This is a genomic window from Anaerolineales bacterium (assembly GCA_003105035.1).
Taxonomy (GTDB): Bacteria; Chloroflexota; Anaerolineae; order Anaerolineales; family UBA4823; genus FEB-25.
In genome coordinates, this window is the sequence record PQAL01000043.1 from 115343 (window position 1) to 173013 (window position 57671).

A 57671-nucleotide genomic window follows, 5' to 3' on the forward strand; every position below is an offset into this window, starting at 1 on the left:
TAGCTCTAAGTCTTTATCAGCCCGAACTCTTTTCAAGGTAACTATTTCATCCAGCTCAATTGGCCTCTACCATGAAACGATTTTGGTAGGCGTCAGCTTGATCAGCACGTTTTCTGGGTCCTTCAGCCACGACTGTGGCTCGGGCTCATTCAAACCATCCTGCCCGAGATAGCGCAGGTAAATTCGGCTGGCAACTTCACTCACCAGCTCACGCGGTTCCGACACCAGCTCCACCGTGCCTTCCAACAGCACCGCCGTGAGCTTACCCCCTTCCTGCTTAGATTCGATCAGCACCGCCCCGCGTGGGTTGATCTTCAGCTCGCGTATCTTTCGGGTGCTGACGAAGCTGCTGATCCATACACAGTCTCCATCCCACATGAACCATACCGGAACGACATGCGGTTGCAAGGTCTTCGGGTTGGTGGTAGCCAGCCGGGCTAACACCGCTTCTGCAAGCACCGTTTCGATTAATGCCTTCCTGTCGTTCTTGTTGTCATCCGCCATGGCATTCTCCACCGAATATTCTCGCTGGAGTATAGTACAAAATTTGGCGCACTACAACTCTTGATTTAAATCACGAGAGCCGGGTCAGGCCCGGCTCTCAAAAAGGAGGAGAAAAGAAAACTTCAACTATGTTTATCATAACTAATTACTCACAAGTCTGCTTGACGGTTCAGTGACGATTACCCGACGATTACCCATCAAGTTCGCCGGGCTGACGCATGCGCTTGATGATGCCCCGTCTACGTTTGGTCTCCAGGCGACGCAAGGTTGCCGTTCTGCTTGGCCTGGTTTTTTGACGCGGCCTGGGCTCTAGGCTGGCTTGGACGATCAGCTGGGTCAAGCGTTCCATGGCTGCCTCCCGGTTGCGTTCCTGGCTCCGGTATTGGTTTGCCTCGATAATTAATATTCCCTCGCTGGTGATTCGCCTGCCAGCCAGGCGGATCAGCCGTTGCTTGACTCCCTCCGGGATGGATGGAGAGCCTCTGACGTCCAGGCGCAGTTGGACTGCACTGGAAACCTTATTTACGTTTTGTCCACCGGGCCCTGGGGCACGTAAGAAATCAAACTTGAGCTCGTCCTCGTTCAGCCAGATGGATGGTGTGATCGCGATCATCAACTAAGTATATCAGCCAGATCATGCCCTGGAACAATGATCACTTGCTCGTGTTATTCTGTCCTCAGGTATCATCAATCCGTTTTTTGAGCTTTGTGATTAATCAAAGCCTAATGATTAACTTCCCGGCAGTTGTTGACACCCCTTTTATTTAAAGATAATATACTTCTGCTGATCATTGAAAACGGGGTTGTTTTGATGGACGATGTGCTAATAATTACCTTCCCTGAATGCTCGTATCCGATTTCCCGACCTGTTATTTCAGGGCAGGCTCACTTAGATTATTCCAATCCCGTTGCCATTATTACCCTTCCATTTTGATCGTCGCTGCTGTTATCCGGACCTTTCTGGGAGTTTCAACTGGAAATGGGTTCTGGATTATTTCGATTGATGCTTGGTCAATAGGGGTCATTCTTTTACTGGAGGGTGTATGCCAAAGACTGTTGTAGCAGCTGCTTTGGGGGAATGTGTTCATGTTGCCGGGGTGTTGAGTTTTCTGCGCCTCGCTGAAGCTGCGGGGTGGCGTACGGTTTTCCTCGGTCCAGCCGTTCCCATTGAAGTCGTTTTAAGTGCAGCTCGGCGCGAGCAGGCTGACCTGGTAGGGGTGTCTTACCGCCTCACTCCCGAGACCGGTGAACGCCTGTTGGGTGAATTCGCCGAGGCAGCTGATACCCTGCGTACCTCGGGAGTGCGTTTTACCTTTGGAGGCACCCCTCCAGTGGCTGAACGAGCTGCCCGGTTGGGTTTCTTCGAGAGAGTCTTTGATGGCACCCAGCCCCCTGAAGAGGTCCTGGCCTATCTAAAAGGGCAGGTTGCACCTCAGCTTTCCGCATCCGATTATCCACGCACCCTGGTTGAGCGCATTGCGTGGAAAGCTCCCTATCCGCTGCTCAGGCATCATTTCGGTTTGCCCACCCTGGAAGCCAGCTTGAAGGGTGTTGAGGAGATTTCAGCTGGCAAAGTCCTGGATGTCATTTCGCTAGGGATCGACCAGGACGCCCAGGAAAACTTCTTCCACCCCGAGAGGCAGGATCCTCGCCGCAAAGGTGCCGGGGGTGTGCCGGTTCGCACGGCGGGCGATTACCGGGCATTATTTACTGCCAGCCTCCGGGGGAATTACCCGCTCATGCGCACCTATTCGGGCACCGATGACTTTATCCGCCTGGCTGAAATGTATCTCAATACTATCCACAATGCCTGGTGCGCAATCCCGCTCTTCTGGTTTAACCAGATGGATGGCCGCGGTCCCTGGGATCTGGAAGGCTCGATTCGTGAGCACCAGCAGGTGATGGCCTGGTATGGTGAGCGAGGTGTCCCCGTGGAGCTCAATGAGCCGCACCATTGGGGGATGCGCGATGCCCCCGATGTGGTCTTTGTGGTTTCAGCTTACCTCTCTGCCTATAACGCTCGCGCTTTCGGCGTCACCGACTATCTTGCTCAGCTGATGTTCAATAGCCCGCCCGGTACCTCCGATGCCATGGACCTGGCCAAGATGCTGGCGGTATTGGAGCTGATCAAGCCCCTTGAAGGTCCTGAGTTCCGAATTTGGCGGCAGACCCGCACAGGCTTGCTTAGCTACCCGGTTAATATTGCTGCCGCCCGTGCCCATCTGGCTGCCAGTATCTACTTGCAGATGGCTCTACGACCGCATATCATCCATGTGGTTGGCCACACAGAAGCCTTGCATGCCGCCGAGGCGGGAGATGTCATTGAAGCCTGCCACATGGCTCGCCGGGTGGTCGAGAATGCGCTGAGTGGTGCCCCAGACCTGACCGCCGATCCGGCTGTCCAGGAACGCTCCCACCAGCTTGTCTCTGAGGCTCAGGTCACCCTGCAAGCTATCCGGAAAATCGCACCAGATAGCGTGCCTGATCCATTTATCGATCCGTCCACCCTGGCGCGCTCCGTCCACATCGGCATTCTGGATGCGCCTCAGCTCAAAAATAATCCCTTTGCCCTGGGGCGGGTAGAAACACGGCTGGTCAATGGTGCCTGCCTGGCCGTTGATAAACATGGGATACCATTGGCCGAGGCGGGACGTTTGGCAAATTTCTTGTCATAGGAGGAAAGCATGTCTGATAAATTTAATATCACTGTGATTGGTGCAGGGCATGGCGGGAAAGCCATGGCGGCTCATCTGGCGCTGATGGAATTTCCAACCTTGCTATTCAATCGTACTCCCGACCACGTCGCGGCCATCAAAGAATTGGGTGGGATATACCTTGAAAGCAATCTTACCGGCCCACGCGGTTTTGGCCGCTTGCAAATGGTGACTTCGAATATTGCTGAAGCTCTTGAGCATGCCAGCATGATTATGGTAGTGGTCCCTTCTTCTGCCCATGCTGATGTTGCCCGCAGTTGTGCTCCATACCTTAAAGATGGACAGATCGTCATCCTTCATCCCGGGCGTACTTGCGGGGCCATTGAGTTCAACAAGGTGATTCGCAATAACGGATGCACAGCCGATGTCACCATCGCCGAAGCTGAAACCTTTATCTATGCCTCCCGCTCTGACGGTCCAGCCCAGGCGCGCATCTTCCGCATCAAGGAGGCTGTTCCCCTGGCAGCCTTACCTTCCCGGCGTAACCAGTTCGTCCTTGACCGTGTGCGCGAGGTATTTCCGGTGTTCATCGACGGCGGGAATGTCTTGCAAACCGGAATGAATAACATGGGCGCCATCTTCCATCCTGCCCTGACGATCTTGAACTCCGGCTGGATCGAATCAACCCACGGAGATTTTCAATTCTACATTGATGGCGTGACTCCCTCGGTAGCGCGTGTCCTCGAATCCCTTGACCGTGAGCGCGTGACGGTGGCTGCCTCGATTGGCATCCGTGCCCGCACCGGGATGGAGTGGTTGAAGCTATCCTATGACGCTGAGGGTGAGGACCTGAATGAGGCTATTCATAACCAGCCTGGCTATTATGGCATTAACGCCCCCCCAACACTGAACCACCGCTATATCTTTGAAGATGTTCCCATGAGCCTGGTACCGATTGCTTCCCTTGGGCAGCGATATGGGGTTGCAGTCAGCGGAATTGATGGCATAATTAAATTAGCCAGTATAATACATCGTACCGATTACTGGCGTCGTGGCCGTACCATTGAAAAGCTGGGAATTAACAATCTGAGCACCGATGAATTGATCCATTATGTGACGGAGGGCACCTTGGAATCAGGCGGATGATTTCTGGACTGCCCCGTAACTGGGAAGGAAGACATGGAACAAATTGATCAATCAAATATGGTGATTCTTATGGTGGTACTGCAAGCTCAGGATGCCGACATGGTCACTGCCTCCCTGAAACGATCCGGTGTGGTAGCTTACGAATTATCCAGCACGGGTGCTTTTCTTGGCAGAAAAAACGTCACCTTGCTTATCCCTGTGGGATCCGACAAGGTTGAGCTGGTCGTGTCGGAGGTCAAGCGTAACTGCCGGCAGCGTATCGAATATGTGTCTATGCCTATCGAAGGTCAGCCTCTTCCCATACCCAGTCCAATACCGATCACAGTCGGTGGTGCCACCATCTTCATCCTCGAAATTGATCAATACCTGGAGGTGCTGCAATGAAACTGATGATCGCCATTGTCAATGATGCCGATTATGACAAAATCGCCCGGCAGCTGACCGATGAACAATACCGGGTGACCTGCATTGCCTCCACGGGTGGCTTGTTCCGTCGGGGCAGCACTACTTTATTAATTGGTCTGGAGGAGGATAAGATTCAACGCGCCGTGGAAATTATCAAAGAGCATACTACTGCTATCGAAGCCGCTGGCACGCATAAAGCTGCTATCTTCGTCCTCAATATTAAAGAATATATTCGCGTATAGGTTGGTACTGTTTCAGTCCGGATGCATGCCTGCGCGAACGCTTCGCTGTTAGGCTACACCAGTGCACACCTCCCGGGGCTCTTAGGGAGGTGTTAAGTATCTGCATCTTCTCACTTATCTCCATTATTAGAATGATGAAACCATGTGTATATTTGTTCTGATAGGATAGTCTGCTGCGTATGGCCCATCGTCTGAGCAATGAATCCCGTCGCCTGCGCACTCTGATCACCGGGCATGTCGTCCCAGAACCGGAGCGTTGTATCCAGTGTGGTATTTGTTCATTTAATTGTCCAATTGGCATCGACGTTCGCTTGCATGCCTGGTTAGGGGAAGATATCGAAGATCCGGCTTGCCTGACCTGCGGGGAATGTATCGAGCATTGCCCACGCGCTGTCCTGCGTTTTGAAGTCACCGACCTGTTTGTGGGAGCTAAGGGATGACCCGCTACGTGATCATCGGTCTGGGGATTGCAGGCTTCTCCGCTGCCCAAACCCTCTGCCAGCTGGATCAGGCCTCAGAGGTCGTTGTAGTGAGCGATGACCCCCACGGTTATTACTCCCGCCCAGGCCTGGCTTATTATTTGAACGGTGAGATACCCGAAAAGCAGCTTTTCCCCTTCATTAAGAAAGGCCGCCTCAACCTGGCTGCTCAGCTAATCACGTCACATGTCATTCAGCTGGATCCAGCCTCTCACAGTATAAAGACGGATACATCCGGCACGATCACCTACGACCATCTGCTACTCGCATTGGGCGCACGCTCAGTCCCACTGAATGTCCCTGGTAGTGACTTGTTTGGCGTGGTGAAGCTCGATGATCTCGAAGATACCCGGCACATCCTCTCTGTGGCTCACCATGCAAAAACGGCGGTCGTTGTGGGTGGTGGTGTGCTGGCTATCGAGATGGTCGAAGGGCTGGTCGCAGAGGGGGTTAAAGTTCACTACCTGTTGCGGGGCGATTGGTACTGGCCCGGAGTTTTAACAGAGGCCGAAGCCCACCTGATTGAGCATCATCTCAAACAAGAAGGTGTCGTACTGCATTATCACACCGAAATCGAAGAGATCTTGGGGAAGAAGGGAAAAGTTATCGGGATTCGCACGACGAAGGGAGAAGTGATTCCTTGCAAGCTGGTAGGGGTTGGCATTGGCGTCAGAGCCTCTTTGGGCCTGGCTTCAGCAGCCGGACTGGCCACCGATCGTGGCATTCTGGTGAACGAGTACCTTCAGACGAGTGATCCGCATATTTATGCTGCTGGAGATGTCGCTCAAATTACTGATCCGTCCACCGGACGTTCTTCGATCGACAATCTCTGGTATCCAGGGCGTCGGCAGGGGAGTATCGCTGCCATGAACATGGCCGGGCAACCTCAGGCCTACCAGCGCAAGGTCGCCATAAATGTTCTCCGTCTGGCGGGTATGATGACTGCCATCATCGGTGCGATCGGCAGCGGGCGTGAAGAAGGTGATATCTATACGACACGCGGCTCGAGTGAAACTTGGAGGGAGCTGCCCAACGCCCTCGCCTCTGAAAGTGATACCGAAGTCGGTCACTTGCGCCTGGTTGTCAGCGGGCGCGAATTGCTGGGTGCCGTGCTGATGGGTAACCAGAAAATCTCAAGGCCGCTGTATGATCTGGTCAATAATCGGGTGGATATCACTCCCATCCGTAAGCAATTGTTGGCTTCTACCCCCCAGCTGGGGCAGACCATCTTGGACTACTGGATGAAAATGAAAAGTTAGGCGGAAAAGGATGGGAAGATTATATGCTTGCGCGTAGCAAGGAGCTCTGGTGGGCTTTACTGGCCATGGTCGTTATCACGGTCTTCTATATGCTCATCTTTAATAAATATCAGGCGGTGCCGGCGGCTGGCAGCTTCTTCGGCCACATGATCGGTGTAATCGGTTTCATCTTGATGTTGATGACTGAAACCCTATATTCCTTCCGCAAGCGCAGTCGAAAGGGCCGCTGGGGTAAGATGAGCTCCTGGCTGCAATTTCATATCTTCACTGGCCTGGTTGGGCCATATATGGTGCTCTTGCACACTTCCTGGAAGTTCAATGGCCTGGCAGGTGCCACTACCCTGCTGACCATTATGATCGTCATCAGCGGGTTTACCGGTCGCTATATCTATACCCGCATCCCCCGCTCCCTGGAGGGCATTGAGGTCACCCCCGTCAGCAACCCGGCTCAGGCAGCTGTGCTGGCGCGCTCGCGGCAGATGCTTTCCGTCTGGCATGCTGTGCATATCCCCATTGGGATTGCCCTCTTTGTTGCGGCATTCATCCATATTGGCGCCGCTCTCACCTACGCCACCCTGCTTCGTTAAGCGTGCTGTTATGGTGAAACGACCGTTGGGCTTCCTGACCATCCCCGGCTTGATTACCGGCCTGGTGGTCATCCTGATCGTATTGGGTGCGGGGTTGGCGTTCGGGGGAGTGCTTTTTAGCCCCGGTGCGTTGAATGCTCAAGCAGGTGCGCTGGTTGGTGGTGTCGCATCCCATGCCGAGTTCACCGGCCGGTGTTCTGCCTGCCACGCCTTTTTCTGGCAGTCAGCAACCATGGCTGACCGCTGCGTGGTCTGCCATACCGATGTTGCTGCGCAGCAGGCTGATCCACTCAGCTTACACGGTAGCTTGCTAAAGAAAAACAGCCATCTCACTTGCCGTACCTGCCATCCTGATCACCGCGGCGCATCAGCCTCCCTGACTGACCTATCAAAAGCCGATATCGCTCACGATATTTTTGGTTATTCCCTTCTGGCTCACCCCAAAAAGGCCGACAGCTCGCCTTTCACCTGTGGCGACTGTCATGTCAATGCGTACGGCTCAACTTTTGATCAGGCGGTATGTATTGACTGCCACCAACAAATCAAGGCTGATTTTATGCTAACCCACCAGCAAGTTTATGGGAATGCTTGTCTGGCATGCCATGATGGCATCGATACCTATGGCCATTCCTTCGACCATGAAAAGGTTGCCTTCCCACTCACTGGCATGCATACTCAGCTTGATTGTGCAACCTGCCATAAGGGTGCCCGCAACCTGGGCGACTTGCAATCTACCCCGCAGAACTGCAACGCCTGCCATGCCAAGGATGATGCCCACAAGGGGCAGCTTGGGACAGACTGTGCCGCCTGCCATACGACGAGCGGCTGGGCTCCAGCCACCTTTGACCATGCAAAATCAAAATTTCCTTTGACCGGTGCCCATACCACCCTGGAGTGCACCAGGTGCCATCTGCATAATGAGTTCATTGCTATTGATACAGCCTGCTATGCCTGCCATGCCAGGGACGATGCCCATGACGGTCAGCTGGGTAGTTTATGCGCCACCTGCCATACCACAAATGCCTGGTCACCATCCACTTTTGATCATGGAAAATCGAAATTCCCGCTTGCAGGCACCCATTCCAGCCTGCCCTGCTCCGATTGCCATCCAGATAAGACTTTTGCCCCACTTGATACGGCCTGCTATTCTTGCCATGCCAGGGATGATGCCCATAATGGCCAGTTTGGCACGTCCTGTGATGCCTGTCACACCACCACTGCCTGGCTACCGGCCAGTTTTGATCACTCGAAATCTGGTTTTCCTCTGACAGGCGCTCACACTAGCCTGCCCTGCTCAGCCTGTCACCCGAACGATATGTTTTCTCCTCTCGACACTACCTGCTTCTCCTGCCATGCCAGGGATGATGACCATAATGGCCAGTTCGGCACTGATTGTGGAACCTGCCACTCTACCACTGCCTGGCTGCCGGCGTCCTTTGACCATTCACGTATCGGTTTTCCTCTCACCGGCGCGCATGCCTCCGTGGGTTGTTCCGGGTGTCATACCGGGGGTGGTTTTTCTGGTCTATCAACCATTTGCGCTTCTTGCCACGCCGACCCTGCCTTCCACGCTGGCTTGTTTACCGGTATGTCTTGCGACCAGTGTCACAACACCTCCGTCTGGGTTCCGGCCCAGTATAACCAGCCTCACCCCAATGCGTGCACCGAGGTCGCCTGCGTCGGCCACGAGGGCGCTACCTGCAGGGATTGCCACACCTTGAACCTCATGTCAGCCACCTGCTTGAAGTGCCATGACAGCAATAATCCTGGCGATGGGGACGATTGATAATTAGCCAGGAATTTTAAATCGCTGTCCGATTTCTGTTGGTTAAACGTTCGTCCTGACCATGGTTGCTTTATTAAACTTCAGGTATTGCTGTTCTCTTCCAACCAGCTGGGGACTATCTTGTGATCCACTAGCAACATGTGTTCAAAGCCTTTCAAGGCGTGAACACGTCGCCTTTATTCTCTACGTCGCTGGATCTCGTCCAGCAAGCTCGTTCCTTGCTCAGGGGTGAGTGTTTCATTGATCGCCACCAGCAGCCCCTTTCCTTCCACTTCCCGCAGAATGGTAAGTGCGCCTCTGCCACTGGCGTACACCTGGCAGAGCTTACCACTCTCCAGGATGCGTTTGATGAGAGGTATCCAGCATTCTGCCTGGGGTTGCCCATCCCCGGGCACCCATTGGACGCCCCTCAATCGCTCCAGGCTCAGCAACATGTCCAGGTGACCCAGCTGCCCTCTGCCGTCCAGGTGGTAAAAAGCATACTCCATGCTTTCACAGCAGGCTGCCAGGTCGGGCAGCACATAACGCTCGAACATCTGGGGTGAGATCATGTATGAGAAATCGGACTGCAACAGATACCCCCGTTTCGGTGACCAGCAAGGACCCCAGCAGGAGGTTCCCTGGCTATGTTGGGTCAGTCTGTAGAGCTGCTCATAACACTCCAGCCATAACCGGTTGGTTTCCTTCACCAGGCGGTCTACTTCCTCAGGTGCATCTAGCAGGTCGAACAGCAGCTGCTGCGTGCCTCGCAGGTGAGCCAGGATGTCCAGGTTGCCTCCCAGGTCAGTGATGCCGATGGACAGCTGGTCTCCCCAGCGCCTGACAGCCCCTTGTGTTACTGCTTTTACCTGCTTCCACCATGGGTTATCTTGATCCATGCTGATCTTGAGCTCAGGTAGTTCAAGCTCTTTGTTGGGGGAGAACCAGGTAGTATCTTCCACTGCATGCAAGCTTGCCCCGGCAAAGGCAGCCACGATCCCCGGCCCGAAGTTCGGCCACATGCGTGGGTAAGCATCCCCCAGGTAATATGTGGCTTCCAACCGCTGCACAAATAGCTCTAGCAGCTCATTTACGTCTGCCCCTGGGCCGAAATTCCCCAAAAAGGTGCTGGCATAATGCGGGGTGCTGGAATCTTTTACCTCGATGCACTCCAGCACCACCAGCGGGCGCTCAAGCTCGCCTGCCCACCAGGCCGACCAATCCTGCCGGATGGTTTCCCAACCCGTCTCAGGGAAGTGTAGCTTTAAGTCCATGGGAGATCAGCTGCCGAGGGAATCTCACAAATAGCGGGAAAAGAACTCGTTCACCTTGCGGGCATGTTCTTCAGGATACCACTGGCTGACGGTGGTATGCCCGGCTTCTGGCACGCGCCACACCTCCTTCGGTTCCCTGGCTGCCGCATATAACTCGTCGAAGTCCGGCAGGTATTGGTCTTGGTCACCGTGGATAAACAGGATGGGTCTGGGAGAAATTTTCCCTACCCAGCGAATGGCTTCATAGTTGAACAGGTTAACACCCAGGCGCAGGGATGTCATGCCGATGATCAGCCATGCGATCGGCCTGGCCAGCCACGCGGGGAATCCCATCTCCACGCCCCGGGCAGTCATCGCACTACGCATCCGTGCCGGGCCGCCGTCACTGATAACTGCTTTAATATCCGGGCACTGTGGCGCGGTCACCATCGCGACGATCCCGCCATACGAAAACCCAAGCAGCCCAATGGCGTGTATGCCGCGTTCATGCAGGAATTGGACGGCACCCAGCACATCCCGGCATTCTTCGTAGCCGAAGGTCATGTGCTTGCCTTCACTGCGTCCATGGGCTCGAAAGTCAAATAGCAGCACATTGAATCCGGCTTTGCGCAGGGCTGGAGCCCGGTAAATATCGAAGTCATAACTGCTGTTGTGCCCATGCAGGATGATCACCGCTTTATCCGCATCACCCGCGGGTGTCCATACCCCGCGCAGGGTCAGCCCGTCAGAGGTTTTAAACGCGATAGTTTCGCAATCCAATCCATATTCGTCAGGGGAGTGCGTTTCGCCTAATTGCCCGCGCTGCGTGAAGTATAAAGATAGCACCAAATCCAGAACAAGGATGAGCAGCGTGACGATTGCGAAGATCCACAACAGGCTGGTCATCGATGCTTGTAGGTTACATGGCTAATGCCGCAGATGGCTTTGGCTCGCGCACAAATTTCAAGCTCACTGCGCTCAGGATAAATAAAACGGCATACCCGGCAAAAACCACAAAATATCCCATGCCCGGCGTGGTTAAGTTCAGGTAATCTGCTACAGGCCCGCCAATGCTCCCTCCGATAATGCCCGCCCCGGCTCCAGCCAGGTTGGAGATACCCAGGAACAATCCCGCTTTGGCTGCTGGCACCAGGTTGGTGCCCATCGCCCAATTGGCAGTCATGAACACCCCGGTTGCTACCCCCAGCACCGTCCCGGCAACGTAGATCACCCACTCGTTGGGGATCAGGATGGTACCCAGTAGCACGGTACATCCCACCCCAGCCAGGATCCCGCTCCAGCTCACCAGCAGCCGCTTACTGAATCTGTCGGCCAGCCAGCCCCCGATGAAGGCAGCTGCCAGGGTTCCAATCCCCACCACGGTGATCAGCTTCCCAAAAAGCCCGGCAGCCGTGCCCACATCGATCTTGAAGGTGTACATGAAAAAATATTGGGCAAAACGCTGCAGGGAGGTGATGGCTGCCAGGAAGAACAGCCGGTTGACGATCCACCAGATGAAGGAAGCATGCTGGCGCGCTTCCTCCTTGCCGATGGCGGTTGTTGAGCCAGCCCACACGCCGATCACTACCGCCATCGCCATGGCCAGTGTGCCTCCCACTGCCACCGCCACGATCAGGCCGGTTTGTTTATTGGCCAATAACCAGGTCACCAGGCCAAGGATCCCGCCAATCAACGCCCCACCCAGCAGGCCGATGCACAGACCTGCGAGAATGCCCAACAGCATGAGGAACACCCGCATCATGGGCGGCCAGAATGAATCCCCGGATTTTTCCTTCAGTGGCTCTTCCTTGACGGTTACCATCGTCACCACTGCCGCAAGCAATAGGAATGCTCCAGTAACGGCAATGGCCCAGCCTAATTCGCCTACGCTTACTAGCTTGGCGATGGTGATACCCACCAATGCGATTGGCACCAGCTCAAACAAAGCCTTGATTGCCGACGCCCGCCCGCGCTGGTCCTCTGGCACCAGGTCAGGGATCAACCCTTGTAATGGCCCATGGGAGATGTTAGCCGAAAACTGGATCAACAAAATCGCTACCAATAGAGACCAGTAATTCCAAGAAAGCCCAATGGCGACCAGGAATACCAGGTCAAGCAGCGTGCCTATCATGATGTACGGACGGCGCCGGCCAAAACGTGAGGTGGAGCGGTCACTGAACAACCCTGCTAACGGCTGGACAATCATGGCAATCACCAACCCCGCCGTGCTCATGGCACTTAACGCGCTGTTTTTCCAATCCGGCGGGGCATACAGGGCCACCAGGTAAGGCATGAAGAATGAGCCTACCGCCGTGTTGCGCACGTTCATTCCAAACCAAAACAGGTTGATGAAAATAAAGTCGTACCAGCGTAGTCGTTTCATGGGTTAAAGTATAGCATGCCGGTGATGGACCGCCTTTCCTTCCATGCTTCAGCTAATTTGCACCTCCCTCAATTCGGTTTTCATTCTGGTCGGGCATTCCCATCTGGTTATCTGCAAGATTTATATGCAGAAATTTCCTGCACGATCTTTGCGCAGATTTAAACTCATCCCCCAAATTCGTGTTCATTTGGGGGAGGTGGGGTCACCTGCACGACTTGTGTGCGGATAGGGTGGTTGATAACCGCGAAAACCAACGCTTTCTCTGACCCTCTCCCCTGTTCTCAGTCTAGTAGGTTGGGGTGACCTGGTGTGTTCTTGACCGGTTGAGCGTTTTTTGCGAAACCCAACTCATTTCTAAATCCCGTTCTTGTGAAGTGTCTGCATGATTTCACTGTGGGATTTGGGGGAGTGTGAGGTTACCTGCACCCGCCTGCACATTTGTGTACGGGTTTTTTGTGCCGAAGGGTCGAATTCTCTCCTCCCCTAAATTTCAGTTTGTGAAATTTGGGGGAGGCTGGGTCATCTGCACGACTTGTGTGCGGAGGGGGTTCTTTCTTCTGTTCAGCTATTCTCGAAATCTTTCCTACCCAACTCAACTATTCCTTCAATATCTTCTCAATCTCCGCTAGTTCTTCCTTGCTGAACTCCAGCTTATTCAACGCTGCCACACCGTCTTCGATTTGTGCCACCCGACTGGCCCCGATCAACGCCGAGGTGACTGCCGGCTTATGCAGCACCCAGGCGAGTGCCATCTGGGCCATGCTCTGGCCGCGCTGCCTGGCAATCTCAGCCAGCTTGCGCACCTTATCAATCTTGTCTGCGGTAACATTTTCTCGGCTCAGGTAAGTTCCCTTCTTCCCCGCCCGTGAATCATTCGGGACACCCTTTAAATATCGATTGGTCAGGATACCTTGTGCGAGAGGTGAAAATACGATGCAGCCGATGCCTTGTTTGGTGAGCACATCCAGCAGCCCATCTTCGACCCACCTATCAAATAGGCTGTAATTGGGCTGGTGGATCAGGCACGGGGTTCCCAGGTTGCACAGGATCTTGGCTGCCTGGTGGGTGAGCTCCGCCGGGTACATCGAGATCCCCACATACAATGCCTTGCCGCTGCGTACAATATAATCAAGCGCACCCATCGTTTCTTCCAGGGGCGTCTCAGGGTCGGGGCGGTGGTGGTAAAAGATATCCACATACTCCAGCCCCATCCGTTTCAGGCTCTGGTCCAGGCTGGCTATCAGGTACTTGCGCGAGCCGTGATCGCCATAAGGTCCCGGCCACATGTCCCAGCCTGCCTTGGATGAAATCACCAGCTCATCCCGGTAAGGTTGGAAATCTCTCTTGAAGATTTGCCCGAACGTCTCTTCTGCCGACCCGTATGGCGGCCCATAATTGTTGGCCAGGTCGAAATGGGTGATGCCCAGGTCGAAAGCTCTGTGGAGCATCGCCCGGCTGTTATCCAGCACATCTACTCCGCCGAAGTTGTGCCATAACCCCAGCGAGATGGCTGGCAGCTTTAGCCCGCTGTTCCCACAGCGGTTATAGCGCATATTCTCATATCTACTGCTCAATGCAGAATAACCCATTGATTCCTCCTGGTGTATCGATTACCCGACCCTCCAGATTATATCCGCAATTAATTCTCCCGATTCATGCATAATTCTCAAGGTGTACTTGGCCATCGGGGCAATGCTCTAAGAAACATCTCAGTCGGTGGTGTAAATTCATCATGTTGGCATGAAGGTTATATTGTCTTTATCATTGTACAGGTGCCAATGTAAAGGGTACCACCTCCGCGGCAATCAACATCTGTGGAAAATAAATCCGGTGCATCGATGCAATACTAATATCGTGTTTCGCTACTCCCATTCGGTACCATGTTTCTGGAGGATTCCACCCACCAGTCGGATCACCGAAGCCTCATCAGGAAAAATTCCCTCGACATTGGTCCTTCTTTTCACCTCCATGTCCAGCCTTTTAAGGATGTTGTTGGAGTAGATCCGCTTCCAGTGCTCAATAGGAAAGCTCATATAAGATAAAATATCGCCTTTGGTCTCAAGCAAGATCCGGGATGCGCTCAACCAGCATGGCTGCATGGCGTCAACCGCTGCCCGAAGTTGCCTTCCGGCGGCTTCGTGGCAAGGTAGGCAGTTGTGTGTGAAAACCACACCTCGAAAGCAAAACTCCATCCCCTCCTTGATTTCAGGGGAGGGGATGGAATGAGGTAGCATTTCTTTTCCGATGAATTCAGTGTTTGTTATTCTTTCACTTCATCTAGCCCTCGGGTTCAATTATTTCGAACAGGTACACTAAATAATCTGGTCCTGTGGTAATTTCCGGCGAAATAGGATCAGTGGCTGATCGTGCCATCCATGGTCGCAGACCATGGCCAGGCTAATGTGAAATCCATGCAGTCGAAGGAACCCTCCGGGGTACATCCGGGGATAAACTGGGGGATGACCTCGTATGTAAGGACGATGGTTCCGGAAGCATCCGCGAATGCGCCCGTGCCACCATTGAGGGTGATTGGGAAGTTATTGCTCTCGCTGGCTGGATCGTAGTCGTACGAACCATACAGCTCATTGCCGTTTGCCGCGATAAGCTTCAACCTACCATCGATTACGATATCGGGCTCAGCCGGGCAGTGGGTGAAGAACGCCTCGATCTGGCCCATATGGGTTCCCTCACCCGTTGCTTCAGTCAGCGTTGTGACCACCGTGCAGCCCGACGCTGTGCTTCCAGGAAACTCCCACCGCGCTGCCCCGGCCAGTGTTGCCTTGAACGGGCGGTCGGTGCCACCTATTGCTGCAGATGCAATGGCTACGGCGACCAGGCTGAGTAGCAAAACTACTGCTATTACGACGATTACTGAGACTAATCTTTTTCTTTTCATTTTATCCTTCCTTTTCGAGTTTTTTTCGGATGATTGGTAAGGCGATTGCCTTTGTTGGTACTACTATAGCTCCCCAGAAGTTGCCTGCCTTGCCAGTTCTTGCCAAAATTCCCCAAAATCAGAATTTTATGCTATGCTATTTCTAGCGTATTACTCAGGCTTTCCCAGAAAGCAGGTGATTATGCCCGCTTCTATTCCTCCCACCACATTAGAGAAATTCACTACATTCGGCGATTTATTGCGTTATCTCAGGCGCCGTGCCGGGCTCACCCAGCTGGAGCTGTCGTTCCATGTGGGTTACAGCGACACCCAGATCAGCCGCTTGGAGCAAAATCTGCGCCTGCCAGACCTGCCTACCATCGAGGATCGCTTTGTGGCAGCCCTCGGCATAAAAAATGAGCCCGAAGTCATTGCCCGCTTATTGGACCTGGCCGCCAATGTCAAGCGTGAGGACGCCCCGGTATTCGGTCTCTGTCCGTTTAAAGGCTTGAACTATTTTGAAGAGGCCGATGCGGATCTCTTTGTAGGCCGAGAAGCATTGACCGCCAAACTTGTAGATCGGGTACTCTCATTGTCCGATGGGCATCAAACAGCGAACGCGAGATTCCTGGCCATCGTCGGCGCCTCGGGTAGTGGGAAATCTTCCCTGGTGAGAGCCGGTTTGGTGCCGGCTTTGCGCTGGGATAAGCGCTCTGCTAATTGGCCAATACACATTTTGACTCCTACCGCCCATCCGCTCGAAAGCCTGGCAATGAGCCTGACCCAGGATGCTGATTCGGTCAATTCCACCATCGCCTTAATGGATGACCTTAAGCGTGAACCGCGTTCTCTGTCGGTTTATATCAGCCGCATGTTAAAAACGCTCGGCGCTCCATTCCTCTTTCTATGTATTGACCAGTTTGAAGAGCTGTTTGCCCTTTGCCGATCTGAGGAGGAACGCTCGACGTTCATCGATAATTTGCTTACCAGTGCAGCTCAGCAGGATGGACACGCCATTGTCGTCATTAGCCTGCGCGCCGATTTTTATGCCTCCTGTGCCGGCTATCCTCAACTACGCCAGGAGCTGGCTCGCAGCCAGGAATATATTGGGACCATGGCCGATGAAGAACTACGCCGTGTGATTGAAGAGCCTGCCCGCCGCGGGCGCTGGGAGGTGGAGCCAGGGCTGACCGATCTTATCCTTCACGACGTCGGCCATGAGCCGGGAGCTTTACCGCTGCTTTCTCATGCGTTATACGAAACCTGGCAGCGTAGGCATGGGCGGACGATGACGTTCAGTGGTTATTCCTCAGCCGGTGGTGTGCGCGGCGCGATCGCAGAGACAGCTGAAGCGGTTTTTGTGGATCAATTTACGCATGAGCAGCAGGCAATCGCCCGGCGGATATTTCTGCGCCTGACGGAGTTGGGTAGTGAAACGGCCGCCAGCGACACGCGCCGTGAGGTTAAATTTAGTGAGCTGATCCTGAAGCCTGAGGAAACCTCCGCAATCCAGGCAGTATTGAAAGCCCTGGCAGATGCTCGCCTGATCACTACCAGCCAGGATTCCGCCCAGGTGGCCCACGAAGCCTTGATCCGCGAATGGCCCACCCTGCGTGGTTGGCTGGAGGAGAATCGTGACGGATTGCGCCTTCACCGGCATCTCACCGAGGCGTCGCAAGAATGGGTTGCTTCGAATCGCGAACCGGATCTGCTCTATCGCGGCGTCAGGCTGGCGCAAGTGCAGGAATGGGCAGCTTCCCACAAGGATGACATGAACATCCAGGAAGTTGAGTTCCTGGAGGCTTCTATCGCATTGAGCCAAAAAGAAGCAGCTGAACGTGAAGCTCAAAACCAGCGTGAGATGGAGGCGGCCCGCCAGTTAGCCAACTCCGAGCATCTGCGCGCTGAGTCGGAGAAGCATAGGGCTGAAGATGAAAGTCGTGCTGCTAAACGACTTCGCCAGAGAGCGGTCTATCTAAGCATCGCCTTGATCGCAGCCTTCGCTTTGGTTTTGGTTTCAATCTTCTTTAGTCAACAGGCTTCACGAAACGCCTCTCAGGCCGGTGAGAACCTGAACATTGCCCAAGCAGCTAGCACCCATGCCATCGCCCAACAGGCGATTGCCCAAAGTGCCAGCACACAGGCCATGAACGAGGTAAATGCGCGTGCTACCGCGCAGGCAATTGCTGTGAACGAATCGAATACCCGCGCCACTGCTGAAGTGCAGGCTAAGGCAGAATCAGCTATCAATCACAGCCTGGCGTTGGCTGAAGCTGCGCAACAGGCGAACCAGGATGGCCAGGGGGACCTGGCTATTGCCCTGGCTTTAGAAGCAGTCAAGGGGGAACAACCCCCCTTAGAAGCAGTGCAGGCACTCCGCCAGGTTGCATTAAGCCCGGGGATACGCCTGATGCTCGACGGTCATCCAATGCAGGTAAAAACGGCAGCCATCGGTCCGAATGATCAATTGGCGTTTTCAGGCAGCTGCGCCCAAACTAACGATAAAGGGCTATGCGCGTCAGGTGATTTGATCCTTTGGAACCTGGAAACAGGCCAGGAACTCAAGCATTGGTCAGCGCATTCCGGTTGGGTGAATGCAGTGGCTATCAGCACCGATGGGAAAATGCTTATCTCTGGGGGGGAGGATGGCTCGCTGATCGTTTGGGATACAAGCACTGGCAATGAAATTCGCCAGCTGGTTGGACATTCTGGGGGCATCACCAGCCTAGCAGTGGACTCAAATACTGGCAATCTTATCTCTGGTTCATCGGATGGCAACTTGATCCTTTGGGATTTACCAACGGGCGCTGTCTTGCAGCGTTTTGTCGGAAACAACAGCCCGGTCACTTCTGTCGCAATTTCTACTGACCAGCCGTTGATCGTTTCCGGTTATGCAGATGGGCTGGTAATTTTGTGGGATTTAAATAATGCCGAAATGGTCAGGACTATCGAAAGCAATGGATTTCCAGTTGTGGCAGTAAAGATCAGTAATGATGGTAGCTGGCTCCTCTCCACCGCCGGTTTTGATCTGCGTATGATGGATGCCCAGACTGGGCTGGTGAAACAAACCCAGGCATGGGGCGGTCAGCCAGGGATATTAGCGCTCAGCCCTGACGAAAACATGCTCTACATTGGTAGGACCATGCTTACTCAGTTTGACTTGAAGAGCTGGCGCGAGCATCAGGTGTTTTTTGGCAGCTCCGAATCAGTCACCGCCCTGGTCACCAGCCAAAATAAGCCTCTGGGTCTGGTGGGTTATTCAAACGGAACACTATGCCTGTGGGACCTGGTTGAACAGCTTGACTACCAGTCTTTCGATACCGGGATGCAGCCTGATTCCATTGCAACCAGTCCTGACGGAAAGTATTTACTAATTGGAAATATGTTTCCGGATGATCCCAATCTTGTCCTCTGGGATATAGCCGAGAGTCGGGTTGTCCGGTCTTACCAGGGATTTGATGGTGTTACCTCACCAGGTGCTGTTGCCATCAGCCCGGATGGACAATTCGTGGCTGCGGGTGGTGGTTATCTGAATATGCCGGTTTACAACCTGATGGTGTGGGAGCTTGCCAGTGGGGAGGTTCAGTGCTCCCTGGATAGTAAAAATGCTATCCCGCGCAGTATTGCCATCAGTCCGGATAGCCGCTGGTTGCTTTCCGGTACGCAAGGAAATACCGACATTGGCGAAATCAATAAATTGGTACTGTGGGACATTCAGACCTGCCAGTTCGTTCGCCAATTTAAAATGGACGAGATTGAAGATGTGACCGGAATTGCTTTTAGCAGTGATGGCAGATGGGCCATCACTGGGAGCGCATTCTCCAACCCAAACCGCATTATTCTCTGGGATGTGAGCACAGGTAAAGAAATCCGCCGCTTTGAATTGGCAGGGACTGGTTTCCGCCCCATTTTTGACGTTGCCTTTGGGCCAGGTGACCAGACGGTTTTAGGAGCGGATGTAGACTCCCTGTGCCTGTGGGACGTGGAAACCGGGGAAATCATCCGTCGCTATACCGGCCTTTCCTCGGTGACCTGGAGTTATAAAATCAGCTCTGATTGGAAATATATCCTCGCTGGATCCGACAACAATGAGGTGATTCTGTGGGACTTTAACACTGGCCAGGAGTTATACAGCCTTACCGCCCATAAACAGACGGTCTATAGCGTGGCCTTTAGCCCGGATAGCAAGACCGCCTTTTCTGTATCTAACGACGGGATGCTGGTCCAATGGAACATTTCCGAGAAATCGCTTCAAGAGTGGGTCGATTGGATCTATGCCAATCGCTACGTCCGTCCCCTGACCTGTGCTGAAAACATCCAGTACCGTATCGACAGCACCTGCCAACCCTAGCTACTGCTTGCTTACTGACCGCTGACATCTGATCGCTGATAGCTGATAGCTGTTTATTGTGTATCCGCTTTGAGTCTTTTAACATACCCGGCGATCATGCGCCGGATTTCCCCAGGCTCATTACCGAGCTCATCATAAATTCTGTCATCAATATAGTGAAGGTCATGCGCCAGCAAGATCTGATATTCTAGCTCACTCGCAGACCCTGATGCAATGATGAAGAATTGGATCGTCTCAGCTTTACTGTCTCTGCCGCAACCTTCAGCAATATTCGTCGGGATCGATGCTGCTGCTCTTCGCATCTGGCTGGTCAGGCTATAGATCTCTTCCTTCGGAAAGCTATTGGTGATCTCATATACCCATAGCGTCAGTTTATGAGCTCTTTCCCAGACTTTCAGCTTATGAAAATCTCTCATGTATATATTCTACTTTCTATGCTTTTCATTGCCATTAAGATATACTAATCGTCTCACCCTCAAATTGTGCGTATTCAAACTATTAAAACTTTGCTTTGTCCGACGGCTGACTGCTGCTCGCCGATTGCTGACTGCTGATTGCTCACCGCTCATGGCTGTATTTATGGTGGGGAAGAGCCTGTACTCCAGCGTAACGAGGGTACGGGATTCGAACCCGCCATTGGGTAAACTTAACTAGCCATCTCCACAGGGGCGAGGCGCGTACGTCGGATGTGACTGTCAAGGTCCTGTTAACGGTTCAGTATCCAATGCAATCGGTTCGAAAAGATTAATCGCCTTTTCTCTATTGATTTTTTCTAAAAGTAATTAAGAATACCAACCTTCGTAAGTAGTTGTGAGGGTCCAGTTTGCTCTCCGTCTCTCGTGAAGAAATTCGGTGATTTTTTCTCGATACCCGATGTAAATTACAATTATGACGAATAGGTATTGGTGCAGAAAAACCGGCTCGGGATCAATCATTCATTCGTTGATCCTGCCAGGCTCTCCCCAAAGATAGCCTTCACTTGTGGAGCGAACAGGCTCATCCAGATACAGACCACTAACACGGTTAACCAGGCATCCTCGCGTGTGTAAGTTGCCATCCATAGCCTGGGGAGAGCCACGGCTAATATCAGCAGGGCAGATAATGACAGGAGCACAACTTTCCATACCGGATGCCTTGTAAAGAGCAAGACGCCCAGTCCTATCACGCTCCCCAAGAACGACCAAGCAATCCAGGATGTGATGAGCGGGTTATCAGTTTTTGTGATGGAATTAATCGCGAATCCTGTAAGTAAAAAGAGCAGAGGCGCGGCGGCGGCCAGGTGGATCCCGCCAAGCCAGCGAGAGAGAAAATACATGAGCACGATCATCAGAAGTGCCGCTATACTCATTAATACCGCTTGCCATGTAGCGCTGCCCTCGAACCCGCTCTCCACTGACAGTTGAATGGCCTGGTTCCCTTCGATAAATCCCCATGCGAGCTGTGCGCACAGAACGATGATTATTATCCCAAGTAGTAAACCGGCAAGGCTCAACAGGAAACGCTTGAGTGAGAAAAGGTCACGTCGCCAGGCAATGACCACAAACACCAGCCATGCGAGGATTCCCAGGCTGCTCAGGGCCAGCATCAACCAGTAGGGATAAGCCACCAACCCGATCAAGGACAGTGTAAAGAAGACCAGATCCGGGCCCGTAGTGCGTGTGCGCATGTCAATGGTACCGAAGCGATTGGTGAGGGCAAGCATGGTCTGTCCATAAGCTTGCACCAGGTTCGGGGAAATTGCGTCAACAGTATCCCTGGTGGTATGATAGCGAGTCCCGCTGGCTTCATTCTGCATGAAGATACCGGTGTACCCGGCTGGCTGAAATACATCGAAATCGGTATTATATTCATTACGTTCTTGAAGGTTTTGCCAGGAGGCAGCCCACATGGCTAATGGCAATCCTGTCATCTGCCTGACCAGCCAGGCATCCCCTGGGGATGTCTCGGCTAGGATCAGGGGGGCATTCCCGGGACGGGCATCAAAGACCAGCAGCATTCCCGTCTCATCCTTTGCTAGGGGGTGCGCCTCAATGAAGGCTCGCGCTCCTGTCCAACCCGATTCCTCACCATCGGTAAAAAGGAACAGGACATCATTGCGCAAGGGTTCGCTGGCTCGTAAAACCCGTATGCTCTCTAACATCGCGACCACGGAAATACCGTCATCTCCAGCACCGGGTGCGGATGAATTTGAGTCATAATGCCCAGAAATCAGCACAGATTTCGAGTTGTTTGTCCCCGTCAGGCGCACAAGAATGTTCGAGATCGAGTCGCTGGTTTCAATCTCGGCATGCAGGCCAAGCGCTTCGACCTGCTCAACAATATATTCACGCACGCGTGCCTGGGCATCAGATCCAGCCACATGCGGCTCACGCGCCACCACTTGCAAATCTGCCATGGCACGTTCAGCTGAGAAGCGTGTAGCTGGGGCAACGGCTGAGACAGCCCTGGGCGGGAGCATTTGAACTATGGATAATCCGGCCAGTAATAGTATCGCGATACCAAGGGAGATCCGAAGGATCAGGGAACGTTTTATTTTCATTGGAGGTTTCCTTTAATGATAATCTGCACGCTGATCATGGAAGTGCTTTAGCAAACTGGCAGAATGCATTCGCCCAAACTACCCAGGCTTCATCATCCGATTCAACGCCATAGCTTTCGGCATTCCTGACGATGATTAGCCCTTTATCAGGAGATACATAGATATATTGACCAAAGTTCCCCATTGCAAGGAAATCCTGGCTGTCGGGATTACAGTTCTCTCCCCACCACATATACCCATAATAGATCGGGGCATCCTTGATCAGGCCATTGTCAGCCGTGGAAACTGCTACCCAGTCAGCAGGTACCACTTGTGTTCCATCCCAATTGCCTTTATTCAGATACAAACGCCCGAATTTGGCAAAATCGATGGCGCGGGCGTTGATCCCGCTCTCCATTTTCTCAAAGCCACTTTTTTCTGAGTCGAGGCTCCACGATCCACCGAACTCCATCCCAAGTGGAGTCCAGATTTTTTCCTGTAAATACGCCGTCACCGGCATACCGGTGGCGCGCTCCAGGATCAAGCCCAGCAGGATGGGATGGTAATTGTTGTATAAGAACGTTCCCCCGGGTTGCTCCTGCACTTTTATTTCTGTCAGAGCCAGGTGGCGTAGATCATCAAAGCCATAGGTGAGATTGTCGTCTTCGGGTAGCAGGAAGCGATTATCTACATATTGCAAACCTGAACCCATCATCAACAGATGGCGGATTTGGATATCCGAGAAGCGCGGGTCTCGTTTCGCCAGTTCCGGGATGTAATCGGTAATGGAATCCTCTGCGCTCTTGATAAACCCGTCCTGGATGGCAGCACCGATCAGGGCCGAGTCGAACGACTTGGCTACCGAGAAGGAGGTAACCACCGAGTCTCGCTGGAGGTCCATAAAATAACGCTCGTAAATTACTGTGTCATCCTGAATGACCAGGAAAGCCTGCGTGCCGGTATCTGCCAGAAAAGCATCCAGGTCGGCGATCGCGGGATTAGCTTGAAAAGTTTGCTGTACCAGAGATTCTTTGGATGTGTCCACTGCAAACTGGAATGGATCTGAGCTGGCGATTAATTTCCGTTCCGGTAGCACCCGGTAATCATAGACAGTTCCCAGGTCCATAAATAATTCACGGTAGGCATATCCGGGCGAATAGCGTATGGCTATGAAGCCATTAATGATCACAAACAATCCAACCAGAGCCACAGCGCACCCCAGCGCGATTCGAATGGCAAGCTTGAGATTTTTGTTCATTTCTGGTTTCCTTTCTTGTCAGAAGTATTTATTATGTAGTTAATGCAGGAGGTGGCTATGGTTGTTGATCCTGGCACGCTATGGTCAATCCTATCTCGGGAATGCCGACCTCCAGGTTGTCCCCATCAAAGTGCAGCGATCGGGTGAGCTGTCCGACATCGAAGACATTCAGGACAAAGGTTTGTTCATCCATCCAGAACCCTGACTGTGCCTGTCCATCGGCAGCCAATCTGTATTTTCCGTCCAGCCCGACTGGCCAGAACACATCCTGGTTATTCATTCGGAAGGAGAACCCGGCTACACCAGGATCATTGAATTCAAGGCGTGCGCTGGTCAGACCAACCGGGTTAGTATCGCATGTATAGGTCTGGCCTGAAATTACCTTGGTAATATCAGGCAAAGGCGCAGAAAGTTGAATATCTGAACCTTGCAAGACAGCGGACAGGGCAGCTGCCAGGTCGGCCTGGCCAGACGGATTGGCGGGTAATTCCGCCCGTGAGCCAAGGAGTACTCTCATCAAGAAAGGCAACACCTGGTTGAAATCAGAACCACCTGCCGTAATGACCACGATCATGTTTTGGGAGGGGATTACGTGGATGTACTGGCCTCCCCGGCCCAAGGCGTAGAAATCGAACGCGGTGACCCACCATCCATAGCCATATCCGTATTCATTCCCCACCGAGCGGCTGTGTGCCTTGACTGAGTTGGAAACCCAGGAGGCGGAAATGATTTGCTGCCCATCCCAGGTGCCGCTGTGGAGCCACAGGTAGCCCAGTTTGGTGGCATCCTCCGGTTTCAGATGCAGGTCGCCCCATCCGTGGGTATACCCTTGCGGGTCTGCCAACCAGACCACATCACTGATGCCGAGCGGTCCGAAGAGGTTTTGTTGCGCAAATTCGAGGGCAGTCATGCCTGTCGTTTCCTGCAGTATGGCGGAGAGCAGGTGCATGCCCGGGCTATCGTAGCAAAAATAGGTGCCAGGTTCATGGACCATCTTGCGATCCAGCGCGGCTTGCACCCAGTCTGGAGTGGCACGCATTGTATCCAGTGTCGCCTCGTCCCCTGAAAAGCAATCAGATTCCATACCATTCCGCATACTTACCAAATCAAGAACGGTCAAGTTCTTTTTCCTCTCATCGAGGTTGGCTATCGACCGGTGAGGGAAGAACGAGATCACTTTCTGGTCAAGCTGTAGCTTACCCTGGTCAACCGCGATACCAATCAGGGTGGTCATCACACTCTTCGTGACAGACGCCAGATCGTGTGGAAATGAGCCGTCATAGGGTGAAAAATATGCTTCCAGCACCACGTAGCCATTCCGGACGATCATCAGGCTGTCGATCGGGATGCCCTTTTCCCGAATCGAGCGAACACCTCCTGCTAGTAAGGTAGAGTCGATGCCCTGCTGCTCTGCAGGGGTCATTATCCAACCATCGGTTGGCCAGTAATCCGGTGCAGCCAGGTCAGGTAAGTTACCACGGGCGGGGAGATAGATATAAGCCAGGGCGGCGAGCAAAACCAGTAGAAAAACCGCACCTACCCAAACCAAGGCTTTCGATTTCAAGATGTTCTTCATGTTACCCCTGTAATTTCTTGCTCTTGCGATTGGGATCGAAAATAAGCGCTCCGAGCCAGCCGCCCAAGGCGCCAAAACCCACTTCGAACAACACACCCAAAAAGTTGAAAATATATGCGCCCCAGGCTGGGATATCTTCCATACCTTGGGTGGCATCCGCGGGTAGAAGAGCCTGTAAGTTATTCAAGAAGCCCTGCGCTCCAGCAAGTCCGGCAAAGCTCAGGGCAAAGCCGAGCACACCGGCGATCAGCCCGGCTATGGTACCGATTTTCACACCCTGGCGGATAGACACCTCGCCTCCCAGGCGCCGGTAGAGCCAAACTGAGAAAATGGCGCTGCCCCAGAAACCGCCGCACAACATACAGTTAATAAAACTAATAATGGGCAGGTTAGACACCAAAAGGCTTAATGCAGCACCGCTTAAGCACGCCATCCAAAAACTTTTAGTATTCATCGTCATTCTCCTATTTTGAAATAATTTGGACCGGGTGAGTTTATCTCTCCCAGCAGGGCATCCACCAGCACCTCGTAATGGGCACCTTTAATCACAAAGCCATCAGCACCGGCAGCCATGGCCTGCTCGATTTCCTGCTTGCCACCATAAGCACTCAAGATGATCACGCGGGTGGATGGGTGGCGAGCCTTGATCTGGCGGGTGGCATCAAATCCGTCCAGCTTGGGCATCTCCAGATCCAGGACCACCGCATCTGGCAATAAGTAGCCGACTTGGCGAATCGCTTCAAATCCATTCGCCGCTTCCCCAACGATCTCAAATAATCCGGTCAACTCCAGCAGCTGACGTAGGTCGTGAAGTACCTGCGGCATATCATCCACAATCAATACCTTCTTTTTGGGATGATTTTGCCTTGGAGGAGGATTAGTAGATAACATGTAGGGCTCCTGGATTACTGTCCCTCTCATCATACAGGAGTGGCTATCTTAAAACATCCAGCCAGGGACGGATTTATGAGGACGCCCTGGCTGGTTTATTAGTCAACACAAAGGTTGAGATACCTGAGACTTAAGTCTTAGGATTGAACTCGCAAGCGCTCAATAGAGTTTCGGTTACTCGTGCTGAGGACGTAATTGGACGATTAGGCTGCGCATCTCTAATAGTGCATCCTGTGTCAGCGTTTGAAGATGTTTGAGCTGCGGCCCTACCCGGGTGGGATCCCGTTCCTGAAGGATTTGGATTGCGCGGGTATTAAGGATTATGCTGAACATGGTTTGTGAAACCGAATCGTGTAACTCGCGTGCCAGCCGGTTGCGTTCCTCAATGGTGGCAATCTGCTCCACCCGACTGGCTTGCAATTCCAATTGTTTGTGTTTCACTTGCAGTTCTTCCAGGAGTTTTTGGCTCTCAATCCTTGCCAGCTCCTGTTCCCTGATTGCGATGACATATACAGGAAAGATGATACAACCAGCGATGGGAGTCATTGAATAAGCGAGGCCGAACAATACTCCCATCCAATATATTAAGATGACTAAGATGAGTGATATGAATATTCCGCACCATACCCATCGGCTTTGACCGATGAATACCAGACCAACCTGATAACTGAGCAGAACAAATAGGATATCAATAAAATCCAGGTGAGGGGGCAGGTACAATAAATATACGATGATAATAGATTGAAATACAAAGTAGGTGTGCAGTACTCCAACAGGAAGATCATGCCGCCACATCACCAGGGCGAACAGGATGAGGAAGACCAGCATCGAGCCCAGGTATTGGGGAAACAGAGCTGGCAGGTCTGTAAAGATAAGAAGCAGCGTACGCCCGATGACGGCTGCGCATAACACGAATAATGCAATTACACCAGCCTGGATAGATCGATCCGAGGAGTGTGATATCCTCACGGGGTTGATGGTCATTTTCAATCCACCTTATGATGCATCCACCAGCTTGTTCTTGATGGCATAGATAACTAGTTGTGTGCGTTGCTCCAGATTAAGCTTTCCCAAGATATTGCTGACATGCGTTTTGACTGTTTTTTCGCTAATAAACAGTTTTTGTGCAATTTCTCGGTTGTTACTACCCGTGGCTACCAGGCGTAACACTTCAATTTCTCGCTCAGTCAATTCATTTGAGATATTTTCTTGAGGGGCACTCCGCATTTGAGATACCTGCTGCATGAGCTTACGCGTGATATCCGGGTGCAGGCGCGCCTCTCCATGATATACAGCCCGGATCGCCTCTGCCAGTTCGTCTGGAGAGACATTTTTCAACAGGTAGCTCGCAGCTCCTGCCTGGATGGCCGGGAAGACCTTATCATCTTCAGTGAAGCTGGTCAGGGCGATCACTTTGGTGGGCAATCCCAATCCAAGCACTTGCTGCGTTGCGGTAATACCATCCATGTGTGGCATCACGAGATCCATCAGCACCACATCAGGCTTGAGTGCACGGACCTGCTCCACCGCTTCCTCGCCATCCTCCGCTTCACCTACAACGGAGATATCATCGAGCAACTCAAGGAATGTGCGCAGTCCCTGGCGCACCACCTGGTGATCATCGACAATCAGTACTTTAATCTTTTCAGTAGCTTCCATCAAACCCTCTCTTCTATGGGAGACTTTTTCTCAACCCTGACGCGCGTTCCCTCACCAGGAGCAGAATGAATGATTATGTCCCAGCCGATTTCTTCGGCTCGCTCATGCATGCCAGCCAATCCAATGTGCCCACCTTCGAGTGCTTGTTGTGGATCAAAGCCGCTTCCATCATCTATGATTTCGATCCAAAAAGGTGTATCTAAATGTAAATGCATGCTGGCATTACTTGCATTGGCGTGTTTGACAATATTGTTCAAAGCCTCTTGAGCGATGCGAAATAAACCTTGGGCCTCAAGATGAGGTAACTCTCGCTCCCCATCCACATTCAGCTTCACGGACAAGCCTTCTGGAAGATGCTGGTCTGCAATATGTTGTCGTAATGCACTAACTAATCCACCGCTGGTCATTGGCTCGGGGCGCAGTTCTGAGATAAGAGTATGCATTTCGGCCATGGCATTCTGTGCCAGCTCATTCAACCGCTCAAGTTGGGCCCCAACCCGTTTGGGATCCTTATCCAAAAGGAGTAACGCAGATTGGGTTGTGAGTGTCATTGAGAAAATGTTCTGCGTAACCGAGTCATGCAGCTCACGGGCAAGCCTCTGGCGTTCACGAACGACGCCTAATTTCCTCTTTGTATCGGCATATTGCTCGAGCTTCTGATTTGCAGCCTGCAGTTGTTGCATCAGAGATTGACTGTTATCGGTTGCCTCCTGGGCGCGGCGACTGGCAAATGAATACGATGCCAGGAAAACGATGATTGAGCCGAACAGCAATAACCGGGTTAATCCCTCTAAAGCTCCCTCGAACCGGAGAAATTTATACCCGATCAGGGCTAGAAAAATCAAGAGCCATATAACACCGGATTTACGGGTGACCCGGCTCATGATCTGCATGCCTAAAACAGCGAACAATAAGGAAAAATAATCATAATCCTCAAATTGCGGTAAGTAAATCAATAGTGAAACCAGGATGGTCTGTAGAATCAGGTAAACATGAAACCAGAGATTCCCACGTCTCACAAACATCATTTCTGTCAGGAAAAGGATCAAAAAGAGTAATAGCAGCCCCAGTACTTGTCCAAGGACCGGGTTATCGCGGTATAACAGGAATGTGCGCATTAGAACAGCTGCATAGATCAACCCGGCAGCCAGGAAAAACACCCTCTGGTAAATCCGATCGGCAAAACGCTTAGCAGTCATTCAGTGGTTTTTATAATGTGGGATAGGTAAAGGCATATAGAATCTTAGCATGGAATGAGTATATAAAGTAATAAAACCAATTGTGATTTTACAAAACATGTTTGATGCTCCTGCCGATGGGTGGTGATTGGCAGGTTGGTTATATCCTACAGTTGGAGGAAATCAGCTTGAAGGAGGTTGTATTAAGGCTGTTGAAAGAACGGACGATTTCACTCTCAAGCGGTGTGTGACAGGAATAATCACAGGACGGGAATGCCACACACCCCGTCCTGTGAGCGACCGCACTTTTGCATCATAAAATCCTGGTATCCTAGGGATAAATCGTATAAGTTACTATATTGTTAATCGCAGAACTCTCCACATTAGGTATAACAGTCAGATCATTCCAGATGCCAGCCACATTATTGTGAAAAAGGCTTATATTCTCCACTCGGTTGAGCGAACTGTTTCGGATTGCTCCGGTCAGAACAATGCCTTTCAACGGAGGTTCAAAGACAGGATAGATTGGGGCACTGGCGATCGTGTTGCAGTAGATATTCATTGTGCTGACGACATTCTGAGTGGAGTTTTCCCAAGCTCCAATCAGATGGACACCAGGTACGATGCTATCTATTCGATTGAGGGAAATCCAGATATCCCGAATCTGGTTCCGATCGGCTCCAGGACCACCACCAGCTCCACTTACAGAAATAGCTGCTGCCGTAAAATGGGTATCCGGGAGGATATACCTTTTGCCTAAGGAAAAAGTATTATCCTGAATAATTACGTTCGATACCAGATTCTCGCTGGTCGGATGATCAGCCCGCGCATCACCCGATCTGACTAGAATTCCTGTAACATCATAGGATACATCAGGTATCAGTGTAGCAAATCGATTATTCAGAATGTTCACATTCTCGATTGTGTTATACCTGGCGCCACAACAGCCTCCCATCATTTGTATGCCACGTCCATCAAAACCCTCAATCCTATTGCCGATAATGTCAACATTTCTGATGACATTATATTCCGGATAGATGATTGGCTCATAGCCAGGGTCAATGTAATCTGTTGCTGCGTCTCCTGTAATCAAGTCTATACCAAGCTTACCTGCTTCGTAGGCCCAATTCGTTTCAGAAATGAGAATTTCATTGTCCCTTATCACCGCTCCGTCAATCACATTTCCACTAGCCCCAACTGCTCCTGCCATTAATACAATCCCTTGATCGGGGTTGCCTAGAATTATATTGTGGGTTAGGGTGATATTCGTCACCAGATTATTGTTTGAACCTACCCAAAACCCCGCCATGAGTTGAATACCAAAGCTGGCGCTGTTAATATTCTGCGAAACATGAATACTGTTATCGGCAATTGTCACGTTGTCAACATGATCTCCGATCGTATGGTTCAAATGAAATGTGATCCCATCTTGTTCAACATCCAAGTCATTGTTAATCAATAGAATGTCTTTCCAATGATTACCCGATGCCCTGGCCCCCTCATCCGGTCCGGCGTGCAGGTTAATGCCTACCAAAACATCGCTAATCAACAAATTGCTGACTGTGATACCCCGAAAGGTTGTATCTGTCGTTGTTGTATTTGTAGGCTTAATCATGACGCCAGTGAAGTAGCCTTCTATCTTCAGCGCATGTAGCGTGTTATAGCTGCTCTGGACCTTAAAACCAAAGGGATAGGAGAAGGTGCTGGCATTGGCAATAGTGATATCTGGTACGAGATCGCCATCGATATCACCATTGATGATTAGCGAGCCACCTAACAAGGGTGGTAAATCCTGATTATTTGTTCCTCCTGTATAAATTGTGGTACCGTCCAAATGAGCAGCGAAGAGGATGGTATATTCACCCGGATCATTGTTGGTTGCTTCGATTGCTTCACGCAGCGCGATCCCATCTGGACCCGGATTAACCAAGAGGTCATCAACACTGGACACATTCCCATTGATGATATCTGCATTATTGGTCACAGTAATGGTTGTTCCTTGCTGCAAGCTGATATTAGGGATTTCCATGGAAGGCGGTTGGTAATATTCTGTGCCGGGCGCGTAGCACTCAGACGGCCAGGGTTTATTTAAAACCAAGGGCAGAAACAATTCTTGATCATCTTGATTTTGTTGTGATTCGGCGCTGGCATTCATGGACGATGGGAACATGTACACAACCAGAGCCAATGTAACAAGCACAAGCATTGGAACGAAGAAGGATAGGAATTGCCCCAGCCTTTGCATGCTTTTCCTCCCTACTACTCTTCGATGAAAATACTCCCTTTAGGATTCAAATACTGAATACCAAGTTGGCAAATCATGAGTAATCATTCACCGGTTTGCTAAAATTGACTAGCACGTAAGAAATCACACATCTCGGAGGTGAACGCCTAAAAATATTATAGCAAGAAATTGAGTGAATTGTCACAATAAACAAAGCGGGGATATCGCTCGCGGCAGGCACACATGGTCAATTGCTCGAGACTTGCACGTGTGAAGGTAAAATTGCCAACCGGTTGAGTAAGCTGTTATACTGCGAGACCTGGGGCTGAGAGAAGTTCCCCTACCGAGGAAAAACAGCCCTGCTTGTATGGACAAGTGACATTACGCGGCTTGGGAGAACTTCTCGCTCACTGATGAGTCGGTAACAATATTGTAGCTCAATTCCCCTTATCACGACGATCGACAAGGCAACAAAAAGCAGCTCGAGCTGGCCTTTCCGAAATAGCCCAGTGGAACCTGAGCGACTTATAAGCAAAAACTCTGAACCTTTGCAACCGTTTTTCGATACTGATTGATAGCCCTTAGTAACGCTACAATTTTACACAAGACGGGGAGGAGCCTGTACCCCAGCGTAGCGAGGGTACGGGGTTCGAACCTGTCCCCTTGCGGGATACACACCCTCCACGGCTGACAAGCGGCGGAAAATGAATTTAAAAGCTGAAAGCTGACTGCTCAAAGCTGTTAGCTGTTTCATGGCGGGGAGGGCAGATTCGAAGTTCCACCCTCAATGGGTGCCAGGCAGCGGTCCTTATTAAAGCTGAAAGCTGACTGCTCAAAGCTGTCAGCTGTTTCATGGCGGGGAGGGCGGGATTCGAACCCGCGGCGGAGGTTTTAGCCCCCGCACTCACTTAGCAGGCGAGCCCAATCGGCCTCTCTGGCACCTCCCCGTAGGCGGAGGGAGAGGGATTCGAACCCACGATGGATTTCTCCATACCTGTTTTCAAGACAGGCGCCTTAAGCCACTCGGCCATCCCTCCAGAGCGAGGGAACCCGTAAAACGTTCGGGTCATGAAATCCCTCTCAAGCGCTCGGAATTCTACCATATCAGGGGGCGAGATGCAACGATTTAGCCCCTTTGCCAATGTGTAGCCCTTTCCCATCTCCAGCGAGCCCACCTCTTTCTCGTCTTACCCCATGCATGACCATAAATATTCCCTGATACTCATGCTATACTTGCCAAATGTCGCGTTTCGCCAAATCGACCCTGATCGTGGCGGTTTTCTTTGGCCTTGAAAAGTTGTTGGGGTTGTTGCATCACGTCCTGGTCGCCCGCCAGTTTGGGCTTTCACCTGCGTTAGACGCCTTCAACGCTGCCAACAATCTGCCCGATTTACTGTTCGCGCTCATCTCAGGTGGAGCGCTTGGCATCGCCCTCATCCCCGTGATGACAGAAACCCTTCACAAAGAGGACCGCCAGGCCGCCTGGGACCTGTTCTCCCGCATCGCCAATCTCGTTTTTCTCGTCACCGCTGCCATCGCATTTGTGCTCGCCATCTTTGCCGTACCTCTGGTTCAGCATGTGGTCACGCCCGGTTTCACCATCGAGCAGCAGCGCCTTGTGGTCAGCATTATGCGCCTCGACCTGCTCGCCACCATCCTGTTCTCATTGGCAGGTCTGGTCATCGCCGGTCTGCAGTCCAACCAGCACTTCGTGCTTCCCGCAATAGCCCCCAGCATGTATGACCTGGGGATGTTGTTCGGGGTGATTATCCTGGCCCCTGAGGCAGGTTACCACCTTGGTCCAATCACCTTGCCCGCCTTCGGAATGGGGATTTATGGTGTTGTTTATGGCACCATCGTTGGGGCAGTCCTCTTCCTGGTTATCCAGCTGCCTGGACTTCTGATGTACAAATTCCACTGGATCCCTTCAATTAATTTGCATCATCCCGCCGTGCGCAAGGTTCTCAACCTGATGGGACCCCGCGTCCTCACCGTATTTTTCATTCAAATGTTGTTCGTCGCCCGGGACAGAATTGCTTCTGGTCTGAGTATTGGGTCGGTCACTGCACTTTCATACGGATGGTTGTTCATGCAGGTTCCAGAGACACTCGTCGGCACCGCCATTGGAACGGTGCTCCTGCCTACCATCTCAGAGCAGGTGGCGCACGAGAATATGGATTCCTTCCGCCAGTCCTTGAATCGCGCCATGCGCATCATCCTGGCCCTCACCATCCCAGGGACTGCCCTGGTAGCTGTGGGAATCCGCCCCATTGTAAGCATCCTGGGGTTCGATGCCGCAGGAACTGACCTGGTCGTCTGGGTGACGCGCGCTTTTCTGGTTGGCCTCATGGGTCAATCCCTGGTCGAAGTGGCTGCTCGGGCTTTTTATGCTCAGCAAAATGCCCTGGTGCCATTGGGCGCTTCCTTCCTCACCACGCTGATCTTCGTGAGCTTCGGGGTAGTCTTTAGCTCCATGTTGGGTGCTGCCGGCATTGCCCTCGCTACCGGATTGGCCTTCACCGCTGAAGCCATTTTCTTATGGTGGCTGCTCAGCCGACGTTTTCCTGGTGTTGTAGACGTACGCAGTACCCTGGTCAGGGTTATACCGGTGTCCATCGTCACTGGTCTGCTGGTATATGGCCTGCTGCAGTTATCCCTACCGATATCCGGGATAATCTTCGCGGTGTTGGCCATGGGTCTGGGTGGTCTGCTGGTTTTGCCATTTGTCCTGCCCGAGCTCAGGTCTTTGGTTAATATGTAGAGGCGCATGATTCGTAACTACCTTTATAGTTTCCTGGCGCTTCTAACCATCTTTTCAGTCTCATTTGCCGGTGCAGCCGTTCCTGCCAGTGCAGCCGCCTGGCGCACTAAAGTTGATCCATGGGTTCTGCAGACTGCTGCAAGCGCTGATACTGAATTCCTGGTCTATCTGACCATCCAGGCTGATCTCAGCACTGCCCATGATTTGCCCACCAGGCTGGAGAAGGGCAGGTACGTCTTCCAGGCCCTTACCGCTACCGCGAACCGAACCCAGGCACCCCTGATTACCTACCTCGAAAATCTGGGTCTGGAATACAAGCCATTCTGGATTGCCAATATGATCTGGGTGCGCGGCAATTTGTCTGCGATTCAGCTGCTGGCCTCTCGCCTCGATGTAGCCCACCTGTTTGCTAACCCCTCCGTCACCCTGGATGCACCAGTCGAGTCTGCTTCCTCTAGTTTTGAGCCACAATCCGTCGAGTGGAACATCAGCAAGGTGAACGTCCCAGCAGTCTGGGCACTGGGCTATAACGGCCAGGGGGTCGTCATCGGCGGGCAGGATACCGGCTATGCCTGGAGCCATTCTGCAATAGAAAACCAGTATCGCGGCTGGGATGGTGCACAGGCTGACCATAACTACAACTGGTATGACGCCACTGCTGACCATTCTCCCACCCCTATCGACCCTTACGGTCATGGTACCCATACCATGGGAATCATGCTCGGTGATGATGGTGCTGGCAACCAGATCGGCATGGCCCCAGGTGCCCGCTGGATCGGTTGCCGCAACATGGATGCGAGCGGCACTGGCTCGCCGGCTACCTATTCAACTTGCTACCAGTGGTTTGTCGCCCCCACCGACCTGAACGGCGAGAATCCCCGCCCCGACCTGGCTCCTGATGTGATTAATAATTCTTGGGGATGTCCACCCAGCGAGGGCTGCACCGATCCCGCTGTGATATTAACTGTGGTCCGAAACCTGGTGGCAGCTGGCATCGTTACTACCCATTCCGCTGGAAATTCGGGTTCATCCCCTCCGTCTGGTTGTGGAACGGTGAATACCCCCGCTGCGATTTACGACGAATCCTTCACCGTCGGGGCGACCAACAGCTCCGATACCATCGCCAGTTTCAGCAGCATAGGCCCAGTTACTGTGGATGGCAGCCACCGCCCCAAGCCTGATATTTCTGCTCCAGGAGTGAATGTTCGCTCGTGCATTCCCGGTGGAGGTTATGGGTGGAAGAGCGGCACCAGTATGGCTGCGCCGCATGTGGCTGGCCTGGTTGCCTTGCTCATCTCCGCCAGCCCCAACCTGCGTGGTCAGGTGGATGAAATTGAATCGATTATTGACCAGTCTGCCTATCATATCTCCTGGGCTGGTTGTGATAGCAGTGGCGTGCCGAACAATGCCTATGGTTGGGGGCGCATCGACGCCCTGGCTGCGCTACAATTTCTCCACACGCTGGTATTGGGGAAAGTCGCTTCTGAATCTTCTGTGATGCCCGGTGATCTGATACCTACACTCTGACCATCACCCACGCTACAGGCGTTGGCCCGACCACTGGGATTATCCTGACCGATACACTTCCGGCTGGAACAACTTTTGTTAATGCCACTCCTCCATTTACGCTCTTAGGCGATACGGTTCGCTGGGACTTTTCTAACCTTGATGAGCAGGAAGCTCGCAGTGTGCACATGGCCCTTAGCGTGGATAGCGCCACCACTGACCCGATTATCAACGCTGATTACGGGGTACACAGCGATCAGGCAGCCTTCGTCAGGGGGATGCCTGTGATGACGCTGCTTGGCAAGCTGGTTTTCATGCCCCTGGCAGTAAAATCACCTTGAGCAAGGCCTCGAGCTCGATCGGCACCTAGCGGTAGTTTTCGTAGATTGCCAGCACTTTATCGGCATAATAGTAATCCACATCCATGGGCCCGTAGGATTTCAGGGCGTCACGCGGGCTACCCAGCCTGTCGATTAGGCCTTTCAGCATTTGCGTCCCAAATTCCACGTTATATTGGGGGTCTTGCAGCTCCTCGATGGTTGGCCGGCTGGCGAAGCACGGCCCGTTGATGCATTCGAAGCTGGCTGCAATCCCATCGCGTGGCATGATCTGCATTAAACCCACGGCCCCGCTGGCTGAATAGGCGCTGGCATCCCCTCCGCTCTCCTGCAACATGACTGCCGCCACCAGGTTCGGGGGTAGCTCAGCCTGCTTGGCCAGCCTGGTGATCATCTCGCACCACTGCAGGATCCCCTCCGGGTAGTTTGAGCTCACCTCGCACTCGCTCTGTTCTGCGATCTGCTCCACTGCCTCCGTGGGTGAAGCCGCGAAGGCCACCTCAGTGGTTGGCAGGAGCTTTACCTGTCGTGCCAGGATCCATCCCAACAATCCCACGATCAAGCATCCTACAATTGTGCCACGAATGACTAACGCCGGTCCGTTTTTCATACGCCCTCCCATCGCTGCCAGGATGCATGCAATATAGCACAATTGTTCTAATTAATCAAGGTTATTAGAACATCAATTCTAATTACTGTGGGTTAGATTTACGGCCATCTTTCCCAGTCTTTGCCGTGTGTTCAGACTTGGTACATGGGTAACACATGTTCGGGGACATAGGTTACACATGAATTCTTTAACAATTATCATGGTGAAGATCGATTTGAGCAACTTTTTGTTTGCAAAAAAAGACACTGAATTGTCCATCAATATTGGTAGGTCTTAAAGCAACCGGTTGATGACGGAAAGCAGCACTGATGCGATACGTGCTGCCATGGAAATAAATCTTTCCGACCAAGTCGACCTTACGGATAATGTCATCTTCCTGGTAAGTAATGGGAGGCAATATGGTCGGAAAAGGACGCGATGAAGGGATATACCGGGAAGCAGGTGGAAGTAACTCAAGGGCTTCATGAGGTCGAATATAGTTGTAAATTTGCCACCATTCATCAAAAGCTTCCTGGCTATCCTGTAAAGTATTGAACTGGTTTTGCTGTAGCACTTCTACTGTGAGAGTACGGTTCAATCGTTCCTCTTTACCTTGGGTTTGCGGGTGATATGGACGTCCATGCGAGATCGCGATACCCAGCCGGATGAGCCATGCCGTTAGGAGAGTATGGCGGGCTTCACGATCAAAACCCCAGGCCGATCCATTATCCATTAGCATTCGTTCGGGCAGGCCGAAACGTTGAAAAATGGAAGTCAACTGGGCTTGAACCGTCTCAATCGTCTTGTTTGGGCAGGCTTTCAAACCCACCAGAAAACGAGAATGATCGTCCAGCACAGTCAGAGGATGACAGTACCCACCTTCTTCTAAGGCAAAATAACCTTTGAAATCCATCTGCCATAATTCATTCGGAAGCTCCTTCTCAAAGCGCTGTATGGGTTGATGCTTCTGTGACTCTTCTGGATCGATTTGTTGATGGCGGTGCAGGATGGCAGTGATCGTGCTTGCAGTGGGAACATGGTTGTAACCCTTGTTTTGTAAGATCTTCCGAATCTTACGGCCTCCCCACGCTCGGTGCTTTTTTCTTACCTCCAGAACCTGGCTTTCGATCATTGCCGCTGTTCGATTTGGACTATGATGTGGTCGACGCGACTTGTCAACCAACCCTGCTAGACCGAATTTTTGCTCTCGTTTTAGCCACTTGTAGCCAGTCTTGCGACTGATCCCATACTGTCTACAGAGCTGAGATATATTGGCATCATCACTTTTTGCATCCTCAATGAACTCTGTCCTTGCTGACATGGTTGTTATTTCCTTCCAGGGCATTATCGGTCTCCTTTCTTTACACCGAAATACCCTTATTGTATTTAATGTGTTACCCATGTCTCCGAACGGTTGTTACCTATGTCTCCGGTCTGTACACTATACAAAATGGGGGGAGCGAAGAGGGGGGCGATATTATTTTATTCCTTGCTAGACGCCCCGATTTTTGCGCCTTCTCAACTTAAGTTGTAGGTTGGGGTGACCCTTAGGCCTATGGCTGGTATGTTCTTGATCGATTGAGCGGTATTCGCGAAACCCAGCTCATTATTAATCTTTCTCCCCCCATTTTTCTATACAAAATGGGGGGAGCGAAGAGGGGGGCGATATTATTTTATTCCTTGCTAGACGCTCATTTTTTGTCATCCCTTGGCCGAAGAATGTGGAAAATAACATCCTGTTACCGATGAGATCATCTACCTTCGAACTCCTACCAAAGTACCATTTAAATTGATATTTCAACTTGTAATTCCCTTCTCAATTTCCCCCTTGACAAACTAGAACAATTGTTCTATATTAAGCATAGTTTATCCATCTTTACCATCCGATCGTCTCTAGAACCAAAGGAGGTTCACATGGACAACAAGGTAAATTCCGCTCTCGAGTTCAATCGTGTGGTTAGCAAGGTCAAGCCTTCCCGCGGCCTGCTGTTTGGCCTGCTCATTCTAGGCGCCCTGCTCGCTTTTGAAATCTTCAACTATTCCACCACCGACTTTGCCCTCACCGATCTGATGGGCGACCTGCGCTTTGCCGGTATCCGCTGGGCTGCGATCCTGGCCATCGCTTTTTGCGGCATCGATTTTGCCGGCATCGCCCGCCTCTTCACCCCCGAAAAGGGCTCCGGCGAGCAACACGAGGTTTGGTACCTGTTTGGCGCCTGGATGTTGGCTGCCACCATGAATGCCATGCTCACCTACTGGGGTGTGGCTATCGCCATCGTTAACCACGCATCGCTGGGTAGCTCAGTCCTCTCCCAGTCTACCATCCTCAAAGTGGTGCCGGTATTTGTTGCAGTCATGGTCTGGGTGATCCGTGTGCTCATCATTGGTTCTTTCTCCGTCGCTGGTGACCGGCTCTTCAGCCAGTCAGAATCTCCCCGGCAGGCCTCACGCCAGGCATTAAAATCCAGCCAGCCGCAGCCTCACACGAACCCGACGGTATTGCCCGCTCAGGCATCCGCTTATAAGCCAGCCCCTCGGGTAGACCCTCTCGCGGCACGTCCCACTCCAAACCGCCCGGAGCCTACATACCACCCCATGTCGCTCAGCAACAGCAACCCTGGCCAGCCTCAGCTGCGCAAATAATCCCCCCGACCTGCCTCATTGATAGCCCGGTATTCGCCGGGCTATCCCTTATTAAAACCCATGCCGGACGTGGTGTTCACGTCCGGCAATCTAAGGAGGGCCACCGGAATCTCCAACCCGGGGGGGACGAGTAAAAGATTTTACCCGGTGGTGGACACCTGCAGTACCGATAAAAGTTTGAGCAAGTGTCAACTTTCATAATATACACCCAATTTATCCACTTAGTATTAAAGCTTGATTAGGGTTGGATTGGTCTTAAAACTCGGGTTTTCTTGCGGTTAGGTTCTCTTGCGGTCACATTTACTTGCAGCTACACTTACTTGCGGTTACATTTTATTACCGTTCCTTTGCAGTTAGATTGCGGTTAGATTTTCTAGCAATTGTTTTTTCTTGCGGCTACATTTACTTGCGGCTACATTTACTCCTGGCTACATTTTCTTATGTGGTCCTCTGAAAATCCTCAGCCACTTGTTCACTTCTTCCTCGCTGAGCGTCTGTTCGGGGGAGCTGCGTTCACTTGCCAGTCGTCCTTCCAGCGTGCCTTGCACCATCCTGGCGAAATCCTCCGCGCGTAAGGTTTGCGCGTGTGCCTCACGTCCGGCTGCCTGCACCGCCCGGTCTGACGATACGATCACCCAGACCGCCGATGAGCGCCCCAGCTTCGCCAGTCGCCGGCGGATGGCCTCGTCAGCTGTCTGCCCTTGCCTCACGAAGTATGCCTTCACCTGACCAAAGCTGCGTACCCCCGCCTGCCCCGCAGGTGCTCCGTCAAAGTACACCTCCAGCTTGTGCGGTGTGCCACGCCCGAACCGCTGGAGCAATTCCACCAGGCGTTCTTCATCGTCAGGCATACTCAGTTCCAGTCCCGCGATGTGTCCGATCAAGTTGTGCCCATCAATGATGTAGTTCACCTGCGCTCCATGTAGCTAGTTTATCATGCTCCATTGCGCTTACACGATCACTTAGCCTGCTCATAAGTTGTTGCCCGCCTCCACACAGGAGGGAGTATAATTCGTCACGCAATTTACCCAAAGTATTGACCAGGTGCAGGAGGATCAAGGAGCGGTCTGTCATGTATGATAAAGCTAAACTAGACGAGCTGAACAAAGCCCTCCAAGATTGGGAACAGGGCGACCTTCAGGATGCGCTTTCCACCATGCCCGAGCGCCAGGCGACTTTCATCACCACATCGTCTGAGCCCGTCGAGCGCCTGTATACCCCGCTCGACCTGCCAGACTTCGACTACCTGGATGAGCTGGGCTTCCCCGGCGAGTACCCCTATACGCGCGGCGTTCACCCGACCCTGCACCGCGGTCGCCTGTGGACCATGCGTATGTTTGCCGGCTTTGGTACGGCTGAAGAGACCAACCAGCGATTTAAATACCTGCTCGCCCAGGGGCAGACTGGGCTATCCATCGCCTATGACCTGCCCACCCTGATGGGCTATGATAGCGATGTCCCCGAAGCCTTGGGCGAGTTCGGCAAGTGTGGCGTCGCTGTCTCCTCCCTCAAGGATATGGAGATCCTGCTGGAAGGCATCCCGCTCGACAAGGTCTCCACCAGCATGACCATTAACTCACCCGCAGCCATCATCTGGGCCATGTACATCGCTGCCGCTGAGAAGCAGGGTGTGCAGCCCGGCTGCCTGCGCGGCACCACCCAGAATGACATCCTCAAGGAATACATCGCCCAGAAGGAATACATCTTTCCTCCCGAGCCTTCCATGCGCCTGGTGGTCGATACCATCGAGTTTGGCACCACTACCGTGCCGCAGTGGAACACCATTAGCATCTCCGGTTACCACATCCGTGAGGCAGGCTCGACTGCTGCACAGGAATTGGCCTTCACTCTGGCTGATGGTATGGAGTACGTCCGCTGGGCACTCCAGCGCGGGCTCGACGTAGACAGCTTCGCCCCGCGCCTGTCGTTCTTCTTCAACGCCCACAATGACTTCTTTGAAGAGATCGCCAAGTATCGCGCAGCCCGGCGCATTTGGGCCCACGAGATGCGCCACACCTTTGGCGCCAGGCAGGAGCGCTCGTGGTTGATGCGCTTCCATACCCAAACCGCCGGCGTTTCCCTCACCGCCCAACAACCTGAGATCAATATCGTACGCGTGGCTATCCAGGCCCTGGCTGCTGTGTTGGGTGGCACCCAGAGCCTGCACACCAACAGCATGGACGAGGCCCTGGCCTTGCCGTCACAGCATGCCGCCACCATTGCCCTGCGCACCCAGCAGGTCATTGCCGAGGAATCGGGCGTAGCCAACACTGTCGACCCGCTGGCCGGCTCATATTACCTGGAGGCTGCCACCCGGCGCATCGAAGCCCAGGCTTATGACTACTTCAGGCGTATTGGCGAGCTGGGCGGCGTGCTCCCTGCCATCGACAAGGGCTTCTTCCAGAGCGAGATCTCCGATGCCGCCTACCGCTACCAGTGTGAGATTGACGATAACACCCGGCGCATCGTGGGTGTGAACGCTTACGCCGAAGACAAGCCGCTCACCATCCCCCTGCTGGAGATGGACCCTGCCGGCTATGCCCGCCAGGTGGAGCGCCTGGCCCAGGTGCGTCGCGAGCGCGACGCTGGGCGGGTTGGGCAAGCCCTCGATAACCTGCGCCGGGCATGTCACGGCACCCAAAACACCATGCCCTTCATCCTGGATGCGGTGCGTGCCTATGCTACCCTATCGGAGATCATCGCTGTGATGAAAGCTGAATTCGGAACCTACCAGGAACCCACCTGGATCTGATCCAAGGAACGACCCTGGAATTATCTTACCCATAAGGGAATTATTATTGGAGAGTAACATGGCAAATATCAAGAAAACCCAAGGAGTGATCGGCATTCTTACCGGCGGCGGTGACGTGCCCGGGCTCAACCCGGCTATCCGCGCCGTAACGGTGCGCGCCCTGCGCGAAGGCTACAAGGTGATCGGCTTGCGCCGCGGTTGGGCCGGTATCATCGACGTGATCCGCGACGAGAAGGTCGATAACAGCAACAACTACCAGGAGCTGACTGAAGAAGTGGTCAACCGGGCTGCCCGCACCGGTGGCACCTTCCTGCACACCTCCCGCACCCGGCCTAGCTCGATCAAGAAAGATAGCGTGCCACCCCACCTGCAGGATAAGTACACAGCCGATGTCAATGACCTGACCCCTGAGGTGCTCAAGAACCTCGACTGGCTGGGCATCGATTACCTGATCCCCATCGGTGGCGACGACACGCTCAGCTACGCTGTGCGCCTGCACCAGGAGGGCGTCAAGGTCATCGCCATCCCCAAGACGATGGACAACGACGTACCCGGCACCGACTACTGCATCGGCTTCTCCACCTGCGTCACCCGCACCATCCAGCTCACCAACAACCTGCGCACCATCGCTGGCTCGCACGAGCGCATCATGGTGCTGGAGGTATTCGGGCGCTATGCTGGCTTCACCGCCATGCTGCCCACCATGGCCGGGGCCGCCAACCGCTGTGTGATCCCGGAGTATAAATTCAATATCGACCGCCTGGCCGAGCTGTTGGTGTATGACCGCAACCGCAATCCCTCCAAATACTCGGTGGTGCTCGTTTCAGAAGGAGCCGTGTTTGATGGTGAGGAGATGGTCTTCCTGGATCGCGCCACCGACGCCTATGGGCACGCCAAGCTGGGTGGCATTGGCGACATGGTCTCGGCTCGCCTGGCTGAGCTGACCGGCATGTACAATAACGGCAAGCCGATCAACATCATCAACCAGAAGCTGGGTTATATGGTGCGCGCCGGTGACCCCGATGCCATTGACTCGATCGTCCCCATGGCTTATGGTAACCTGGCCCTCAACCTGGCTATGATGAAGGTCCATGGTCGCCTTGTGGTGCTCAAGAACGGGCGCTACGACAATATGCCGTTGGATGTGATCGTGGGCAAGAAGAAAATGGTGAACGTGGCTACCTATTACAACACCGACCGCCTGCGCCCGCATTATGAGTCATTTGAGATGAAGCCGTTATTCATCATGACCAGCGAATAAGACCGTAGATTATCGCAGATTGATCAGATTGCGCAGATTTTTCTTGATGTAGGGGCGGGGCATTGCCCCGCCCTTCTTGTTTCTCCCCATTTTGGTTTGTAAATGGGGGGACGCAAGGGGGGTATCATTTACCACCTCGTCAAAAAAGTACCATCTGTTGTTGCCCCGTCTCACTGGGGCGTATGTTTAGCCACCCAGGTTCGAGCAACCTGTTTATGGTTGCGTACAAACCTGCCCATTTTTTTAAATCTCCTCCCCTAAATCCGTTCTTTGTACGGACTTGGTACATGTGTTACCCATGTACCAAGTCCGTACAGGTTTGTAAATGGGGGGATGCAAGGGGGGTATTATTTGCTCTTCCTCGCGTGATAGAAAATCCCTAATATGGTCAGCACCACCACCACGATGCTGCCGATCGTGCCGGTTAATACATCTAAAAATCCCATTGCACCACGCACCACCAGCATCGAGCCAAGCAGGCTGGCGAAGATGATCAACCCCCAGTTGACGAAGCGCGACAGCAGCCCTGCGCCTACCAGGCCCACAACCAGCGCCACTACCCAGGTGACGAGGCCCAGGTCCAGCCCCAACATGTCCATGAAGGCTACCGCCAGCGCCCCGCCGCCGATAAAGCCCAATACCATGGCGATGAGCTTGGTGAAGGCTTTGCCAATGAAGCCTAAAATCCCGAACAACACAGCCAGCCCGCCCACTACGAAGAACCCCAGCCAGCCCGTGTTGAGCGACGGTACCAGGTTGAGCAGGCCGAAGCCTAAGAGAGCCCCCGCCCCCGCCCCCAGCAGCCACATGCGGTTCCCGAACAGCCATACGAAGATTCCCAAGCCAAGCATTGTCAATGCGACGATATCCATGCATTTCTCCTTGTGAAAGTGTGATTTCGAGTGTTAACACCTTCAGAGCCGATGGGTTGCAGCGTATGACCAGGTGTAGATGCACTGGCTCCTTCATTTCAGGCCATCACGCCATAGTTATACCAAGGGTACAATTAGAATCGCAGACACCCCCAAACTCCTCGTCCATCGATTGACGTGATGATAGCCCTTGCGGATACCTCTGCGATATTATCGAAGCACGCCGATAAACAGCAGCCAGTCGAAACTGCCCGGGGCTTTTCCTTTGCTTGTGTTATTCGCTGACCAATTCTGATACGCCCGGATCTTTTACAGATCATCAGTCAGATCGCTGCATTATCGCCCAGCAATCGGGATGAATTGCCTGTGCCAGATAATCCATTTCAGCCCCCACACATCGATCCCTGGTGAGACGGATGCATCTGTGGTGGTCAGGCTGGCGCGCAGCTGTATCACTGGGTGGTCGTGCGGGTCGATTCCTTTCAGGCTGGTCCCGTTCATGGCATCAGGGATCAGCACTGTCCCGTCAGTGGTAACGACATCGATTACCAATGTCGTATCCGCTGGGACGGTCGAACTGATCAGCACGCTCTCCCACTCGCGTAAATCGGCTGGTGGAATGGGGATTGAGAGGGCACTGCCGCTTAAACAGTGAATGCCATAAAGGAAATCAATATCATAAAGCTCAACCGTAGTGCTTGGGTGATCGCTCTTAAACGAGGCACGATACTGGATATAAGGGCTGCTATTGATCCCATTCAGGTTGGTAAAACAATCGGTGTTTCCACTTGGTAAGGTGTAGGCGCACAAATACTCAAAGTTTCCCATGCGTGGCACCATCCAACCGCTCCATCCATCATCTGGATTTTGCGTTTCTCCGGTCCTGAATTGGATGAACACACCTTCAGGTGTGCCTGAATATTTCCATTCCGAGAACACCCAATCGACGGCTCTCCCCGCATAGAAGACTGTGGAGGTATAAATTCCCGCGCTGTAGAATTCCTGACCGTCTTCATCCCAGGCAAGCCGCACAGAATCTGATATGGCTTCGGTCTGCCAAAATTCACCTTCAGCAAAGTGTTCTTTCCAGGTCTGTTTCCAATGCAGCTGCTCTGTATACTTGAGCAGTAAAAAGCTCAGTTGAACATCGATGTTTTCGGATTGCTCCAGCTTTCCTTGCCAGAAATCGTCTTTCCATGATCCTCCCTGGATCACCTCCGGTGGTTTGTCGTCACCCTGGGCATTTTGGCCATTGGCTGGTGAATAGGATGTGGAAATTACGCCGAGCAACACTACGATGATCGGCATCTGCAAGAACCTGGATATCTTCATCGCCCACCCCTCCATGATTTCTAGATCGAATACTCAAACCACCTGGCTGAATATATTGTACACCCTCCTGTTCCGGGCAGCAGCAGGTTGGGGTGACCTGCTATGCGCTCTACTGGTTGAGCCCTCTTCGCGTAACCCAACAATTAACACCCCACAAAATCCCGCTCTCTTTTTTTGTTGGTTGGTGTTGAGGTCACTTTACCTGCATTGTTTGTATGCGGGTCCCCTGCCGGTTTTCTAGGCGGCTGCATCATGCCCCTGACTATATTTGTGCAGCCTGTGAATTTTGAGGGAGGCAGGATCACCTGCACGTTCTTTGTGCGGAGGTGGTTGAATTGTATCGATTTGTTTTTTTTTACAAAACAATTTCCCCCATCTCCACCCCTGCCCTGGTACCCGGAGCAGGTGCGGGGGTGAGATAAATAACGGTTAGGTTACACATGAAAATGCACTATGCTGAAACCACTAATAATGTGAACCGGGCAAACCCACCCTGCCACATATTTGCGTACCTGTATCGCCAATGCTCTCTGAGCCATCCTGTCACGCATGGTTTTATTCGTGTATTCGTGCTTCAATTCGTGGACGGTCTCATATTAAAAAGCCGTTGGGTTTCGCCTACCTCGCTCAACCCAACCTACCACTTCTTATCATTCGTGTACCTGTATCGCCAATGCTCATTGAGCCATCCAGTCACGCATGGTTTAATTCGTGTATTCGTGCTTCCATTCGTGGATGGCTTCTCATTAAAAATCCGTTGGGTTTCGCCTACCCCGCCGCATATAAATCATGCAGGTGGCCTCAACCCAACCTACAAAATCTACTGCGCTAAAAATTTAATGATCCGAATTTATCTGTGGAAATCTGTGGCTAATGATGAATTATCTGCGGTTATTAATGCAGTCTCAGCGGCTCCACCAGGATGTTGTCCGCCCCCACGATGCTAGCCAGCCGGGCCACCAGCTCGGCGCTATGGGCGGTGGTGTAATTGGGGAACTCGATGCGGTAACCGCGCGCGCGCTCGAAGATCTGCAGGGCAAAGCGGTCATGCCCCGAATACGAGATGAGGATGCCGTAACACTGGCGCAGGCGCAGGTTGTCGCGCACCTTGTCGGCTCCCGTGCGCAGGATCACGGTGATCATGCGCAGCTCCTGCCCGGCGTAAGCCTCGGCGGGTGGCAGCACGTAAGGCGGCGAAGGGATGGTCAGCTCAGGCTGCGGAGGCACTTCCACCACTGGCAATGGCACGGCCACCGCGGGCATGACCACACCTGCCAGAGTGCCCGCCAGGCTCACCCGCCCGGAGGCGGGCAGCTGCTCATCGGCTGGCAGGGTGCTTGGCTCGAGCGCATCCGGGGCCTCGCTGATCGTCTCTACGATCTCGCTTTCCGCAGCTGTTTCATCCACCACTGTGGTGGTCTCGGCGACGGGCACCCCTTCCAACACGGCTTCGACCACCGGCATGGGCATGTGCTCCGCCAGCACACCCCGCTCGATGACGAACCCGCCGGGGGTCAGCTCCATGGCACTCCAGTCATCAGGGTAGAAGTTGTCGGGTGGTTCTGGTGCGCCCCCGTCCTCAGTCTCCTGCGCCTCGCTTCCGGGTTTTGGGCTGGCAGGCTCATCGCTGATTGCTGATCGCTGACTGCTGATTGCTGAATGCTGATCGCTGTTTGCTGATGCCTGATCGCTGGCGGCTGATTGCTCATCGCTGACAGCTGAATGCTGATCGCTGATCGCTGACTGCTGATTACTGACGGCTGAATGCTGACTGCTTATTACTGACGGCTGATTGCTGACGGCTGATTGCTCATCGCTGATTGCTGATCGCTGACCCCTGACTGCTGGCCCCTGTGATACGATTGTCTTCAGGTCAGTGGAAACGCTGTCGACCAGCACCTTGGGGTCACCGCTCTGGGCGTCCACCTTGCCGTCTACCAGCATCACTTCGTCCACTTCGAAGGTCTGCCAGTTCTTATCCCAGGTCCTGGGAAACACCACCAGCTCGATCGTTCCTTGCACGTCTTCCAGGGTGACGAAACCCATCGACTTGCCGGTCTTGGTGGTATGCGGGCGCACCCGCGTGACGATGCCCGCCACGCGCACCTTGTCGCCGGCCGATGCCTCGCTCAGCTGGCCCGAGAAATGCGTCACCACCTGGGTCAGGGCGTCCATCACCGGGCTCAGCGGGTGGTCTGAAACGTAAAGGCCGATCAGCTCCCGTTCCCACTCCAGGATCTCGCGGCGGTTGATCTCGGGCGCCGTGCGCGGCAGGATGATCTCATCCGAGAGCGCCGAGCCCAGGCCGAACATGCTGATCTGTCCGGCGTCGGAGGCGCGGAAGTGCGACGAGCTGATCGACAGGATCTGGTCCATGATGGAAAGCAGGGCCGAGCGTGGGCCGAACAGGTCGAGGGCGCCCACCTTGATCAGTGCTTCCAGGGCGCGCTTGCCCACGCTGCGCAGGTCCACCCGCCGGGCGAAGTCGTTGATGTCGCTGAACGTGCGTCCCTTGCGGGCTTCCAGCATGGCGTCCACCGGGCCATGCCCAACGTTCTTCACCGCCCCCAGTCCGAAGCGGATGGTGCTCTTGCCTTCCGGGCTGTCTTCGATGGTGAAGTCCCAGCCCGAGATGTTCACGCTGGGCGGCTTCACGTCGATGCCCATCCGCCGGCAGTCGGCCACGTACAGGGCCACCTTCTCGGTGTCCGACTGGGTGACCGAGAGCAGGGCGGTCATGTACTCCTCGGGGTAATGGCACTTCAGGTAGCCGGTCTGCACCGCGATGATGCCATAATCAGCCGCGTGGCTCTTGTTGAAGCCGTAGCGGGCGAACTCCTCCCAATCGTCAAAGATCTCCTCGGCCGTCTCCCTGGGGATGCCCTTCTCGGTGGCTCCATGCACAAACTTCTCCTTGTGCTTGAGCAGCTTGTCCTTGATCTTCTTGGAGATGGCTTTTCGCAGGTCGTCGGCTTCCGGGGGCGTGTAGCCGGCGATGTTCATGGCCGCGTACATCAGCTGCTCCTGGTACACCGGGAAGCCGTAAGTCTCGTGGAAGATCTCCTCGAGAAGCGGGTGCTTGTATTCGATCGCCTCTTCGCCGTGCATGCGGCGGATGTAGGCGGGGATGAAGTCCATCGGACCGGGGCGGAACAGGGCCACCATGGCGATGACGTGCTCGATGGCGGTCGGCTTCATCTGCATCAGCCAGCGGCGCATGCCGCTGCCTTCCACCTGGAACACACCGGCTGTCTCACCCCGCCCGAGCATGGCGTAGGTGGTGGGGTCGTCGGTGGGGATGTTGTCGAGCGTCAGCTGCTCCCCGTGGCGGGTCTTGATCAGGTCACAGGCCCGCGCCATGATGGTCAGCGTGGTCAGGCCCAAAAAGTCTACTTTGAGCAGGCCGAGCGAGTCGAGCACGCCCATCTCGAACTGGGTGACGGTCTTGATCGGGCTTTCCTCGGCCAGGGCAGCCCCGGTTGGGCGATGCAAGGGAACGTATTCCACCAGCGGCTGGTCGGCGATCACCACCCCGGCGGCGTGCGTGCCGGCGTTACGCACCACGCCTTCCATGTCGGCCGCGGTGTCAATCAGCTCCTTCAGGTAGTCTTCCGATTCATACAGCGCCTTGAACTCGGGGAGTGTCTCCAGCGATTCGCGCAAGGTTATTGGCTTACCGGGGATGTTGGGGATCAGCTTGGCCACTCGGTCCACTTCGCTCAGCGGGATGTCCTTCACCCGCCCCACGTCGCGGATGGCAGCCCGTGCCCCCAGTGTGCCAAAGGTGATGATCTGCGCCACGCGGTCGTCGCCGAACTTGCGGGCGGCGTAGGTGAGCATCTCCGAGCGGCAGTCGTCCCTGAAGTCCAGGTCGATATCGGGCATGGAGATGCGCCCCGGGTTGAGGAAGCGCTCGAAGATCAGCCCGTGGTGGATCGGCTCCACCAGGGTGATATCCAGGCAGTAGGCCACGATCGAGCCATTGCCGCTGCCGCGGGCGTTATACCAGATGTGCTGCTCTCGGGCATAGCGGCACAGGTCCCACACGATGAGGAAGTAGGTGTCGAAGCCCATCTTGTGGATCACCTGCAGCTCGTAGTCCAGGCGGGTACGCACAGTGGGGTCAGTAGCCCGCTCGCCATAGCGGCGCTGCAGGCCGGCCTCGCACAGCTGGCGCAGGTAGGTGTCAGCCGTAAAGCCCTCCGGCACCTCGAAGTGCGGCAGGTGATAACCCTTGAAACCCAGGTCAAGCCGGCAGCGCTCGTTGATCAGAAGGGTGTTGCTGATGGCCTCGGGTGTCTCGGCGAACAGGGCTTTCATTTCGTCGGGGCTGCGCAGGTAGTAGCTGTCATCGGTCATGCGCATGCGCCGTGGGTCGGTAAGCAGGCTGCCGGTCTGGATGCACAGCATGATGTCCTGCAAGCGCGCGTCAGAGGGCTCGATATAGTGCACGTCGTTGGTGGCCACGAAGCGGGCGTTATACTTGCGGCCCAGCTCGAGCAGGCTGCGATTCACCGCAGGCAGCTCGGGGATGTTGTGCTGCTGCAGTTCGATGAACAGGTTATTAGCCCCGAACACGTCGTAATACCAGGCCAGCTGGCGATCAGCCGCTTCCTGATTACCCTGAGCCAGCAGTCGCGGCACCTCCCCCGACATGCAGGCGGTGCTGCAGATTAGCCCCTCGGCGTGCTGGGCTAGCAGGTCATGGTCGATGCGCGGGTAATAGTAGAAGCCTTCCAATTGGGCGGTGCTGGCCAGCTTGAGTAGGTTCTTGTAGCCGTTCTCGTTCTCAGCCAACAGCAGCACATGGCTGGAGCGTTTGTCTTCCTGCGGGTCATGCCCACGCAGGCTGCGGGCGGCCATGTAGGCCTCCAGCCCGATCACCGGGTTGATGCCAGCCTGTGTGGCCGCGTTGTAGAACTCGATCACACCGAACATGGTGCCGTGGTCGGTGATGGCGATGCCCGGCATGCCCATGTCGCGGGCGCGCTCCACCAGGCGGCGTATGTTGCTAAAGCCGTCGAGCAGCGAGTATTCGGTGTGCACGTGTAAATGGACGAAAGACATGGGCTTTGAGAGAGAGATTATAGCATGCAGGTCAGAATCCCAACCCGACAGTTAGCTTAAAATATTGGCTGTTTTGCCAGCCTTAAGCCTGGCAGTTGGCGGTGTACATAACTAATGAATTGGTTTGAGCACCTGTTAAATAGGAACAACTCAATTTGGACAATGCTCTGCATAGAAATCGTCCCCGGGCCATGCAACAAGTATAAGGTTGATACGGAAAGTGTATGACCAAATGAGCGAAAATGCAATGCCGGTAAGGTGGACTTGCTGAACCTTAATCTTGGGCAGGGGCGGCTGGCGTTGGCCAGGAAGTTGACACGGAGAACCTTTAGGGTATAATTCCCCTGCCAAATGGCCCAGTAGCTCAATTGGCAGAGCAAGCGACTCTTAATCGTTAGGTTAGGCGTTCGATCCGCCTCTGGGTCACCAAATATGGTGGTTTCCACCTTGAATGCCCATATATGTGGGGGTAAAATCTGCTGAGCAAGCAGATTTTCGTTTTAATGGTGCAGTTGTGGTGCAGTTGGTGCAATTGAGAAAAGGGAGGTCAAGCATCTGAAAGGAATGTTTCAACTCGTAGTGGATTGGGCAAGGTGACCTGTACTGGAGTTAGAGCATTATCCTGGCTCTCGGGTCAGCAAATGTATGCGGATCTCACACGGATTATTGGTAATACCTGTGATTGATTGGTTTCGCATCTTCCTAAATGGGCAAGTCGAGAGCATTGAAGATCATGTGGAGCCATTAGTCACTTCGGTTTGCCTGTCCATGCACGGTAAATAGACCTGGGCATGCTGCTGCAAGTGATATTGGCATTTCTTCCAGGGGATTCGGTCAAAGACTGCTAAACAAGTTGTACGCAGACCGGCGTTGTAAGTTGCCGCTAAGTACTCATAATCGGTAGAGTAAATGTAAAACGAGTGCCGTATCCCGGCTGATCGCCTTTCGAGAAGATCGGGCTGCTGACGCTAACTTTTCCACCATGCGCTTCCACCAGCTGCTTGACAATGGCCAGACCCAGCCCTGAACCCCCGCTGGCATGCGCTCGGGATTGGTCAGCACGGTAAAACCGGTCGAAGATGTGCGGCAGATCAGCCGGGTCTATTCCAGAGCCTGTATCGGTGACCGAGACCTTTATGAATCCTGGTGACTCTGGCGATTTCTGAGCACTGACCATAATCTTGCCGCCCTGCGCTGCATAACGTAGCGCATTACCAAGCAAGTTATTCAATACCTGGGTGATACGGCCCGGGTCAACCATTACTGCAGGCAGATTATCTGCCATATCAAGCTCCAGCAAGACCCCATTTTCATGAACCTGGACATTGATACGGTCGACTAATTCGCGGATTAATGCATCGACCTCTATCAACTGCTTCTCCAGTTTGAGCTCACCTGATTCAACCAATGAAAGTAGCCGTAAATCACCCACCAGCCTTTTTAAGGATAGAGTCTCATTGAGTAACGCAGCTACCTGTTCTTCATCCAGGGGTAGAACACCATCCAGCATTGCTTCCAGGTTTGCCTGCATAACCGCAATAGGAGTCCGCAGCTCGTGAGCCACATCCGCGATTAGGCGCTTACGTTGGATCTCAGCTCGGTCCAGATTTTCAGCCATCTGGTTGAAGGTCTGACTCAGCTCGCCCAGCTCATCCTTGGAACGAATATCCACCCGTTGGCTAAGATCACCTCTACTGATTGCCCCGGCAGCTTTATTCAATTGTCGTAGGGGTGCGGTGACATAGAAAAACAAGGCTGCTCCCAACACTAAAGAAATGATCCCGGCAATGATCGCAGAGATTATGATCGACTGATTTACTGAAGCTAGGTATTGCCCGGCTGGGGTGTTGGCGCCAGCTATATTATTAGGGGTGACCAGCACCGTACCAACCAGGGTGCCATCTACCAGCACAGGCGCACCATTGCTCAATTCAGCTGCAGAAAGTTCATGCCCAAGCAGCTCGTTGGATGAGTCGTTGATCACTATTCCATTTTCATCCGCAAGGATCACCCGCTGATTAGCCATCCATGCACTCCCCTGGCGCCCCTGTCCGAAACCGCGCCCCTGCCCGGTCCCCATTCCCGTGGAATCCGGCGAGCTCAACCCTGATTGCAAGATGGTTTCAATTCCTTGCCAGCTCAGGTTTTTAGAATAGTAATCGGCAAGGGTTGGAGCGAGCTGTTCGGCCCAAGCCTGGCTGTTGCGAGTGCTGTACAGGCTGAAGGCATTATCCATTGCCCGGGAGGTTAGCCACGAATTGACTACCGCACCGACCGCGATGATCAAAATAAATGCCCCTATGAGTTTAAATATCAGGCTGTTGCGCATCAGTCTTAACTTCTATCTTATAGCCCACACCAAATACTGTCTGAATAAATGTGGGATTTTTCGGATCTGGCTCAAGTTTAAGGCGAATGTTTTTAATGTGAGCGTCAATTGTTCGCTCGTAGCCTTCGAAAGCATTTCCCTGCGCTTGTTCCATTATCTGGAGGCGTGTGAATACCCGTTTAGGTTGGCGTGCCAGGACAACCAGGATATCGAATTCAGTTGGGGTAAGCTCAACCGTCCTCTCCGAGACCGTCACCGTGTGCTGGTCCAGATCGATTTGCAGTCCTCCCACCCGGATGACTTCCGCTTGTTGAATTTCTCCCGAAGCCCGCCGAAATATTGTGCGAACCCGTGCCACCACTTCACGTGGGCTGAAAGGCTTGACAACATAATCGTCCGCGCCAATTTCAAGACCCATCAATTTATCAGCTTCTTCGGCACGGGCCGTAAGCATAAGAATTGGAATATTAGACTGGCGGCGTACCACACGGCAAACTTCGAGCCCATCCAAACCTGGCAAATTTAGGTCGAGGATCATAAAATCTGGTTTTTCGCGCTGGAATATGGCCAACGCAGCTTTACCATCTAATGCAGTTACGACCTGATAGCCAACCTGCTCAAGATAGGCTTTCAGGACTTTCACAATTTGCGTTTCATCATCAACAACCAGGATTTTCTTTGTCATTTCTAGCATGCTACTATTTTACCGGATAGTTTTCAGTGGTTAAAGGTTGAATAATGAATAAGTAAACTGAGACAAGGGCGCTGGTCTTTAGCGCCCTTGTCTCAGTTGATTGTAAACCTGGATTATGGATTGGTTGAGTTGAAGTAAGGGCAGTTAGGGTTGGCATTTTGCCCTTGGCCAGCACCGTTCATCCCGAACCCACGCCCCATCTGGCCACCAGCCATCTGACCGGCACCACGGAGTTTCAGCCAGTCAGACTGTGCCTGAGTCAGCACACCATCAGCGAGCGCCTGGTCAATGGCCTGGGTGCGCACATCGACCATCAAGGTGCGGAATTCAGCCAGAGTCAAGCCTGTGGATAATGCAATCTGAGACACGGTTTCACCATTGTCAAGGCGGGCTTCGAGATCAGCTACAGGGAGATTCAAAGCTTCAGCGTATGCCGCGATCATGTAATCGTGCAAAATGCCATCTTCAGCGACGCCATTTCCAGCGCCATTTCCACCACGGGGACCACGTCCACCCATCGCAGTAGCACCGCTTCCGGATGCCTGGCCAGGGGTTTGTGCATAAGCAACTCCGGTTGTTCCCATTGCCAGTGCTGCGATTGCAACCAATAACATAATTTTTACGAACTTGTTCATCTTTTTTCTCCTATCAAATAATATTTGTAAGGTGTTCCTTACTGTTATTCAGGATGATACCTGAAGCGTTTGAAGAACCTGTGAATGAGAGACGAATAGCTTGTGAAAATTTGGCAATCTTGTTATTTGGCTTTTTCTACTTCAGCCTGAAGCGCAGTTTTTATCGTGGAGAACTGAATTCCTTGCTGGGTGACATAATCCTTAACCAGTGTATTTAGCGCAGGAAGATCACCACCAATGATTTGCGCGATGATCTCTTCTGGTACGCCCCAATCGAGTAAATCCTGGAAGGTCGTCTTGCCGGTGACATTTTTTTCCAGAGTGATATGCTCGGTAGACAAAGGGGTGGCTTCAAATTGCGCAGGTGTAGCTGTACTTGTAACAGCAGGTGTCGGTGAAATTGGCAAAGGAGTTTGAGTTTCTCCGGGTTGCGTGGAAATTCCCAGGCTTTGAAGCCAGTCACGCAGATTTGTCACCGAGAACTCCTCGCTTTCCAGATCTTTGATTGCCGTGGAAGCGGGCGTGTCGTCAGGAAGGTTAAAATGTGCTAGAAGATCTTCCAGGCTTACATCGTAAACCGCTGTAATTTGTTCAAGGGTCATCCAGCCTTTGATCGTGTCAACATCGTTAGGCAAAGGTTGGACAGCTTCACCGCCGCTGGTAACCTTTCCGGAAACAGACCAGATACCAGCAAGCTTGAATCCAAAAACTGTTCCCAGATAGATTACCAGTACTAGTGCGCCATAAAGAATGGGAGGAATACGCATGGTTGTTTCTCCTATTTCTGACCAAGGATGGGAATGCCAAATTTGACTTCCAAGGCACCCTGGCGTGGACAGGCTCCGACGCATTCCAGGCAGCCTATGCAATCCGCGCTGGTTATGCTGGATGCAGTGTGCACCTCCAAGCCCATCGGACAGGCTGTCGTGCATACTTTGCATACCTTGCATGCATTTTTTTCGCGTTTAAGATACATGGGGCTGAATTTTCCCAGTAGGCTGCTGGCTGCTCCAAGTGGACAGGCATAGCGGCACCATGGTCGTTCAACAAAGAATGAAGCGACCAATGTAATTCCTAAGACCACGATGCCTGCTGTAAAGCTGAACTCAGTAATATTGATCAGCGCAGACCAGGGATCGTAATCGCGGAATACCATCACGCCATACACCGCTGTGCCAATAATCGCCCAGGCCAGGATGAAGTATTTCATTAGCCGGAGGTAACGGTCCAGGAAGGCAAGAGAGGCTCCTCGTTTTTTTAGGTTTCTCATACCCCGGCGTACGCCAGGGAAACGCTTTTGGAGGAATGCGCTGAACCTGCTGACCAGGTCCTGAATAAAACCCAGCGGGCATATCCAGCCACAAAAGGCGGAACGGGTCAAAAAGGCATTAACCAGTACTGCGATCAAGATAACCAGGTTGGATAGGTGCGTATGTGGGACGAAACTGCCCCCACTGGTGATGTATTTGAATAATGTTTCCAGACCACCGAAGGGGCAATATGCTTCAGCGGAAGCTGTTATATTCTTGGCAGCTTCTCCCGCCAGGGTGTGCTGAAGAATGACTACCAGGATAAATAAAGCAAAAGCCAATTGTGAGATCCGACGCATTGTTCGATGCGTGAGCAAGGATTTCCACCCACGCAGCCGAGGCTTGACAAGACTCGGACTGACCGGTACAGGTTGCGATGTCATTATATTAAGGCTCCAGGAAATAGAATTAGCCCAATATAAAGGAGTGATTTAATTATCTTGTGGATATCTTGTGAATATTCCGTGAATTTTTCAAAAATATCTTCCGAGGAGATCACACGTGCATGTGCGATTTATCAACGCGTTGATCGACAAATTCCAGCCGTCAGGCAGATGGCTGCAGCCAGTTGTTTGGAGTTCCTTCGATTAAACTCGAAATCTCAGCTATTGTGTTTGGGTGTGGTAAATTGCATAATGCTCCTCGGGCTACAGTGTTTACTGATCAGGCATGCTTGATATATAGATTAGGTTGTGGTTTCCTGGTGGAATAATGCAGGACTTGCTCCTGGTTATTGACCCTCTGGAATTACGAAAGCAGACGCATCAAAATTGTGGAGTATACTCACAAGAGATAGCCGGTTGCCAAAGAACAATAAAATGATAAGCCCCGAACAATTCAATCACCTTGCTAAGGTTTTGCCCGTTCTCAAAAATGCTGGCCCTGATTTATTGCGAGAAATACAGCAAAAAGCATTCTATGCACACATTCCTGCAGGTCGCGATGTGTTTTTGGAGGACGACAGGGCAGATGCGATTGCCCTGCTGATCTCTGGCGTTGTTCGCGTGTACAAGATTGGTGAAACGGGGCGTGAGATCACCCTGTATCGTTTTGGGAATGGTGAGTCTTGTATCTTGACTGCCAATGCCATCCTGAGCCAGAAGAATTTTCCCGCGATTGCCACGGTTGAGAAAGATGCTGAGGCAGTCATGATCCCAGCAGAAACTTTCAGGGATTGGGTCAGACGCTATGATTTATGGCGTGAATTTGTCTTTGATCTGCTATCTGAAAGGCTTTCATCGGTTATGGAAATTGTGGAGGAGGTGGCTTTTCATCGGATGGACGCGAGAGTTGTTGCGTTTCTATCCGAGAGAATGGATCAGTCTGATTCGATCCAAATCACGCACCAGGAGATTGCAGGAGAGTTGGGTAGCTCGCGGGAAGTGATCAGCCGTATCCTCGAGGATTTTTCTGCTTTAGGAATGATCAGTGTATCCAGAGGGACGATCAAGGTATTGGATCGCAAAGCTTTACAAGCTCGGTCAATTATGTGACTAAGTCACAGACAATTTTATTCATTTCTCCTATACTTGGGGCAGAATTAATTCAAATCAAAAAGATATATAGGAGAGTATAAAATGAATCCCTTTGTTAAATTTATGTCTTCCCCCACTGGCCGCATTACCCGAATTATCGCTGGTATTGCCCTCCTCGCTCTCGGTTTAACGGTTGTTCATGGATTGGGCGGGACCATCCTGGCGATTGTTGGCCTTCTACCTCTGGTTGCCGGATTGTTTGACTTCTGTGTTTTCGCTCCACTGTTTGGTGCACCGTTGAGTGGCAAACAGGTTCGCTCAGACAGATAATTGATAAATCAATTTCAATCAAACAAAATGTGCCGATACTGGGGAAGTTGGATTGCTTCACTCCAGTTTAGGCATTTGGTATAAGGAATATCATATGTCTAAAGTGGATTTTTTTGAAAAACTGAGCAAATCACCTAAACCGGTGATTGTTGATTTCTGGGCACCCTGGTGCGGTCCCTGCCGGGTAATCGGACCAGCAATTGAACAATTGGCGCGCGAGTACACTGGTCGAGTTGAGGTTTGGAAGGTAAACGCTGATAACGAGCCAGATCTCATGCGTTCCTTACGGATTTTCGGAATCCCAACTGTAATTGCTTTTCATGGTGGACAGGAGGTAATACGACGCACTGGGGCAGCACCTGCCAGGGACCTTCAAGCACTGTTCGAAGCAGCTCTATCGGGGAATAAACCAGGGCGAATCAGTCCATCACCTTCTCAACGGACATCACGACTAGTAGTTGGACTGGTCTTGATCATCCTGGCCATAGTGATTGGTTTGTCGGGAATTACCTGGCTGCTGGCAGGATTAGGTGCGTTAATCATGTTTAGTGGTGTCTATGATCGCTGTCC

General features: G+C 52.8%; 47 protein-coding genes, 3 tRNA genes and 1 pseudogene (1 of these 51 cut by a window edge). 20 read left to right on the top strand and 31 right to left on the bottom strand.

Annotated elements, in window-relative coordinates:
• The 3 genes from C3F13_19125 to C3F13_19135 form a co-directional block, all read right to left on the bottom strand.
• A protein-coding gene (locus C3F13_19125; protein ID PWB49513.1) for a hypothetical protein crosses the window boundary here: on the bottom strand, window positions 1-36 show its start. The gene continues 216 nt to the left of window position 1, outside the view; 36 of the gene's 252 nt are visible here — the first part of the coding sequence; its start codon is at window positions 34-36; the stop codon falls past the left edge of the window.
• A gap of 30 nt (window positions 37-66) precedes the next feature.
• Window positions 67-504 (bottom strand): hypothetical protein, encoded by a 438-nt coding sequence (locus C3F13_19130; GenBank protein PWB49514.1) that lies wholly within the window; start codon window positions 502-504, stop codon window positions 67-69.
• Window positions 505-694: 190 nt separating this feature from the next.
• Complete coding sequence (locus C3F13_19135) at window positions 695-1117, bottom strand: aminoacyl-tRNA hydrolase (GenBank protein ID PWB49515.1); 423 nt, start codon at window positions 1115-1117, stop codon at window positions 695-697.
• Window positions 1118-1547: 430 nt separating this feature from the next.
• Here C3F13_19135 and C3F13_19140 point away from each other — a divergent pair, with 430 nt between their 5' ends.
• The 8 genes from C3F13_19140 (at window position 1548) to C3F13_19175 (ending at window position 9062) form a co-directional block, all read left to right on the top strand.
• Entirely contained in the window at window positions 1548-3179 is a 1632-nt protein-coding gene (locus tag C3F13_19140; protein ID PWB49516.1) for a methionine synthase, read from the top strand.
• Between the two features lie 9 nt (window positions 3180-3188).
• Entirely contained in the window at window positions 3189-4304 is a 1116-nt protein-coding gene (locus C3F13_19145) for an NADP transhydrogenase subunit alpha (GenBank protein PWB49517.1), read from the top strand.
• Between the two features lie 33 nt (window positions 4305-4337).
• Window positions 4338-4688, top strand: coding sequence for a hypothetical protein (locus tag C3F13_19150; GenBank protein ID PWB49518.1), 351 nt, complete (start codon window positions 4338-4340; stop codon window positions 4686-4688).
• Window positions 4685-4951, top strand: coding sequence for a hypothetical protein (locus C3F13_19155; protein ID PWB49519.1), 267 nt, complete (start codon window positions 4685-4687; stop codon window positions 4949-4951). Before C3F13_19150 ends, C3F13_19155 begins: the two co-directional genes overlap by 4 nt.
• A 179-nt stretch (window positions 4952-5130) precedes the next feature.
• Entirely contained in the window at window positions 5131-5391 is a 261-nt protein-coding gene (locus tag C3F13_19160) for a hypothetical protein (protein ID PWB49520.1), read from the top strand.
• Window positions 5388-6689, top strand: coding sequence for a hypothetical protein (locus C3F13_19165; GenBank protein ID PWB49521.1), 1302 nt, complete (start codon window positions 5388-5390; stop codon window positions 6687-6689). Before C3F13_19160 ends, C3F13_19165 begins: the two co-directional genes overlap by 4 nt.
• 23 nt (window positions 6690-6712) lie before the next feature.
• On the top strand, window positions 6713-7276 hold the full coding sequence (locus C3F13_19170) for a hypothetical protein (protein PWB49522.1): 564 nt from the start codon (window positions 6713-6715) through the stop codon (window positions 7274-7276).
• 25 nt (window positions 7277-7301) lie between these two features.
• Window positions 7302-9062 carry a hypothetical protein gene (locus tag C3F13_19175; protein ID PWB49523.1) on the top strand — a complete coding sequence of 587 codons (1761 nt, stop codon included), beginning with the start codon at window positions 7302-7304 and terminating at the stop codon, window positions 9060-9062.
• A 176-nt stretch (window positions 9063-9238) separates the two neighbouring features.
• Here the strand turns inward: C3F13_19175 and C3F13_19180 are convergent, their stop codons facing one another.
• From C3F13_19180 to C3F13_19205, 6 genes are all read right to left on the bottom strand, one after another.
• The gene (locus C3F13_19180; protein PWB49524.1) at window positions 9239-10315 is read right to left on the bottom strand and encodes a hypothetical protein; all 1077 of its coding nucleotides are present in this window, start codon (window positions 10313-10315) and stop codon (window positions 9239-9241) included.
• Window positions 10316-10339: 24 nt separating this feature from the next.
• On the bottom strand, window positions 10340-11200 hold the full coding sequence (locus C3F13_19185) for a hypothetical protein (protein ID PWB49525.1): 861 nt from the start codon (window positions 11198-11200) through the stop codon (window positions 10340-10342).
• Between the two features lie 13 nt (window positions 11201-11213).
• On the bottom strand, window positions 11214-12677 hold the full coding sequence (locus C3F13_19190; protein PWB49526.1) for a hypothetical protein: 1464 nt from the start codon (window positions 12675-12677) through the stop codon (window positions 11214-11216).
• Window positions 12678-13273: 596 nt separating this feature from the next.
• Window positions 13274-14266: an L-glyceraldehyde 3-phosphate reductase gene (locus tag C3F13_19195; protein ID PWB49527.1), complete on the bottom strand. Its 993-nt coding sequence runs from the start codon at window positions 14264-14266 to the stop codon at window positions 13274-13276.
• Between the two features lie 273 nt (window positions 14267-14539).
• The gene (locus tag C3F13_19200) at window positions 14540-14911 is read right to left on the bottom strand and encodes a hypothetical protein (protein ID PWB49528.1); all 372 of its coding nucleotides are present in this window, start codon (window positions 14909-14911) and stop codon (window positions 14540-14542) included.
• Between the two features lie 119 nt (window positions 14912-15030).
• A complete protein-coding gene (locus C3F13_19205; protein ID PWB49529.1) occupies window positions 15031-15573 on the bottom strand; it encodes a hypothetical protein in 543 nt (180 codons plus the stop codon).
• Between the two features lie 133 nt (window positions 15574-15706).
• On the opposite strand from C3F13_19205, the gene C3F13_19210 reads away from it, so the two are divergent.
• A complete protein-coding gene (locus tag C3F13_19210) occupies window positions 15707-19903 on the top strand; it encodes a hypothetical protein (protein PWB49530.1) in 4197 nt (1398 codons plus the stop codon).
• Between the two features lie 53 nt (window positions 19904-19956).
• Here the strand turns inward: C3F13_19210 and C3F13_19215 are convergent, their stop codons facing one another.
• The 11 genes from C3F13_19215 to C3F13_19265 all read right to left on the bottom strand — a co-directional run bounded on the left by C3F13_19215 (window position 19957) and on the right by C3F13_19265 (window position 32244).
• A complete protein-coding gene (locus C3F13_19215; GenBank protein PWB49531.1) occupies window positions 19957-20319 on the bottom strand; it encodes a diversity-generating retroelement protein bAvd family protein in 363 nt (120 codons plus the stop codon).
• A 515-nt stretch (window positions 20320-20834) separates the two neighbouring features.
• Complete coding sequence (locus tag C3F13_19220; protein ID PWB49532.1) at window positions 20835-22442, bottom strand: hypothetical protein; 1608 nt, start codon at window positions 22440-22442, stop codon at window positions 20835-20837.
• A 34-nt stretch (window positions 22443-22476) separates the two neighbouring features.
• Window positions 22477-23679 carry a serine hydrolase gene (locus C3F13_19225; protein PWB49533.1) on the bottom strand — a complete coding sequence of 401 codons (1203 nt, stop codon included), beginning with the start codon at window positions 23677-23679 and terminating at the stop codon, window positions 22477-22479.
• A 55-nt stretch (window positions 23680-23734) separates the two neighbouring features.
• Window positions 23735-25411, bottom strand: coding sequence for a 6-aminohexanoate hydrolase (locus C3F13_19230; GenBank protein ID PWB49534.1), 1677 nt, complete (start codon window positions 25409-25411; stop codon window positions 23735-23737).
• A 300-nt stretch (window positions 25412-25711) separates the two neighbouring features.
• The gene (locus tag C3F13_19235) at window positions 25712-26179 is read right to left on the bottom strand and encodes a hypothetical protein (GenBank protein ID PWB49535.1); all 468 of its coding nucleotides are present in this window, start codon (window positions 26177-26179) and stop codon (window positions 25712-25714) included.
• Between the two features lie 141 nt (window positions 26180-26320).
• Complete coding sequence (locus C3F13_19240) at window positions 26321-27130, bottom strand: hypothetical protein (GenBank protein ID PWB49536.1); 810 nt, start codon at window positions 27128-27130, stop codon at window positions 26321-26323.
• A 12-nt stretch (window positions 27131-27142) separates the two neighbouring features.
• On the bottom strand, window positions 27143-27805 hold the full coding sequence (locus tag C3F13_19245) for a DNA-binding response regulator (GenBank protein PWB49537.1): 663 nt from the start codon (window positions 27803-27805) through the stop codon (window positions 27143-27145).
• Window positions 27805-29004, bottom strand: coding sequence for a hypothetical protein (locus C3F13_19250; GenBank protein PWB49538.1), 1200 nt, complete (start codon window positions 29002-29004; stop codon window positions 27805-27807). The genes C3F13_19245 and C3F13_19250 overlap by 1 nt, the downstream gene beginning before the upstream one ends.
• A 310-nt stretch (window positions 29005-29314) precedes the next feature.
• On the bottom strand, window positions 29315-31228 hold the full coding sequence (locus tag C3F13_19255; GenBank protein ID PWB49539.1) for a hypothetical protein: 1914 nt from the start codon (window positions 31226-31228) through the stop codon (window positions 29315-29317).
• A gap of 832 nt (window positions 31229-32060) precedes the next feature.
• Window positions 32061-32154, bottom strand: a tRNA-Ser gene (locus tag C3F13_19260).
• A gap of 2 nt (window positions 32155-32156) precedes the next feature.
• A tRNA-Ser gene (locus C3F13_19265) sits at window positions 32157-32244 on the bottom strand.
• Between the two features lie 203 nt (window positions 32245-32447).
• Here C3F13_19265 and mviN point away from each other — a divergent pair.
• From mviN to C3F13_19280, 3 genes are read left to right on the top strand one after another with little or no spacing between them, the layout of a single operon-like run.
• Window positions 32448-33968, top strand: a complete 1521-nt coding sequence (mviN, locus tag C3F13_19270; GenBank protein PWB49540.1) for a murein biosynthesis integral membrane protein MurJ — start codon at window positions 32448-32450, stop codon at window positions 33966-33968.
• 6 nt (window positions 33969-33974) lie between these two features.
• Window positions 33975-35495, top strand: a complete 1521-nt coding sequence (locus C3F13_19275; protein PWB49541.1) for a peptidase S8 — start codon at window positions 33975-33977, stop codon at window positions 35493-35495.
• Complete coding sequence (locus tag C3F13_19280; protein PWB49605.1) at window positions 35492-35815, top strand: hypothetical protein; 324 nt, start codon at window positions 35492-35494, stop codon at window positions 35813-35815. Before C3F13_19275 ends, C3F13_19280 begins: the two co-directional genes overlap by 4 nt.
• Before the next feature lie 25 nt (window positions 35816-35840).
• Here C3F13_19280 and C3F13_19285 read toward each other — a convergent pair whose 3' ends face one another.
• Window positions 35841-36434 (bottom strand): hypothetical protein, encoded by a 594-nt coding sequence (locus C3F13_19285; GenBank protein ID PWB49542.1) that lies wholly within the window; start codon window positions 36432-36434, stop codon window positions 35841-35843.
• 175 nt (window positions 36435-36609) lie between these two features.
• On the bottom strand, window positions 36610-37746 hold the full coding sequence (locus tag C3F13_19290; protein ID PWB49543.1) for an IS481 family transposase: 1137 nt from the start codon (window positions 37744-37746) through the stop codon (window positions 36610-36612).
• A 569-nt stretch (window positions 37747-38315) separates the two neighbouring features.
• On the opposite strand from C3F13_19290, the gene C3F13_19295 reads away from it, so the two are divergent.
• Entirely contained in the window at window positions 38316-39044 is a 729-nt protein-coding gene (locus C3F13_19295; protein PWB49544.1) for a hypothetical protein, read from the top strand.
• Window positions 39045-39472: 428 nt separating this feature from the next.
• Here the strand turns inward: C3F13_19295 and C3F13_19300 are convergent, their stop codons facing one another.
• Window positions 39473-39955 (bottom strand): hypothetical protein, encoded by a 483-nt coding sequence (locus tag C3F13_19300; protein ID PWB49545.1) that lies wholly within the window; start codon window positions 39953-39955, stop codon window positions 39473-39475.
• 161 nt (window positions 39956-40116) lie between these two features.
• On the opposite strand from C3F13_19300, the gene C3F13_19305 reads away from it, so the two are divergent.
• Both C3F13_19305 and C3F13_19310 read left to right on the top strand, forming a co-directional pair.
• Window positions 40117-41796, top strand: a complete 1680-nt coding sequence (locus tag C3F13_19305; protein ID PWB49546.1) for a methylmalonyl-CoA mutase — start codon at window positions 40117-40119, stop codon at window positions 41794-41796.
• 58 nt (window positions 41797-41854) lie between these two features.
• A complete protein-coding gene (locus C3F13_19310) occupies window positions 41855-43057 on the top strand; it encodes a phosphofructokinase (protein ID PWB49547.1) in 1203 nt (400 codons plus the stop codon).
• A gap of 347 nt (window positions 43058-43404) precedes the next feature.
• Here the strand turns inward: C3F13_19310 and C3F13_19315 are convergent, their stop codons facing one another.
• Entirely contained in the window at window positions 43405-43929 is a 525-nt protein-coding gene (locus C3F13_19315) for a hypothetical protein (protein PWB49548.1), read from the bottom strand.
• Between the two features lie 336 nt (window positions 43930-44265).
• Window positions 44266-45237 carry a hypothetical protein gene (locus C3F13_19320; protein PWB49549.1) on the bottom strand — a complete coding sequence of 324 codons (972 nt, stop codon included), beginning with the start codon at window positions 45235-45237 and terminating at the stop codon, window positions 44266-44268.
• Here C3F13_19320 and C3F13_19325 point away from each other — a divergent pair.
• Window positions 45227-45502 (top strand): hypothetical protein, encoded by a 276-nt coding sequence (locus C3F13_19325; GenBank protein PWB49550.1) that lies wholly within the window; start codon window positions 45227-45229, stop codon window positions 45500-45502. The genes C3F13_19320 and C3F13_19325 overlap by 11 nt on opposite strands.
• 653 nt (window positions 45503-46155) lie before the next feature.
• Here C3F13_19325 and C3F13_19330 read toward each other — a convergent pair.
• Window positions 46156-50328, bottom strand: coding sequence for a DNA polymerase III subunit alpha (locus C3F13_19330; GenBank protein PWB49551.1), 4173 nt, complete (start codon window positions 50326-50328; stop codon window positions 46156-46158).
• Between the two features lie 353 nt (window positions 50329-50681).
• Between C3F13_19330 and C3F13_19335 the strand changes: the two genes are divergently transcribed.
• Window positions 50682-50757, top strand: a tRNA-Lys gene (locus tag C3F13_19335).
• A 454-nt stretch (window positions 50758-51211) separates the two neighbouring features.
• On the opposite strand, the gene C3F13_19340 is transcribed toward C3F13_19335, so the two are convergent.
• From C3F13_19340 to C3F13_19360, 5 genes are all read right to left on the bottom strand, one after another.
• A complete protein-coding gene (locus C3F13_19340) occupies window positions 51212-52657 on the bottom strand; it encodes a hypothetical protein (protein PWB49552.1) in 1446 nt (481 codons plus the stop codon).
• A complete protein-coding gene (locus C3F13_19345; GenBank protein ID PWB49553.1) occupies window positions 52635-53342 on the bottom strand; it encodes a DNA-binding response regulator in 708 nt (235 codons plus the stop codon). Before C3F13_19345 ends, C3F13_19340 begins: the two co-directional genes overlap by 23 nt.
• A gap of 122 nt (window positions 53343-53464) precedes the next feature.
• Window positions 53465-53986: a hypothetical protein gene (locus C3F13_19350; protein ID PWB49554.1), complete on the bottom strand. Its 522-nt coding sequence runs from the start codon at window positions 53984-53986 to the stop codon at window positions 53465-53467.
• Window positions 53987-54108: 122 nt separating this feature from the next.
• Complete coding sequence (locus tag C3F13_19355) at window positions 54109-54753, bottom strand: hypothetical protein (GenBank protein ID PWB49555.1); 645 nt, start codon at window positions 54751-54753, stop codon at window positions 54109-54111.
• A gap of 11 nt (window positions 54754-54764) precedes the next feature.
• A complete protein-coding gene (locus C3F13_19360) occupies window positions 54765-55679 on the bottom strand; it encodes a hypothetical protein (GenBank protein ID PWB49556.1) in 915 nt (304 codons plus the stop codon).
• A 435-nt stretch (window positions 55680-56114) separates the two neighbouring features.
• On the opposite strand from C3F13_19360, the gene C3F13_19365 reads away from it, so the two are divergent.
• The 3 genes and pseudogenes from C3F13_19365 to trxA all read left to right on the top strand — a co-directional run bounded on the left by C3F13_19365 (window position 56115) and on the right by trxA (window position 57501).
• The gene (locus C3F13_19365; GenBank protein PWB49557.1) at window positions 56115-56789 is read left to right on the top strand and encodes a Crp/Fnr family transcriptional regulator; all 675 of its coding nucleotides are present in this window, start codon (window positions 56115-56117) and stop codon (window positions 56787-56789) included.
• An 84-nt stretch (window positions 56790-56873) separates the two neighbouring features.
• A complete protein-coding gene (locus C3F13_19370; protein PWB49558.1) occupies window positions 56874-57101 on the top strand; it encodes a DUF2892 domain-containing protein in 228 nt (75 codons plus the stop codon).
• Window positions 57102-57195: 94 nt separating this feature from the next.
• A pseudogene (gene trxA, locus C3F13_19375) lies at window positions 57196-57501 on the top strand (thioredoxin).
• Window positions 57502-57671: the final 170 nt, after the last annotated feature.

Bases quoted from the DNA above. Each gene is read 5' to 3' on its own strand.
- C3F13_19130 (PWB49514.1), bottom strand. From the start codon at position 504: ATGGCGGATGACAACAAGAACGACAGGAAGGCATTAATCGAAACGGTG.
- C3F13_19135 (PWB49515.1), bottom strand. From the start codon at position 1,117: ATGATCGCGATCACACCATCCATCTGGCTGAACGAGGACGAGCTCAAG.
- C3F13_19140 (PWB49516.1), top strand. From the start codon at position 1,548: ATGCCAAAGACTGTTGTAGCAGCTGCTTTGGGGGAATGTGTTCATGTT.
- C3F13_19145 (PWB49517.1), top strand. From the start codon at position 3,189: ATGTCTGATAAATTTAATATCACTGTGATTGGTGCAGGGCATGGCGGG.
- C3F13_19150 (PWB49518.1), top strand. From the start codon at position 4,338: ATGGAACAAATTGATCAATCAAATATGGTGATTCTTATGGTGGTACTG.
- C3F13_19155 (PWB49519.1), top strand. From the start codon at position 4,685: ATGAAACTGATGATCGCCATTGTCAATGATGCCGATTATGACAAAATC.
- C3F13_19160 (PWB49520.1), top strand. From the start codon at position 5,131: ATGGCCCATCGTCTGAGCAATGAATCCCGTCGCCTGCGCACTCTGATC.
- C3F13_19165 (PWB49521.1), top strand. From the start codon at position 5,388: ATGACCCGCTACGTGATCATCGGTCTGGGGATTGCAGGCTTCTCCGCT.
- C3F13_19170 (PWB49522.1), top strand. From the start codon at position 6,713: ATGCTTGCGCGTAGCAAGGAGCTCTGGTGGGCTTTACTGGCCATGGTC.
- C3F13_19180 (PWB49524.1), bottom strand. From the start codon at position 10,315: ATGGACTTAAAGCTACACTTCCCTGAGACGGGTTGGGAAACCATCCGG.
- C3F13_19185 (PWB49525.1), bottom strand. From the start codon at position 11,200: ATGACCAGCCTGTTGTGGATCTTCGCAATCGTCACGCTGCTCATCCTT.
- C3F13_19190 (PWB49526.1), bottom strand. From the start codon at position 12,677: ATGAAACGACTACGCTGGTACGACTTTATTTTCATCAACCTGTTTTGG.
- C3F13_19195 (PWB49527.1), bottom strand. From the start codon at position 14,266: ATGGGTTATTCTGCATTGAGCAGTAGATATGAGAATATGCGCTATAAC.
- C3F13_19200 (PWB49528.1), bottom strand. From the start codon at position 14,911: ATGCTACCTCATTCCATCCCCTCCCCTGAAATCAAGGAGGGGATGGAG.
- C3F13_19205 (PWB49529.1), bottom strand. From the start codon at position 15,573: ATGAAAAGAAAAAGATTAGTCTCAGTAATCGTCGTAATAGCAGTAGTT.
- C3F13_19210 (PWB49530.1), top strand. From the start codon at position 15,707: ATGCTATTTCTAGCGTATTACTCAGGCTTTCCCAGAAAGCAGGTGATT.
- C3F13_19215 (PWB49531.1), bottom strand. From the start codon at position 20,319: ATGAGAGATTTTCATAAGCTGAAAGTCTGGGAAAGAGCTCATAAACTG.
- C3F13_19220 (PWB49532.1), bottom strand. From the start codon at position 22,442: ATGAAAATAAAACGTTCCCTGATCCTTCGGATCTCCCTTGGTATCGCG.
- C3F13_19225 (PWB49533.1), bottom strand. From the start codon at position 23,679: ATGAACAAAAATCTCAAGCTTGCCATTCGAATCGCGCTGGGGTGCGCT.
- C3F13_19230 (PWB49534.1), bottom strand. From the start codon at position 25,411: ATGCCACCCAAGGTATGGAAGATATCCCAGCCTGGGGCGCATATATTT.
- C3F13_19235 (PWB49535.1), bottom strand. From the start codon at position 26,179: ATGATGAGAGGGACAGTAATCCAGGAGCCCTACATGTTATCTACTAAT.
- C3F13_19240 (PWB49536.1), bottom strand. From the start codon at position 27,130: ATGACCATCAACCCCGTGAGGATATCACACTCCTCGGATCGATCTATC.
- C3F13_19245 (PWB49537.1), bottom strand. From the start codon at position 27,805: ATGGAAGCTACTGAAAAGATTAAAGTACTGATTGTCGATGATCACCAG.
- C3F13_19250 (PWB49538.1), bottom strand. From the start codon at position 29,004: ATGACTGCTAAGCGTTTTGCCGATCGGATTTACCAGAGGGTGTTTTTC.
- C3F13_19255 (PWB49539.1), bottom strand. From the start codon at position 31,228: ATGCAAAGGCTGGGGCAATTCCTATCCTTCTTCGTTCCAATGCTTGTG.
- mviN (PWB49540.1), top strand. From the start codon at position 32,448: ATGTCGCGTTTCGCCAAATCGACCCTGATCGTGGCGGTTTTCTTTGGC.
- C3F13_19275 (PWB49541.1), top strand. From the start codon at position 33,975: ATGATTCGTAACTACCTTTATAGTTTCCTGGCGCTTCTAACCATCTTT.
- C3F13_19285 (PWB49542.1), bottom strand. From the start codon at position 36,434: ATGGGAGGGCGTATGAAAAACGGACCGGCGTTAGTCATTCGTGGCACA.
- C3F13_19290 (PWB49543.1), bottom strand. From the start codon at position 37,746: ATGCCCTGGAAGGAAATAACAACCATGTCAGCAAGGACAGAGTTCATT.
- C3F13_19295 (PWB49544.1), top strand. From the start codon at position 38,316: ATGGACAACAAGGTAAATTCCGCTCTCGAGTTCAATCGTGTGGTTAGC.
- C3F13_19305 (PWB49546.1), top strand. From the start codon at position 40,117: ATGTATGATAAAGCTAAACTAGACGAGCTGAACAAAGCCCTCCAAGAT.
- C3F13_19310 (PWB49547.1), top strand. From the start codon at position 41,855: ATGGCAAATATCAAGAAAACCCAAGGAGTGATCGGCATTCTTACCGGC.
- C3F13_19315 (PWB49548.1), bottom strand. From the start codon at position 43,929: ATGGATATCGTCGCATTGACAATGCTTGGCTTGGGAATCTTCGTATGG.
- C3F13_19325 (PWB49550.1), top strand. From the start codon at position 45,227: ATGATCGGCATCTGCAAGAACCTGGATATCTTCATCGCCCACCCCTCC.
- C3F13_19320 (PWB49549.1), bottom strand. From the start codon at position 45,237: ATGCCGATCATCGTAGTGTTGCTCGGCGTAATTTCCACATCCTATTCA.
- C3F13_19330 (PWB49551.1), bottom strand. From the start codon at position 50,328: ATGTCTTTCGTCCATTTACACGTGCACACCGAATACTCGCTGCTCGAC.
- C3F13_19340 (PWB49552.1), bottom strand. From the start codon at position 52,657: ATGCGCAACAGCCTGATATTTAAACTCATAGGGGCATTTATTTTGATC.
- C3F13_19345 (PWB49553.1), bottom strand. From the start codon at position 53,342: ATGACAAAGAAAATCCTGGTTGTTGATGATGAAACGCAAATTGTGAAA.
- C3F13_19350 (PWB49554.1), bottom strand. From the start codon at position 53,986: ATGAACAAGTTCGTAAAAATTATGTTATTGGTTGCAATCGCAGCACTG.
- C3F13_19355 (PWB49555.1), bottom strand. From the start codon at position 54,753: ATGCGTATTCCTCCCATTCTTTATGGCGCACTAGTACTGGTAATCTAT.
- C3F13_19360 (PWB49556.1), bottom strand. From the start codon at position 55,679: ATGACATCGCAACCTGTACCGGTCAGTCCGAGTCTTGTCAAGCCTCGG.
- C3F13_19365 (PWB49557.1), top strand. From the start codon at position 56,115: ATGATAAGCCCCGAACAATTCAATCACCTTGCTAAGGTTTTGCCCGTT.
- C3F13_19370 (PWB49558.1), top strand. From the start codon at position 56,874: ATGAATCCCTTTGTTAAATTTATGTCTTCCCCCACTGGCCGCATTACC.